Here is a 45,840-nt window from a genome sequence, read left to right as displayed (position 1 = left end):
CGATCTGGCCGCCAGCTTCCAGCAGGCCATCGTCGACACCCTCGTCGAAAAGTCCCGGCGGGCACTGCAGCAAACGGGTTTTGGACAGCTCATCGTGGCCGGTGGCGTCAGTGCCAATCGTCTGCTTCGGAGCAAGCTGCAGGCGACGCTCGCGCCGCGGGCGCAGGTGCATTTCCCGAGCATTCGCCACAGTACCGACAATGCGGCGATGATCGCCCTGGCTGGATCGATCCATCTGGAGAAGGCCCATACCGCTTTGCACCCGCTACGGGCGCGTGCGCGTTGGCCCTTGGAGGAGCTATGAAAACCCCGCAGGCAGCACCTTTTTCCCTCGATGACCTGATTCAGGACGAAGCCGAGCGCAATGACGATTTTGCCGAGGGCCTTGACTGGCAGCAGACCGGTCATTTTCCGGAAGCGGTCAAATCCTTTCGTAAGGCTCTGGACGCCGAGCCGGATTCCCCCCTGTTCTGGACCTTCTATGCCTGGGCGCTGGCGGAATCCGGCGATGTTCATGGCGCCATTGCCGCCTGCCGCAAGGCCATTGGCCTCGATCCGGAATGGGGGATCGCCTGGAATGATCTGGGGGAATACCTCATGGAAAGTGGCCGGATCGAAGAGGCCCTCTTCCCTATCCGCAAGGCGCTGCGCAGCAAGCATTTCGATCGCCAGCATCTGGCGTATATGAATCTGGCACGTTACTACCTGCATCATGGTCAGTTACGACGTGCGCGCCAGGCGGCCGAGGAGGCGCACCGCTTGCTACCGATCTTTCATCCCGCCAAGGAATTGGCCGAGTGGATTCGGGAACGCCAGGAGGCGTGGGGCATTGACGATTGATGGTAATAGCGCTGGAGCGTGAGCCACGCCTTTCGCTATACTTCGGGTGCCCATCCCCAGCCAAGGAAGATTCATGAGCACCGAACTTTGGTACACCGAACGGTATGAAGAGCATGGCGCGGCCCTGAGCCTGAAGGTGCGCGAGGTGTTGCACCGCGAGCAAAGTCCCTACCAGACCATCGAAATTTTCGAGACCGAGCATTTCGGTACCCTGATGACTTTGGACGGCCTGGTGATGCTCACCGACCGGGACAACTTTCTCTACCATGAAATGATGACCCACCCGGCGCTGTTTGCGCATCCGGCGCCAAAACGGGTGCTGATCATTGGTGGCGGGGATTGCGGCACGCTGCGCGAGGTCCTGCGTCACCCCGAAGTGGAACTGGCCGAGCAGGTAGAGCTGGATGAGCGCGTTACCCGGGTGGCGGAGCGCTTCTTTCCGCTGCTCTGCGAACGTAATGACGATCCGCGCTCACGTTTCCATTTTCAGGATGGCATCGCCTGGGCAGAGAATGCCAAACCGGGCAGCTATGATCTGATCATCGTCGACTCCACCGATCCGGTGGGGCCAGCGGCTGGACTCTTTGGCGAGGAGTTCTATGCGGCGTGCTTCCGTGCCCTGGGCGAGCAGGGTGTGCTGGTTGCCCAATCCGAGTCGCCGCTACTCCATGCCGATCTCATCCGCCAGTGCCAGCGGCGGATGCAGGGCGCCGGTTTTGACTCGGTGGATACCCTGTTCTTCCCGCAGTTTGCGTATCCCTCCGGCTGGTGGAGTGCCACCTTGGCACGCAAAGGGGTCGAGCGCAATGCCTTCCGCCGCAAGGATGCCGAGCAGATGCAGGGCCTGCAGTATTATCACGCAGATATGCAGGCAGCGGCGATGGTGGCCCCAGCATTTCTGCTGCCTGAACATTAAGAGACGCTTCTGTCTCGTTATCTTGTTGTTTTGTAGAGAAAAAATTATTTATCTTGGTTTCATAATGCTGTAACAATTCTTTGCTACACTGCTCCCACTAAAAGAGCTGACCGGATTGCGGTCGGCTGGAGGAAGGGAGCGTGTAGCATGTCGAATCTGATTCGGCTGATTCAACCTGTGTCTGCTTTGCGGCTGGGGGAAATCTCGATCCCCAACACCGAGCGCGATCTCGTTGCCCCGCGCGGCTGGCAATATTTTCCCCAGCCAGTTGCCATCCCCAAAGAATGGGGGCTCCAGCGTGTTCTCGTCTACCGCTATCTACGCGGACGCGACCGATCCTGGGAGCTCTATCCCTGGTGGCGCTATCCCAAGGCGCGCTGGCCCAGATTGCCAGAGGCCCGGAGTGTCCTTCGCAGCTGTTTAGTTGCAGACGACGTCAAAGAGGAGCCCATAGCCATCGGTTCCGGACGCCATCTCTGTTTGCGGCAATCCGCGAATGGTCTTTATTTCCTTTTTTTCGATCTTACTCTCGCGGATGCGGCCAGTTCAGACGTTTTGGACGTCATACTGAACGACTTGACGGAGACGTTGCCCGTGCAGGTACCCTTTTTCCCACCCATTTTGGCTCCAGAAAAACAGCTACTCCGCTTGTTTATGCAGGGAATGAGTAGTGTAGAGATTGCTCAGGTGCTATCTACGGAACCGCAAAAGATTAACAAATCCATTAGGCGAATCACCAGGCTTTTTGGAGCTGTCGATCGCGACGAGTTACTGGTTTGCCTATGGCAGGCCTATCGGAAAAACAAAGCCTGGTTTTATGAGGAAAATTATGAATAAGTCACTTAACTATATGGTTATTATTTCTGGTCTCGTCCTGCTCCTGCCGGGCACGTGTTTCGCGGAGGAGAAGGGACAGGATCTGCCTTTCCTGCATCGTTATCCGGGCAGTTCCATTTACCACTACGACCACATACGTTTTGATGAGGCCAACATGCCTCTGGGACCCTTCATCGACAAGGCTGCGACCCAGTCTCAGCCTGTCCAGGGCGAGTTGGTTTACATCTACTACAAGAACCCCATGGACCGTTCTCCTTTGGAGATCATGAGCAACTACCAGCAGACCCTGCAGCAGGAGGGCTTCAAGATCCTTTGGCAGTGCGCAAACGATGCCTGTATCGCCAAGGGCTATAGCCACCAGGTCAGTTTTTATACTGACCCTATCTGGCGCGGCGCGGGAGATAATTTCGGTACCTATTTCGGGCCAGGCGGGGGCCGCATGAGTACGGCCCGCCTGGACTCCCCCAACGGCTCGCAAACTTGGGTCTATTTATGGGTAGGTAGCCATAACGGTCCTTATGCTGGGAAAACCTACATCTACGCCGTACAGACCAAGCCCATGCAGACCGGTCTGGTCACCGCTGACCGGGAACTGTTGACGGCAACGGAGATGGGTAGCGCCCTGGCACAGCAGGGCCGCTTTTCCATGCACATCCATTTCGACTACAACAAGGCAACCCTGCGACCTGACGCCCTGCCGCAGATCCAGCAGTTGGCGCAGACCCTTCGCCAGCATCCCAACTGGACCATTGGGCTGGACGGTCACACCGACGCGGTGGGATCGGCGGAATTCAACCAGCGCCTTTCGGAAGACCGCGCCCGTGCCGTGAAAGCGGCCTTGGTTGCCGATGGCGTGCCCGCACAACAGATCGCTACGCGTGGCCTGGGGGCGACACAGCCGGTGGCCGATAACAGCACAGACGCCGGGCGGGCCAAGAATCGTCGCGTAGAGGTGGTCAATCTTACCCCTGGATTTGTGCCGACGGCGGGCACGACGGGTGCGGGTGGAGCTCCCGCGATGGCAACTGCAGGCGCCGGGGGCGTGGGTTCGGCGCCTTCCATGGGGGGGGCAGCGGGTCAGGGGCCCTCTCAGAATTCTGCTAATCAGCCTGTACCTGCACCGGTGCGACAGATCACGGATACGGCTACCGATGCCGCGCAGTCGGAACTTCGGTATCAAGTGTCTCGCGGTGTCAGCAATCTGGTCGGCGGTTTGTTCAATCACTAGAGAAATCTCATCTTCCGGGGTAATGCTCAGTCAGGGGGGGCGTAACAGTGCAAAGGAAACGAATCGGCGCGAAGCGCCAATTTGGGCAAGGCATGACAGAGTATTTGATTGTCGTCGCCTTAATTGCGGTTTCATCCATTGTGGTTTTTTCGCGCTTTGGTCAGACCATGCGCAATCAGGTGGCCGGCCTGACTCACGAATTGGTCGGCACGGACTCTACCAAATATGGCGTGAAATATGCGAAACAAAAGGCTCAGTATGCGGCCGATAATGCTCAAAAAACAAAAAGTATGTCTGACTACAGTTCGTATAAGGATTTGCAGAAGAGGTAAAAGAAATTTTTCTTGCGTAAGCAAGGATCCCTTGTTGTAAATCACTCAACTGATGGAGGTGTTTTATGAAGCAGAAGTTCATTGCAGTAAAGAAGTCTGTGCGTGAGGCTGGTCAGGGCATGACCGAGTATCTCATCGTCGTCGCTCTGATCGCGATTTCCGCCATCGCGGTGTTTTCCTTCTTTGGCCAGACCATGCGGCATCAGGTTGCCGGTATCGCCGCAGAGTTGTCTGGAACCGATTCAGGCACGAACGTGAGCAATGCGAAGGGTACGGCTAGTGATGCGAACAGCAAAGGCACAGTGCAGAAGAGCATGGGAGACTATAGCTCTGCTAACGTGCTAAACGGTACAAAGTAAAAGAACCCCTGCTTGTAAGCGACCGCTTTGGCGGTCGCATTTTTCCGCAAGGGCGTGGAAGCTGCGCGTCCTTGCTGAAGGACACTTTCATACTTTTGACTCTGTTGCGAGCAATTGTTAGTAGGATTTTTGTGGGGGGGCTGGATGCGAGGCGTGAATTGGAACGCAAAGACTGGCAAGCTTCGCCAGAAAACACACTCTGGCAAAAATCGGGAGTCCGGGCAGGCCGCGCTCTTTGCGTTGCTGCTGATACCAGCAGCTATTGCTGGCGTTTTGCTGGTCTTCAATACGGGCCAGATCACCGCCAGCAAGCTCAAGGTACAGAACGCCGCCGATGCCGCCGCCTTCAGCGCCATGGAGCTCCAGGCTCGGCAGATGAATCTCGACGCCTATCTCAACCGCGCCATGCTCACCAACCAGATCGCCATCGGCCAGGCTGTCAGTATTCTCTCCTGGTCGCGTTATGTGGGGCGAGTAGGGGAAAATATTCACACCTTGATCCAGCCCTACAAAGATTTAGCGAAATTCATACCCTATATTGGAACAATGCTATCTCAATTTATTGGCTCTTATCAGAAAGCAATTGAAACCACGGCAAAAGGTGTAAAAGCTTCTGGCACTACGTATGCCGGAGCCTTTATATATGCAGCTAATCTTATGGACGCCACCTATGCAGGAGCCTCATCCATCTTCAATGCTGCGCTCAGCAAATCAGCGCAATACGGGCCGATCCAAAAGACTGTCGAACAGGTCGTCAAGCTCAACGCTGGACCGGACGCCCGGGTGCTGAATTATACCGCTGCCGGCTACGCAGCAACTGTCGCGCCCTATTGGATTGCCCGGCGAGGCTTCGTCACCACCTGGGGCGGCAGCGCGGACCCCAAGGGATCGGATCCGGGCGGCCGTGCGCGCATGGCCGGCATGATCAACGAGGGAAGCCAAGCATTTGCCAAAAACCGTGATCATGGATTTGGAGAGGGTCTCTTCAACTTTGAACTATTAGGGATTGCCGGGGTTGGTAGCCGCAAAAGTGGTGGCAGCCAACTTAGCCTTAACAGTAAAGGATACTATGTTTGGTCAGGTGCGGACTCCGTGCAGAGTTATCTCTGGTATCGAAAATACGGTCTGTTTGGCGGGAAAAGAACGATTTTCAACAACGCCTGGGCTTGGGGTGGGGCGTGGTCACTGCCTAGTGAAAGCAGTTTCCGATACTACCAAACGGACTATACCAATCGTATCTGGCGCGACCCCTATGTAGACCCGCAGAGTGCTGGTGATCAGAAATCTGCAGTGGACCGTGCAGGCGCCGTCTATCAAGATGCTTGGCAGAGGGATTGGCGCGGCATGAATAAAATAGTACAGGATGATTCCGGTCGTTTTGGACCAGATTCCCTTTCTGACGTGGGAATTGGGCGTGCAGACACCCGTGAAGGGAAAGGTATTGCTCGCTACCGCGATCTGGTTTGGAATGGCAATCGTCCGCGCGAGGACATGACCGACAGCGCCCCACGCTATCTTGTGGTTGTTGACCTCCCTGTCGCTAAGGTCCGGGACTCGGCAACGGCTCTCGGTATCAGCCACGATCCTGATGCTGGCAATCCGCGCCTTGGTTGGTTGAACATGCATCTGCTGAGCAAAGGTGCCGGACGCAACGAAGGCGTGCGCGCTGCCGCTGCGGCCCAGATCTATTTTCGTCGACCTCAATCCCTCTGGCCGCGAAGCGATGGCCTTGACGAGCGGGCGAATCTTTTCAGTCCCTTTTGGAGTGCGCGTTTAGTGGATCTCAACACCACTGAGAAGGCGCAGGTACTTGCTTTGAATACTATGGAGTAACAAATGACTTTACTTCGGAAACGATCGCCAGGAGTGTTGATTGTACTCACCGCCTTGTCTGGCGGTCCTTCGGCTTTGGCAGCGGATCCATCAGGCAAGCATGAACAGGATGGGTTTAAGGAGTTCTTGGCGAGGCCGACGGCACCCAAGGAGATACTCCAGTCGAAATCGCTGCAAGGGCCAAAGGATCCCTACCCGGCTGCAGATGCCCTCATGCGGCACAACGTGGGACGGTGGGCAGATCTGGACTGGAAGGGCATGCAAGCTCATGACAATTCCAGCGCTGGCTATGGTGGAGACGAAATCGTCGATCGCCCGATACAGGCCAAGATTCAGCAAATTAACGCCAAATCCTTGATGAGTTGTCGTGCACTCAGCCAGTTCGATATGCCCCAGGGCTTCACGCTGTCGGATGATCTGCACGATTTTGTAATCAATCCCGAGGCGTTGCAGGCGAGTCTCGCCCTGCAAGGGATGCTGTTTGCGCCAGAGTCCACCAAACACTGGATGATTTTGCAGCTCTCCTGGCAGCTTGCTGGTCATGATATGCCGCATTGGGACGGGACGCAAAGCGCGGAATACACAAAGCTGCAAACCTTTTGGCGCATGGTGCCGTTTGTCGCTACCGGATCCGTATCGCAGTTGCACAAGGCTTTTATTCAGGCCGCAGCAGCGCAGGGCTACGTTTTTGATCCCCCACCCAAGGTTCCGGGCTGGAAGGCAGGGGATGAGTTCATGACTTTCACTCAGCAGGTTACCCCAGTGGTCATGAATAACGCAGTGATCGTTATCAGCGATCCCGGCACGGACGATGGCGATTCGGAGTCGGCGGAGGATAGAAAACTGATGCAGAAACTGCACAATACCGGCTGGCGCTGCCTTGTGTTCAATGACTTGGCGAAGGATTGGTTAACAAGGGTTAATCCAAAAACCAACCTTCCCTATCAGCTTAGAGATCTCAAGTTGGGGTATATTCTTCAAAGCTCGGTGATCCCTTTAGGAAAGAAGACCGAAGAGTTCACCAGGGCGCATCTGAAAGAACGCCTGGATAAGGAGAGGAAAATGGCCCCGGCGCAGTTGGCGGCCTATCGTAAGGCGGAAGACAAACGTCTGGCATTAGACGTTACGAAGAATGCGTCAACATTCCAAAAGAAAATGCTAGAAAGCGCTGAATACCTGGATAAAGGTGCAGAAGCAACAAAATATTATGAAAAAATATATCCAGAATTGCGTAAGATGGGTATGCCAGAAGAGCAGATTCAACAGATGAAGTCGCAAATGGCTGAGGCAGCCACAATCGAAAAACAAGGCGCGAAAGATTTGCGCGAATACATTCACCAAGCCAACACACAATGAGGGAGGCGTCCTTGGCCCAGTCAGGTATAGCAAGGGTTCCAGAAATTCTGGCTCGTAGAGCATCCCGGGAAAGGGGACAGGCCCTCACCGAGGTCGTCGTGGTGGCGGGTTTCGTGCTCGTGCCGCTACTCATCCTCGGCGTATACGTGGGCAAATGGGGATATTTGCAGGATCGCAGCATCGAAGCTGCCCGCTATGCCGCCTGGGAGCGGGTGGTATCGCCGGCAGCGCCCCCCGCCGGACGCGACTGGGCTTCTCTCAAGTCGGACGCTGACCTGCAGAAAGAGGTTTCCATCCGCTTCTTTGGGGGGCGGAATGAACGGCTTACCGCTGTCACCGGCAGTGCCGGGGCTGCGGGGCTGGCTGCCGGTTCCAGCCGCGAGCCTCTGCTGCGCAAGCACGACTGGCAGCCCCTACTGGTGCAGCGCGAGCAGAACATCACCGTGGCGACCCGACAGGAGGCCTTTGATGGCGGCTGGACAGAGGGCGTTATGAACGCCTTCGGAAAACTTGTTACCGCGGGCGCCAGGATCCCCCTGCAGATGACCGGCCCTACGGTAGCCGCGGTGACGGTATCGGCGGCTGGTCTGCCGCAGCGGATTTTTGCCGAGGTGGGGCTCGCTGATCCACTGCAGTTCAAAGCACAGGCGGCGGTCTTGACGGACCCTTGGACGGCCAATGGACCAGGAGAGGAAGAGCGGCTGCTCCGTGAAGGAATCATGAAGCGCCAGGAGACACTGTCGAAGACGAAGGTGGGCTTCAGCATCGCTGGCCAACTCTTTTATCTGGCAACTTGGCCACTAGGCAAACTGGCCGAAGAATTTGAAAAACATTGGAATGACCCCGATCGCGACCGTCTGAAAATCGATACGGAGCAGCAATTTGGGGATCGTTTGCAGCCCTATCCGCAGATCCCACCGTACCCGGGACCGTGATCCGATGGCCAAAATGCGCCTGCTTGCCTTGTTGGCGTTGGGTCTTGCGGCACTATCGTCCTGCGCTCAGGCAGAGGAATTGCCCCTCTGGCCCCTGCCAGAGAGTCTGGGCGAGAGGCCTTTGGCCAAAGAAATGCGCCTCAATGGTGTACCCGTGAATATGGCTATTTTCGGCGGCAGGATGAGCGTTGATGAATTCCGTCGGGCTATGGAGCGCAGTTGCAAGGCAGAACGTGGAAGCTTCCAGGCGATGGCATTTGGCATGAGGCAATTGTGGTCGTGTATTCACGAGCCTTATTCGCAGACGGCGCAGTGGCAACAGGTAGGCAATCACATCCAGGGGGAGCTTTCTACCTTGCGGATGGACGCTCACGCCGAGCCCCATCCCCTGCCGATCGCTCTGCCCGATGGGACCGCCCTGCAGTCTGATCTCGAAACGCTGGACCCCGGTGGCAAAGAGGGCCGAGTTCTCGTGCTGCAAAGTGGGCTGAGCGTTGCGCAACTGCGTGCCTGGTTTCTCCGCCAGGCGCAGGCGCACGGGTGGAAAGTGGCGGACGCGTTGAGCACAGCCTCCACGCGCCTGAGTCTGGCGAGGGCGGACGGGCGTCTGGATATTGCCTTCCCCGCCCATGCCGGGCTGGGGACACAGGTTGTAATCGTTTGGCAAAAAAGGAAATGAGGAAGATCAGCTATGAAACCAGAAGCAAGAAGCAGCACTGCAATCTGCAAGACGCAAAGAGGACAATCGATGATCGAATACCTGGTGGTGCTGCTTGCGGCGGTTGTTATTTTACTCGCCCCCATCCCCTCAATCGTTCCGGGAAAATTGCCAGACAACGCCTCCGTGCTGACGCAGCTTTCCGCGGCGCTGCGCGGCTTCTACAGCGATTACTCCTGGGCGGCATCCCAGCCTGTGGTTAATTGACACTGAAAAAGGAAGGAAAGTGGCTACGCAACTCCCCAATGACTTCGAATCCGGAAACGTGCAAAAAAAGCCGGCCCGTGCCCTGGGTGGCTGGCTGATTCTGGCCGTCGCCATCGTGGCTGGTCTGGCAGCGGCCTTCCTCGCCGTGCACACCTTGCGGTCTCGCGAGGAAGCGGCGCTGGATCAACTGAGGGCAAGCAGAGCAGGGAATATGATCCGCGCGGTAGTGCCCGTCCGCGACATTCCTGCAGGGACGATTCTGGATCTAGGTATGGTAGCCGCGCGGAACATTCCGGGTGATACCGCTCCTGCCGATGTCATTACGCCGGAAACGTTCGACAGTTATGCCGGCCATCGAGTCAATGTTCCTTTGCTACAGGGAAAGCCGATACTGAGTTCCTATCTCAGCGGTCGGCGTACCCTGGCAGACATCATTGATCCGGATAAGTTGGCGATGACCTTTACCGTCGATAACATCAGCACCCTCGATGGCATGCTGCAGCCTGGCGACCATGCGGATGTGCTCTGGTTCTATGCCGGGCCGGTAGGTGATGAGCAGCAGGGTAGCGGGCAGCTTCGGGCTCGGGATCGCTTTTTGAAAGCGGGGCAGGATGTGTTGCCATCCGCTGGCTCCGACGCACTTGAGGGCCCCGCGGCGCTTCCCGGTTTGGCTGGCAATACCGGCGGACCGCTCATTTTTCGTGCTGGAGGCACGGAGCAAGAGAGCAAGCTCCCCAAAGATGGGGTGCGATTCCTCGAGCGGGATCTCAAAATTGTTGCGACGGGGACACGCACCGTAGCCTCCGATTCTGCTGCCAATATGAACAATGATCCCGCCATGACGGGACAACCGGCACAATTTAACACCGTGACCGTGGAGCTGAAGCCGGAGCAGATTCAGAAGCTGGTTCTTGCGAAGCGACTGGGGGAATTGCAGCTCGTGCTGCGTAGCCATGATTCTCAGGTGGCCGCTTCCAACAAGGTCTACACTGTGCGCGATATCTTGGGAATTCGCGATCGCAAAGGCGGACCGCTCTATGCCGCCGATTCCATCGAGTACATTGTTGGCGGTACGGGTCAGAACGGCCAGGTCAACAAGCGCCTCGACATCAGTGGGCTGCGCCGCCTGGCCGATGGATCACGCCAGAAACAGCAAGGTCTTGCTCGTCAGGAAGTCTCTGCTTCTGGCGATGCAATACCGCGTCCAGTTCAGATAGACAAGTTGCTGCCGCCCGTGGACGCTTCGCGGCCTTTTCTCCCCCGTTAACTTCTGCACAAAGGAAACCTCATGTTATTGGGTAAGAAACTGTTGCCTGTTCTTATCAGTACTCTGCTGGCTGCTCCCGCCTTGGCCGCAGAGGATCCCACCCTGGACCTGTACGCCGGCCAAGTGCGGGTGATACCCACCAAGCCGGTGAAGCGCGTAGCGGTTGGGGATGGCAAGGTGCTCAGCACTACCGTGGTCGACGGCAGGGAATTGCTGTTGCTCGGCGATGGCGAAGGCGAAACCAGTCTTCGGGTGTGGTTCAAGGATGGCGGAGAGGATGCCTATCGTGTGTTGGTAGCGCCAAAAAACGTGGGTCGTGCTGCCGCCGAAATGCGGGAGCTGCTCACCAACAGCAGTACGCCTGTCACAGTCCGCATTGTTGGCGACCACGTCGTGATGGACGGAAAAAATCTGCCGGCTACGCTATTGGCCCGGATCACGCAGCTGCAGACTCTCTATCCCAAAACCATCGTTCTGGCCAGCCCGGCACCTTTCAAGATGGAAAAAATGGTTTGGCTGGATGTCAATGTTCTAGAAATCAAAAAAACGGCACTGGAGAATCTGGGTGTCGACTGGACGAAGCAGATTGCTGGTCCTTTCGTTGGCTATGGTAAAGATTTTGTTGGCCCGCGCAATGTGCCCCTGGTTCCCCTGGGCCAGGATCTCACTCAACCGCCCGTCGCTGGGACCGGGATTCGCTTGACGCCTACGCCTCCGGGCCTGGATGGGGTAATCGATTTAACCAATCTGGCTCGCCCCATAGCTGGCGTTTCGAATGTTGGAATCATCACCGGGATGTTGTCCAAAATTAATCTGGCCATGAGTAAAGGCGACGCGTATCAAATCGCCAACCCGCAACTCAGTACCCGCAGCGGCGGCGAAACCAAGTTTCTGGCGGGCGGGCAGGTTCCCATTCTGCAGGCGCTGGCGTCGGGTACGGCGGCGTTTCAAAACGTCACCTATAAAAATTACGGTATCCAGCTTGATTTCAAGCCCCAAGTGGATGACGACAACAATATTACCATGCACGTTTTGGCCGATGTATCGGACATCGATCCGAGCACCAGTGTGGTCCTGAACGGCCTGAACGTGCCTGGTTTTCTCACCCGGCGCAGTGAGGCCGACATCAATGTCGGGGACGGTCAGACCATGGTTATTTCGGGATTGGTGAACCCCAAGACTGCCAAGAGTGCCTCTCAGCTGCCCTGGCTCGGAGATATCCCTATTCTGGGCAACCTCTTCAAATCGACAGATTTCCAGGCCGGCAGCACCGATTTGGTCATCCTGGTGACTCCTCGCGTGGTATCGCCTGCCTCGCTTGAGAACATTCGTCAGGTTTCGCGAGCGGTCGGCATGAAAGACGAGTTCAAGAACACCTTGCCCAAAAATTCCCCAATCCTGGGCGCGGTGGATAACACTCTTGGCTCGCGCGTGCCGTATCCCGAAACGCAAGCGCTGCCGGCACCGCACCCTCAGCCGCCGCTGGTGGTAACGCAGCCGCGCCCCAACCCGACTGTCACCGATCCGTCGACCAAGGAGTAGGACATGTTTCGTGTCGTCGCACAGCATCACAAGCACGGACTACTGCCCGTTCAGCCCCATGACGGGGTCTGCGTCATGGGGCGTTCCCCCGATGCGCATCTACGCTTGGAGGGTTGGAACGTCGGCAAAGAACACGCGCGGCTCGTGCAGCGAGAGGATGGCGTACATGCAGAGGCCGTAGGCGCACTCGGCTCCATCGTCGTCAATGGGGAGAGGGTTAAATGGTACGGTCCTCTGAGCGACCGGGATATTATCGAAGTGGCTGGGGTGACGGTTCGGGTTGAACGGGAAGCCTCGCAAAGTACCTTGCCATCCTCTCCGACGAGCCCCACGGAGGAGGCAGGTGCCGAGCGAGTTCTCGTCCCGGCCCAGGCCCAGTCTGCGCCAGAGCCGGATTTGCCTCGGGCGCTGCCCGTCGATCCGCGCTGGATGCAGTGGCGTCAGGGGATCGAGGAACGCTTGCGCACGCAGATGGACCTGCGTCGGCTGGATCTCAGCAGTATGAGCCGGGAGGAGCTGCAGCGCATGGTCACCCAGCTCGCCAGTGAAGTGGTACAGGGCATGCGCCTGCCGCCAGAGCTGGACCGAGAGCGTCTGATCAAAGAGGTGGTCGATGAGGCCGTAGGTCTGGGGCCTCTGGAAGACCTGCTCGCCGACGAAACCGTTACGGAAATCATGGTCAATCGCTTCGACGAGGTCTTTATCGAGCGCTCCGGGCGTCTGGCGCCTGCGCCAACGGTTTTCAGTAGTGAACAGGCCGTGCGGCACATCATCGATCGCATCGTCGCTCCCATCGGTCGGCGCATTGACGAGAGTTCACCCCTGGTGGATGCGCGACTTCACGATGGATCCCGCGTCAACGCCGTCATACCGCCCGTGGCGCTGAAAGGCGCCAATATCACCATCCGGAAATTCAGCAAAAAGCGTCTGCAGATGGAGGATCTCATCGGCTTTGGTTCGGTAGAGCCGCGCATGGCCGAATTCCTGCGGGTGGCTGTCGAACAGCGCAAGAATATCGTCATTTCCGGAGGCACCGGCTCGGGCAAGACAACGCTGCTCAATGTCCTTTCCAACTACATTCCGCCGCGGGAGCGGGTCGTGACTATTGAAGACGCGGCGGAACTGCGACTGTATCAACCGAATCTGGTATCAATGGAAGCGCGCCCGGCCAATGTCGAAGGGAAAGGCGCCATTCCCATCCGCGAGCTGGTGCGCAATGCCTTGCGTATGCGCCCCGACCGTATCGTGGTTGGTGAGTGTCGTGGTGGTGAGGCCCTGGACATGCTGCAGGCCATGAACACCGGCCACGATGGCTCCCTGACCACCGCCCATGCCAATAGCCCCCGCGACATGCTTTCCCGTATGGAGGTCATGGTGATGATGGCAGGCATGGAGCTGCCCCTGGCGGCCATTCGCGAGCAGATTGCCTCAGCTATCGACATTATCGTACAGATCACCCGTTTTTCCTGCGGTTCCCGAAAGCTCACGGCCATAGTGGAGGTCACTGGTACGGAAAGCGGCGTCATTCAGCTCCAGGAACTTTTCAGCTACCGGCAGCAGGGCTTCGGGGCCGACGGCAAGGTGCGGGGCAGCTTCCGCGCCAGTGGGAGCATGCCGGAATTCTACGAGGAGATGCGGGCTCGTGGCTTGCCGGTAGATACGAGTATTTTCCTGGAGGAAGAACATGAACGGTCCTGAGCTGGGCTTTGCTGCTCTGGTCTTCCTGTCCGTAGGGGTACTGTTCTTTGTTCTTGTCCAGGGCGCACGTATGGTCCTGGCCCGCCAGCGGGCGACCTTTACCCAGACGACCAAGAGCAGTCTGGCGGACATGTTTCTATTTGCTGATCCCAGTCTGCTCTGGCGCCTGAATCTGGGTGCCTTGCTGCTGATTCCGCTGCTAATATACCTGCTGATACCCTCATTGCCCCTGGTGATTGCCGTAGCGTTGCTGGTGGCGGTGTCTCCCCGGCTGCTGCTCGGTTACCTCAAGGCGCGGCGTTTCGACCGCTTGCACCAGCAACTTCCCGACACCTTGCTCATGATGGCATCGGCTCTGCGCGGTGGGGCCAATCTGGGGCAGACTCTCGAGGGCCTGGCCCGGGATCTCAGTGCCCCCATGAGTCAGGAACTTTCCTTGGTCGTTCGGGAACAACGCCTGGGCGTTTCTTTCGAGGACGCTGTGGGGAATCTGGCCATGCGTGTCCGTTCGCAGGATTTCGATCTGGTGGTTTCCGCCCTGCGCATCAATCGGGAGGTGGGGGGCAACCTTGCGGATACCCTGCAGCGCCTGGGAGAAACCGTTCGTCGGCGTTTGATGATGGAGCAAAAAATCAAGGCACTGACCTCCCAGGGAAAATTGCAGGGCCTGGTCATGACCGCCCTGCCGGTGCTCATTGTGCTCGCACTGCTGCACATCGAGCCGGCTGCCACCGGCGCTCTTTTCAACACCTACAAGGGATGGGGAGTGCTGGGCATTACCCTGGTACTTGAACTGCTCGGGTACTGGGGTATCCGCAAGATTGTCAGTATCGAGGTGTAAAACGATGTCCATACGTTCCTGGCAGGCGTGGTTGGTTGCGTTGCTTGGCGCTGGGTTCGCGCTGCTATTGCTGGTCTATTTTGGTGAACGAACCCTGCTTGCTCTGGCAGGCAGTTCCGGACAGCTTCCCTTTCTCCTCGTCGGGCTTTTGGTTGCCCTGGTGGTGGGGGCGGGCATCTACGGCTTTTCCCTGCTCTATCAGGCAGTGGATAAAGTGCCGCGCGAGTATCTGGATCCCTTACCCAAGGGCTTGGCCAAGATTTGGCCTCTGGTGCGTTTTGTGGATTCCACCATCGTTCGCTTTTTGCCCGACAAGCTCGTCTACCGCAGTGCCCCCCGTATTCAAAAGGCTGGTCTCCATTATCTCATCACCCCCCGCGATTTCTTTGCGCTCAAGATTTTGTCGGCGCTTTTGCCCCTGGCCTTCGCACTTTTTGTCTATGCCACTCTCGGGTTCTTCCGTTGGGAATTCACCCTGCTCGGGGTGCTGCTTTTCAGCTTTTACCCTGATCTCTGGCTGGTGGAACAATCCAAAAAACGGCAGAAGAGAATTTTGAAGGATTTGCCCGTCTATCTGGACTTTATCACCCTGATGGTGGAAGGGGGGCTGAATCTGACGGGCGCCATCCAGATTGCCGTAGATAAAGGACCGGAAGGGCCATTACGCAACGAATTTCGCATCATTTTGCGGGATCTGCGCTCGGGTATGCCGCGCATAGAAGTCTTTCGCCGTTTTGGCGAGCGCGTAGCGATGCAGGAGTTGCGCAGTCTGGTCACCGCCATCATTCAGTCGGAAGAGCGCGGGGGAAGCCTGGCTCCGGTACTCAAGGCACAGGCGGAGCAGCGTCGGGAAGAGCGCTTTTTGCGCGCAGAGAAAGCCGCATTGGAAGCGCCGGTAAAGCTCCTGGCACCCTTGGTCATGTTCATTTTCCCCATCGTCTTCATTGTGCTCGCCTTTGTCATCTACATGAAATATGTGCAGGAGGTGGCGACATGAGCGAGCGCGGAGGGATCTGGCGGGAGGATCACTGTCTTTGGCCGCGCGCCCGCTTGGCCCGCGATCCACTTTCCCGGGCAGTCGGATTGCTGGGAAGACGTGGTCTGGCCGACGACGAGGCACTCTGGCTGCGCCCCTGTAGCGCCGTACATATGTGGGGCATGCGCATCGCCATCGATATCGTCTGGCTCGATGGTACAGGCAGGATTCTCGGTCTGCGCGCCGGACTTCGTCCCTGGCAGTATGCCTGGCCACGGGTACGCGGGGTACGAGACACGATCGAACTGGCGGCTGGCGCCATCGAACGCTGGCAGCTTTTAAGCGGCCAGCGCCTGGAGTGGCGCAGCGCTGGGTCAGGGGTGCTGTAACCGTCAGGAAATTGGAAGTTTCAGGAACAAGGGAGGGAGCCAATGAAATCTATGCGACAGGTATCGCGGTCCCCGTCACAGGCCGGCGCTGGGGCAGTGGAGTTTTTGATCAGTATTCCCATCGTCCTGCTGCTGATTCTCGGCAGTTTGCAGGCCAGCCTTCTCTACCAGGCGCGCCTGCAACTGGAAGTCGCTACCCAAGAGGCGGCCCGCGCCGGTGCCCTGCATGGTGGCGACCTGAACGAGATTCGTGAAGGTCTGGCGAGGGGACTGACCCCTCTCTATACCCACGGGCAGGGTGTTGCGGATCTGGCCAAGGCGCGTCTGCGTGCCGAGGTGGCGGCCCGAACGGCGACTATTGAGATTTTGAGCCCCACCAAAGAGGCGCTGGCCGATCACAAGGAATTTGGCCGTCTCCCCTTGGACGACAAGACCGGTCAGGCCCTGACCCCCGGTGGAAACTGGGGGTGGGGGATTCCCGAAAGCCAGCTGGGGTATCGCAAGACCGCATTGGGCGGGCAAAGCGGCCTCAGCATCCAGGACGCCAATCTGCTCAAGATTCGTGTCACCTATCATCACCCCATGATCATGCCCTTTATCGACAGGCTTTTCGCGCGTTTTGATGCCGCCAATGCCGGGCACGGCAGTGCCGTGGGCAGCGATGCAGGGAGCAAGGGTGCTTTTGCTGGGGCGCAAGGATTGCAGGATCGGTTACGCAATACCTTTCCGCTCACGGCCGAGGCCACTTTCCGGATGCAGACGCCCTTCACGCATCTCGGAAATTTGCAGGCCGTAGGCAATTTGGCCAACCCGCAGGCAGGCGGTAGCGAACAATACAATCCGCCGGACGCAGCGCCACCTGCCGATTTAGAGCCCTTGCCCGCGCCAGAAGCCGAGATTCCCGACTACGAGGGCGATCTGCCCCCGCCACCTGATTTTTCTGCGTGTGTCCATTAAATCCTTGAGCAAACCAGGAGGGAGAGATACTATGATACCTGAGCGTATGCCGCGGGTTGCAGCATGGAAATGGACGATACTCTTTATGACCAGCAGCTCTGCATTTACTGTGGCATCGGGCGTCAGCGCGATGGATTGCAGTAAGGCGCGAACCCCCACAGAAAAGGCCATCTGTGATGATCCAGAGTTGATGAAATTGGATAGACAGCTGAGCCGTGATTACAAAGAGCTTCGCTCGACCTATGAAAAGAGTGGCCATTATACGTCATTTCTGCAGTCTCAGGCTGATGAGCAAAAGCAGTGGCTAACTGAGCGAGATGCCTGTGGGACTAATGCGGATTGTATTGCGAAAGAATACAATTCTCGCTTAAAAGATATCGCAGGTTATTCGCGAGTATGCATTATCCCCGACGCTGTTTCGACCGCGCCCACGGCTTCCAAAGGCTCGGATACCGAGCCACCCAAACTGGCGGCTCCGAAATGCTCCCCCGCAGATCGTGTGGACTACGGCTTTATAAAGAAGAGTGAAGGCGCTATGCTTGACTTTTATGTGCCAGGAGCTTTTAAGGCGAATATCAAAACGGGAAGAAATTTGGGGCCAAGATATGTGAATGGTAAACAAACGGCCATGGCGGCCAGCGGGGTCACGGTGGGAGAAGGTGTGGATCTTGGGCAGCAAACCATAGCCAATCTAAGGCGCTATATGGAAATAGAGGAGAAGAAATACGGGAAGCCGGGTAGCGTCTCAATAGAAAATATACTATCGCTGGTATGGCCATACATTGGATTGAAAAAATCGGACGCTGTAAATGCACTCAACGGTTATTACGACAAAAATAAGAGCTATCCGACATTGAATAGCGAAGAAGCTGGTTTCATTTCCTCGGCGGTAAAACACGGTTATGCCGAAGACGCCGCGGCATTATTCAACAAGAATGCCCATCCAAAAATGAATTTCTGGTCTTTACCTGGTGCCGTGCAGACCACCCTCACCGATATGAAATACCATTCCTATATCTCGAGCGTCGCCCAGCATTACTATCGTGCGGATTGGGAGGGAGCCGCGGCGGAATTTGAGACCCTTGCCATTGGAAAATATGCCCAGTATAAAGCCCGTTTTCAGGCACGTGCCCAGATGTTGCGCAATGCCATCCAGGATCAATCCCTGCCAAAACAGGGCGATCCCTGTGCCCCTAAAAAAATGCCTGTCGCCTTCAATCGTTCCAAAGAGTGGGAAACCCAGCGGCTGCCCCGTTGGGCGTGAGTATTTACCCCTACTGCAGATCAGGAGATTCAGCATGATACGAAAACTTATTTTGGGCACGGCAGCTTGTGTGGCTATCACCTTCAGTGGGAGCGCGAGCGCGGCAGATACCCTTCTCAACTGCCCAGCCATAGCGGCCAAAACCCCGGAGAACTATGCCCGCGGCTGTAATCCGCCACTGACTCCCCTACAAGACGCTATTTGCCACTACAAACCAAAGTCTTGGACCGACAGCCTCCTGATGTTAGATGATGCTGTCGGCGTCCACTACGTCCGCGATTTACGCGCGGCTGGTATAGGCACACCGCAATGCAAGGATCTGCTCGAAAGCCACAATGCTTATGAGAAGAAACTCCAAGGCTGCGGCAGCAACGGAGAATGTGTTCTCAAGGTCATGAGGAATTGGGCGGGGACTTTATCGCATTTGGAAGATCGTTTGCGTCCGCCTTTAAACGAGACTGTCCTGAAAAGATTTGCCGGCGGAATCGAATTCCAGGAAGGGCAGCATGCTATCTCCCTGCTGAAACGCCTGGAACAAGGCATGGATCTCTACCCTCTGCCACAGATGGCGTTACCCAACGGTAACGTTCTGGTCTGGGGTTTCCAATCCCACAATGCACAGGTGCAGTCGCTTGCCGTGGTCAATCGCCAGGGCGCGGTGCAGCTCCTTGGCGTCGTGGACGGGATTTACCTAGCCTGGCCTTCGGGAAAAACCCAATGGCAGCCAGAGAAAGACGCACGGATTGCCCTATTCATTCGCGATTCGTCCGTCCTGAACCAGAATTTGCCCGCTATCCGCGCCTGGGCGGCGGCGGCCGTTCTGGGCTTCAATCAGGATTGTCCGGGCAAGGACCAAGCCCGCTGTCAGACGGCTATAAAGCTTTCCCTGCCCATCCAAGCTTACAGCCTGAATTGTAAGGCTACCAACGGTAAAGTCATCAACCAGCGCTGCGCCGTTCCCTTGCCGGAGGTGCCGGATAACGTCTCGCCAGGGCTATTCTGGCAGTGATTTTGCGTTGGCCCAGGTTTCCTCTGCGGGATGTTTGGTTGCGCCCCTGTAGCGCCGTACATATGTGGGGCATGCGCATCGCCATCGATATCGTCTGGCTCGATGGTACAGGCAGGATTCTCGGTCTGCGCGCCGGACTTCGTCCCTGGCAGTATGCCTGGCCACGGGTACGCGGGGTACGAGACACGATCGAACTGGCGGCTGGCGCCATCGAACGCTGGCAGCTTTTAAGCGGCCAGCGCCTGGAGTGGCGCAGCGCTGGGTCAGGGGTGCTGTAACCGTCAGGAAATTGGAAGTTTCAGGAACAAGGGAGGGAGCCAATGAAATCTATGCGACAGGTATCGCGGTCCCCGTCACAGGCCGGCGCTGGGGCAGTGGAGTTTTTGATCAGTATTCCCATCGTCCTGCTGCTGATTCTCGGCAGTTTGCAGGCCAGCCTTCTCTACCAGGCGCGCCTGCAACTGGAAGTCGCTACCCAAGAGGCGGCCCGCGCCGGTGCCCTGCATGGTGGCGACCTGAACGAGATTCGTGAAGGTCTGGCGAGGGGACTGACCCCTCTCTATACCCACGGGCAGGGTGTTGCGGATCTGGCCAAGGCGCGTCTGCGTGCCGAGGTGGCGGCCCGAACGGCGACTATTGAGATTTTGAGCCCCACCAAAGAGGCGCTGGCCGATCACAAGGAATTTGGCCGTCTCCCCTTGGACGACAAGACCGGTCAGGCCCTGACCCCCGGTGGAAACTGGGGGTGGGGGATTCCCGAAAGCCAGCTGGGGTATCGCAAGACCGCATTGGGCGGGCAAAGCGGCCTCAGCATCCAGGACGCCAATCTGCTCAAGATTCGTGTCACCTATCATCACCCCATGATCATGCCCTTTATCGACAGGCTTTTCGCGCGTTTTGATGCCGCCAATGCCGGGCACGGCAGTGCCGTGGGCAGCGATGCAGGGAGCAAGGGTGCTTTTGCTGGGGCGCAAGGATTGCAGGATCGGTTACGCAATACCTTTCCGCTCACGGCCGAGGCCACTTTCCGGATGCAGACGCCCTTCACGCATCTCGGAAATTTGCAGGCCGTAGGCAATTTGGCCAACCCGCAGGCAGGCGGTAGCGAACAATACAATCCGCCGGACGCAGCGCCACCTGCCGATTTAGAGCCCTTGCCCGCGCCAGAAGCCGAGATTCCCGACTACGAGGGCGATCTGCCCCCGCCACCTGATTTTTCTGCGTGTGTCCATTAAATCCTTGAGCAAACCAGGAGGGAGAGATACTATGATACCTGAGCGTATGCCGCGGGTTGCAGCATGGAAATGGACGATACTCTTTATGACCAGCAGCTCTGCATTTACTGTGGCATCGGGCGTCAGCGCGATGGATTGCAGTAAGGCGCGAACCCCCACAGAAAAGACCATCTGCGGCGATGCGGAGTTGGAAAAAATGGACAGGTAGTTAAACCGCGACTACCGGTCTTTTCTGGACGAATACCAGAAAAAAAGGAAACCACGATTGCTTGCTGGAAGATGAGGCGGCCAGGCAGAAATCTTGGTTGCGGGAACGGGATGCCTGTGGAACCGATGTGAATTGCATCAAATTTGCATACGCGGATCGCACCAATCAGATTAGATCGTATGCATCGGTATGCGTGGTCATCAACGACGCGTCTGAGAAGTATTTGGGGCGAGCTTGCTACAAGCCCGCACTTCCGACCGCGCCAACAGCAGTGGCAACATCTCTACCGGTAAATCAAAAGTCAAAGAACGATTGTTCTCCGAGGTATAAAATAGACTTTAGTGTGACCAAAAATGGTGAGGGAGATCGAGTTATAAATGGATATATCCCAGGTTATTATAAAGCGGACATCAAAATACAGTCTGGCCCCGATGCTGGTGCCCTGAAGGCTCGCCCTGTGCCGCTGGCTACAGCAGAGGCTCTCGCACGGGTGAGAAAAGCCGCCATAAAAAGTGGCGTCACCATCGATACTGGGCTGGATCTCGCTCAACAGAGTGAATCTCACCTACACAGCATAATGACGAGTTATGTGAAAGGGCATGGGGTTCCTGTGGGTGCGTCCATCGACAGAATATTTAAGCGCGTGAGACCGTTTTTAGCCAAAGGGCCAGGGCATCCTGGCCCACAAGGAGAAGCGGCTTACCACATGATTCTCGGTAACGAACCCAAGTTAACGCGTGCGGATGTCGAACTTATGCGCGACTCCATGCGTGAGTACAACGTGCAACTTGCCGAGAGAAATTATAATTTATATAACAAGGACGGAAAAAAATTCCAGGAACTTCCGGCGGAAGCGCAGACACTTATGTTGGACGTTGTTTGGAATTTTGGTGGATTTGATGACGTTCACGGAAAAAATGCTTATTCCCCCACGAAAGAGGGCGAAATAATACAGAAAAAAGGTGAGAGAGCCATGCTCGCTAAGAAGACACGATATCAATTCTGGACGTTGGTCTATGCCAATGACTGGAAACGACTGGCTGAAAAACTTAAGAGTGCCGACTTTCCACTGCGCACCAAGAGTTACGACGAGAGATATCGTGCGCGTGGACGCTTGCTCGATCGGGCACTGCAGCGTGGCTGGCCAGACAGTTCGGCTTGTTGATTGAGATCCAGAAGGAGAAAGGAAATGAAGAGATTGGCACTTGCAGTCGTGATTTCATGGCTGGCATCAAATACCGCTTGGGCAAAATCCGTCGAGGATTTGCCCTATACACAGGTCTATGATGGTTGTTCGGAAGGACCTAGCGCTTGGCACGTCATATGTAAGGCGATGGAAGAGCATCATGTAAAGCCAGCGTTAGAGAAAATTATAGAAGAATCAGTTCAATACGACGGATATGTAGCATCGGCCTATACCCATGTCCTGGAGGATTTGCCTATGGACAGCCCGCAGCAGAAGGCCATGATTGCCGAGCAAAAGGCCTATCTCGATCGCAGGGACGACTGCGGCAACGATCTGAAATGTATTTTGCGGGCAGAAAAGAGGCGCCTGGATGAGTTGAACGCCTTGCGTAGAAAGCTCGAAAAGCCTCTGCCGGATGCCGAGATGCAACGTCTGACGAAGGGCTGGAAGATCGGGCGCGAGAGCCTGTATGACCGTCTGGTAGAGGGTTTCAGCATCTATCCGCTGCGTCAGGTCACCCTCGCCGATGGCCGCACGGTACAGTGGGGATTTGCGCCACACGCCGCCATGGTGCAATCGGTGGCTGTGCTGGGACCCGATGGCCATCTGCAGGCCCTTGCCGCAGCCAATGATCTCTATCGCTCCCAACTCCCCTCTACAGTGAAATCTGTGCCGGAATTCCGAGTGTTTCTGCCAGATGCCCAGCGGAGTTCTGCGGTATTGGGCATCCTGCGCAGCTGGGCGGTGGCAAGCAGTTTGGGTTTTTCTGTCGATTGTGCGGCCAAGGACCGGGGTGCCTGCAATAAAGCCCTTGTCAGCCTGCCGCCGCCAACGGTCTACGACTTGCGCTGCCTTCAGAAGCGGCTGGTGGCGGCCTGCGCTGTGCCGGGAGACGGAGCAAAAGGCAGCCTCCAGGAGGTGAGTCTATTTTGGCAATAGGATCGGCAAGCACGTTTGATGCAGGGGATAGGGCCTATCCGACAGCGGCGCTGTTTTGCCTTGTTCAGCGAGTTTTCCTCACGGAGGAATGAATGAAACGCATGGGTCTCGTATTCTGGCTACTCGCCCTCTTCCCCCCGGTCCTGCAGGCTGCCCCTGCCCCTGTGACTGCGGAGACTCTTGCGGGGAAATCGAGTTCGCCCGGTGTAGGGCCAGACACTTATACCCTTGTTCTCAAGCAAGGCGGCAAAACTGTCGTTTCCCGAAAGGACGATACGGAAGGCGGTCATGTCCCAGAGGTACAGACCTTTCCCGCGAAGTACTGCGGAGTTCCGGTCCAGGTGGTTGTTTTATGGGCCGAGCATAATAACGCCGAGTGGGGCGGAGATCTCTATGACTTTTTGATCTTTAATCCGCAAAACTGGGGTCTTGTAGATGAATTCCAACAGTCCGATACAATAAATAAAGAAAGCGGTAAGTGGAATTTTCACGCCGATGCTGATCATACCATTGCCATATTACGCGCAGGCCACTATTACGGGCCCCGGTGCAGAATCTTTGACCTCTACACCAAGCCCCTGCCTGCCAAGGGCCCTTCCTTCGACTGCAAAACGGCGAGCAACCGGGCCGAAGAAATGGTGTGTAAGCACCCCGAACTCGCTGCTCTCGATCGAGCGTATGGGGCAAGGCTGCGGGACCGACTCTTGAAGGTGCCTGCCGCGGAGCGACAGGATGCGGCCAATGGCTATTACTGGGATATGGGGATTCGGGATAACAGTGCGATGAGCGTGAAAGACTTGGCAGCCGCCTATCGGGATGCGCTGGGTACCGACTCAGCCCAGTACTTTGCGGAGAAACAGCCAGCGCAATCTGCCCACGCTGCCTGCGAAAAGGCCCATACCCCCAGCGAAAAGACGGTCTGCGCCAATCCCCAACTCAAAACCCTGGATGAACAGTTGGCCCAGGCCTACCATCAGGCCTTTATCCGGACCCAGCCCAATTCCCCCGAACGTCGCGAGTTGATCCAGGCTCAGCGTAACTGGCTCAAGACCCGCGATACCTGCAAGGCCGATGTGCCCTGCCTGGAGCAGGCTTACCGTAATCGTATCCAGAGGCTAAGCGATCATGCGCGCTAGGGGGTTGCTGACAATTTCCGTTGCGTTGTTTTTGGGTGTCGGTGCTGCTGTGTCCCTCGCAGCGCCGCTCGCTGCCCCGGTCGACCAATACGACTGCCCTGCGTTGGCGCTGTCGAAATACAATTACGACGCTTTTTCCGAGCTCTGCCAAAAGGATCCCCAAACGCCTTTCCAAAACGTCTGTTGGGTAGACTATAACTATAAACCGAAAGATTGGCTGGATATTCCGTCGCTTTTGGATAGCACGGTGCAAATGAGTTTTCGTAGGGATCTACTGCAGGCAGGCAAGAACACTCCCTACTGCAAAGCCCTTATCGATACCCAGGGGCCCTACGAGCGCAAGCTCATTGCCTGCGGTAAGAATGGGCCTTGTGTGGTCCAGGTGATGAGAGACCGATCATGGCAGCTTGCTGGAATTGAAAAGCGGTATACCGCCCCAGCAACAACACGCGAGACCTTTGAAGCCTTTTTGGGCAAGGAAGGCTCGTTGCGACTGGATGATGAGCAGACGCTGGAGCAGCGCGCCATCCGGGGATTGAGTATCAGCCCCCTGCCTCGCGCGCCGTTGGCAGAGGATTTGACCATCAGCTGGGGATTTGAGCCCCACAACGCCCAATTGCAGTCGGTACTGTTCAGCGGTGCACAGGGCAAGGTCTTTGCCCTGGCGTTGGTGGACAGTCTCTACCTTGACGGAGAAGGGAAGACTACCCTGCCCAAGGACGCACGGATTCGGCTCTTTGTGCGCGATCCCGGCCAGCTTGCGCGAATCCTTCCGGGGCTACAGGCCTGGGCGGCAGCGGATGCCCTGGGCATGGATGTAGCGTGTAACAAACCGGGTGTATGCGAGCATTGGCATCAGTATCCCATGCCCATCACCGCCTATCGCCTGCCGTGTAGGGGCGGTCATTGGGATGCCTGTCGCCTGCCCGTGCCGAAAATCACCGCCCCCATACCAGCGCTGGAGCGCTTCCGGCAATAGGTATCGGACGTCATGAAACCATCTGCGCTCGTTGTTCTGCTTTTGGGTCTGACATCAAATACCGCCTGGGCAAAATCCGTCGAGGATTTGCCCAATACACAGGTCTACGACTCCTGTTCGGAGGGGCCTCGCGTCTGGCACGTTATATGTAAGGCGTCCGAGGGACATCATAAAAGGTCAGCTTTAGAGGAAAAGCTCTTAGATGAATTATTTCAATACTTCGGATATGTAGCATCGGCCTACACCCATGTCCTGGAAGATTTGCCCATGGACAGCCCGCAGCAGAAGGCCATGATTGCCGAGCAAAAGGCCTATCTCGACGGCATGGACGACTGCGGCAACGATCTGAAATGTATTTTGCGGGCAGAAAAGAGGCGCCTGGACGAGTTGAACGCCTTGCGTAGAAAGCTCGAAAAGCCTCTGCCGGATGCCGAGATGCAACGTCTGACGAAGGGCTGGAAGATCGGGCGCGAGAGCCTGTATGACCGTCTGGTAGAGGGTTTCAGCATCTATCCGCTGCGTCAGGTCACCCTCGCCGATGGCCGCACGGTACAGTGGGGATTTGCGCCACACGCCGCCATGGTGCAATCGGTGGCTGTGCTGGGACCCGATGGCCATCTGCAGGCCCTTGCCGCAGCCAATGATCTCTATCGCTCCCAACTCCCCTCTACAGTGAAATCTGTGCCGGAATTCCGAGTGTTTCTGCCAGATGCCCGGCGGAGTTCTGCGGTATTGGGCATCCTGCGCAGCTGGGCGGCGGCCAGCAGTCTTGGGTTTTCCCGTGACTGCGAGGGCAAGGACAAGTCTGTATGTGCGCGTGCCCTGGCGGACGTGCCGCCACCGACGGTCTACGATCTGCGCTGCCGTCAGAAGCGGCTGGTGGCGGCCTGCGCTGTGCCGGGAGACGGAGCAAAAGGCAGCCTTCAGGAGATGAGCCTGTTTTGGCAATAGGATCGGCAAGCACGTTTGATGCAGGGGGAAGGGCCTACCCGGCAGCGGCGCTGTTTTGCCCTGTTCAGTGAGTTTTCCTCAGGGAGGAATGAATGAAACGCCTAGGTCTCGCATTCTGGCTTCTCGCCCTCTTTCCATGGTCCTGTTGCAGGCAGTAGAGAAGACAGGCCTAAGCAGATCGTATTATTAAATTCTCGGAGGTTCTGGTTATGAGTTCTATAGAGTGGCAGAGCCGGTTGGGCATCGAGGTCATTTTGTTCATCTTGGGTTTGGGTGGGCCTGTCAGCGCTTATGCTGAGGTGCAATCCATAGATCAATTACCATATATAACTCCTAATTCTTGTGGGCCTAAAGACAAGCGTCCTGCGGAGGAAATTACATGTGACTTAGTTGACGAAAATATAAAAAAAACGGGAAAAGTAGATGGAGACAGTTTCAGCGCAAGATTATTGCAGGAAGATATGTACGTCACCGGCCTGTATTATCGTGCTTTGCAGAATACGGCGCTGAATAGCCCGGAGCAGCAGCGTATCGTCAAAGAGCAGGGCGAGTACCTGGACCGGCGCGATGCCTGCGGTCAGGATGTGCACTGTATCATGCGCGTCGAAAAGGCTCGCCACAAGGAATTGATCGCCCTGACCCGGTCGCTGGAAAAGAATCTGCCGGACGAAGAGATTGTTCACTGGACCCATGGTCGGGTGTTTCCAGGCCGGAACGGCAAGGCTCAGTCCCTGGGCCAGCGGGTGATGGCAGGCTTCGACCTGTACCCTCTGCCGCACGTAACCTTTGCGGATGGCAGCACGCTGTTTTGGGGTTTTTTACAGGGTGATGGCTCCGTACAATCCCTGGCCATTACCGACGCCAAAGGGCACCTGCAACTGCTGGGTACGGCCGATGGCCTGCTATTGGCGGGAACGGGAGAAGGAAAGCTCCAGCAGGCGCATCTGAATCTGTTTGTGCGCGACGCGAAGATGCTGGAGCGTTATCTGCCAGCTGTCAGGGCTTGGGCAGCCGCGGACGTCTTGGGTTTCAACCAGCAATGTCCCGGTAAGGACAGCGATCGTTGTGCATCGGCGCTGCGGGCCCCTCTCCCCATAAAGGCCTACGCTTTGGATTGCAATGGTCATGGACAGGGCCAGGTGCAGGTCCAGCGCTGCCCTCTCAACCTGCCGGCGCTGCAGAACATGCTGTCCCCCGGACTGTTCTGGCAGTGAACGCATTCCGTCGGCCGGTGCGCCGGTCTGGGCTGTAACAAAGCGCTTCTGCGTGATGAGTATCCGTGTGACGCTGCAATAGGGAATGGAAGGATGATGAAGAAGGGAGTGTTATGAAAAAAACAGCGGTGGAAAAATGAAGCAGGCGAATGGACGCCTAAAAAATACGCTGCTGGCTACGGGGGCGTTGCTTTGGGCCGCTGGCGCCTGTGTTTCCTGGGCGGCAGTACCCGAAAAATACGACTGCCCTGCGTTGGCGCTGTCGAAATACAATTACGACGGTTTAGTCGAGCTCTGCAACAAGGACCCCCAAACGCCTTTCCAAAACGCCTGTTGGGTAGACTATAACTACAAACCGAAAGCTTGGGTGGACAACCCGTCGCTTTTGGATAGCACGGTGCAAGTGCATTTTCGTAGGGATCTACTGCGGGCGGGCAAGAACACCCCCTACTGCAAAGCCCTTATCGATACCCAGGGGCCCTATGAGCGCAAGCTCATTGCCTGTGGCAAGAATGGGCCTTGTGTGGTCCAGGTGATGGGGGAGCGCTCACGTCAACTTGCCGGAATTGAAAAGCGGTATACCGCACCTGGAGTGACGCGGGAGGCCTTTGAAGCCTTTTTGGGCAAGGAAGGCTCGTTGCGACTGGATGATGGGCAGACGCTGGAGCAGCGCGCCATCCGGGGGTTGAGCATCAGCCCCCTGCCTTACGCGCCGTTGGCAGAAGATTTGACCATCAGCTGGGGATTTGAGCCCCACAACGCCCAATTGCAGTCGGTACTGTTCAGCGGTGCACAGGGCAAAGTCTTTGCCCTCGCATTGGTGGACAAACTGTATTATGAAGGAGAAGGGAAGACTGCCCTGCCCAAGGACGCACGGATTCGGCTCTTTGTGCGCGATCCGGGCCAGCTTGCGCGAATCCTTCCGGGGCTACAGGCCTGGGCGGCAGCGGATGCCCTGGGCATGGATGTAGCCTGTAACAAACCCGGTGTATGCGAGCATTGGCGTCAGTATCCCATGCCCATCACCGCCTATCGCCTGCCCTTGCCGAAAATCAACACCCCCGTACCAGCACTGGGGCGCTTCCACCAATGAAGCGGGGGACGGTATGTAGGAAAAAGACGTTTTTCTTCTGTCTCTGGGAGAGAAGTTTATGTCAACCCTGCGGTAAGGTTATTGTCAGGAAAATGTGAGCGCCGACCAATATCCAGATAATAGGAAGGTCTATGTGATGATTAGTATTATCAGGTTATTTTTTGCTACCGTTATTGTGTTCTTTTTCATCTCTCCTGTGGCGTATGGTGGGAACAATTCTGAAATGGAGAAAGAGCTTGTCGTATATCTCAAAAAAATTCAAAAGTTGTCTACCGATTATCGCCAGGATGGGCTGCTAGAAAAAGAAAACCAAGCTTTTCGAAAAAAGCTTCTTGATTTTGTCAAAATGCCTTCATCACTTTCTTCTAAATATACCGAATTAAAAAAATTCATGTACATTTCAACCTCGAAAGATGGAGAGGTCCGCGCCTATACTTGGGATACGGAACTGGGCGGTACAATGCACTTTTTTGATACAGTTTATCAGTTTATGGGAAAAAACGGAAAAATTTACACGGAAAGTGAGGAGAGGGGAAAAAATGATCCTGGCGGAATTTTGACGGGAATTTTTGATGTCAATACTGAGAAGGGGAAAGTCTATCTGCTTCGGTCGACAGCAATCCTGGGCTCCAGTCTCGATTATGAGTCCATAAGGGTGGTTGAAATCGCAGAAAATTCGCTTCAAGACAAAAAACTGATTAAGACAGAGTCAGGTCTGACAAGCTCCATCGGATTTGAATATGACTTTTTCTCTATAGATGATAGCGGTGAGAGGCCGATAAGGCTTATCAAGTATGACACTGCAACAAAAACAATCAAAATTCCAGTGGTGGTCAGCAGTCAGAAGTTCCCATATGGGAGGGTTACCGATAGGTTTATCAGTTATAAGTTTAATGGCACCTTTTTCGTGAGGCAAGGTTAAAGGCAGGCTATCCGCAAGCTGTTTCTGACCGAGCGGTAAAAGCGCAGGTATGCAGGTATTCGGACGGTAGAAAGACGGAACCGATCACCGCTCACTACAGGGCGCTGTCAAATGCGTGCGATCGTCCCAGTACTGGCGGCACTGCCGTGTTACCCGCAGTGGACATTCTGGCCAACGATTCCGCTTTTGCTAACAGCACCGTGGGGCGTACCGACGTCCCTAGGGTTTTTCCTGATGCTCGTTGATATGCCGCAGCAGCTCCTCGGCGCTGGCATGGGTGTAGTCTTTGGCGACGCTGAGTGTCAGGGATGCCTGACTGGGATGATCCAGCGCCTCGCGCAGCAGGCCGAGAAACTCGGGTGAGGCAACCAGAATCAGCGCCTCGAATGCACCCTGCTTGCGTTCCTCGTTGAGGAAGCTGCCCAGCTCGGCGGCAAAATCCTGCTTTTCATTCTCCTTGGCGCTGCTCTGGGGTTCGATGGCCGGGCGAGCGCCGTGGGCGAAGCTTTGCTGACTGCGACCAGCGGCGCTGTCGGCGATCAGATCCGCAGCGTGTTTGCGGCTGTCCTCGTGGCTCCAGGCGCGCAAATATTCCGGCATCTGCAACGAAGTATGTCGCTGGTAGAGTTTGGCGCTGCTGCCATTGGCCACCAGGATCCAGGTTTTGGCTCCCATATTTTTTCCCTTTGTGTATCCGCTACTCTCTCATCCTTACCGCAAGTCCTCTGGTTCGTCATACTCATAACGAGGTGTTCCGCCTGCGCTGGGCACGGGATCGGGCAACAATTTCCGTAGTTCCGCACCCGCGGCGCCAACGATTTTCGCATTCTTGTCCAGTTGCGCCGCAATTTCCTGCGCTTCTTCCATGCTCATTTCCAGAGTGGTACTCTCTGCATCTTCACGAATGATCTTCATACGGGCCTCCTCAATCAAACACGCCTTTCGGTTGCTGGAAATGGTCGTCGATACGGTAGTCCTGCTCACCAAGCAAATAGACCATATCCAGCGGGACGGCGGAAAACTGCTCGGCATTTTTGATGATCGGCTCGACGATCTTGTTGAGGTCTTTCTTGGCAAATTCGATACGCAAGGTATCGGAGGGAGATTCTACCAATTTCATGGGCAATGCCTCCTTTCTGTCTGACACAAGATAAGTGTAGTACAGCGTGTCCGGAACTGTGTTCGTGGATTGACGCTATCTCAGGCTAGTCGTTGGTTCCACAAGACGATGGCCGGGCTGGTATGCTCCCAGCCCAGTCGGGAGATGCTGGCGGCATCCAGATGTAAATGGTCGCCAAATTCCAGACCCAGCCCCAGCCAGCAACAGGCAAGGGCGCGCAGAATGTGGCCGTGGGCAAAGCATAGGACATGTTCGTGTCCTGCATCCTCCCAATCCTGGAGCAGCTGCCGGCAGCGCTCCTGCACCTGCTCGCCGTTCTCGCCCTCGGGTGCACCGCAGCGAAAGATGGTCCAGTCGGGATTTTCCTGATGGATTTCCGGGGTAGTTTTGCCCTCGTAGCGGCCGTAGCGCCACTCGTACAGGGCCTCGTGGGCCTCTGGCGCGAAGCCGGCGAGCACGGCGGTGTGCCGCGCCCGTCGCAGCGGACTGGTGTAGATTCCATCGAAATGGTGTTCCCCCTCGGCAAAGTGGGTCCACAGAGCCTTTGCCTGTTCCCGCCCTTCCTCGGTGAGATCGATATCCGTGCTGGAGGTGTGTTGCCCGCTTTTCGACCATTCCGTCTCCCCATGCCGGACCATGGTGATGGAGCGGATCTTTTCGTGCTTCATAGATCCCCCCACTCCGGCTCGGCCAGACGGAAGGGGTCGTTGTCGACATATTGGTAGCGTCGCTCCCAGGGGCGCGGGGTCAGTTCCTCGCCACTCTGTTTGACCGCCAGCACCTGGTGCAGGGCCGACCAGTTGCGCCAGAAGCCGTAGGCGCAGCCGGCCATGTAGATGGCCCAGATGCGGTAACGGGTCTCGCCGACCATGGCAATGGCTTCTTCCTTATGTGCCTCCAGGCGCCGTACCCAGTGGATGAGGGTCTGGGCGTAATGAGGGCGCAGGTTTTCGACATCCAGTACTTCGAGATTGGCTCCGGCCATGTCCCGTACCACCCGCCATAAATGGGGAATTTCGCCATCGGGAAAGACGTATTTGTCGATGAAGTCACTGCCGGAGTGGTGACCACCCTCGTCATCCTGACTGGCGGCGGTGATGCCGTGATTCATGACCCAGCCGCCTTCCTTCAGTACCCGCTGGATGACATCGAAATATTCAGGGAGCTTGGCGCGCCCCACATGTTCAAACATGCCGATGGAACTGACCTTGTCGAAGTATTCCCGTTCGGGAATGTCCCGATAATCCTGCAGGCGGATCTCGACTTTGTCGGCCAGGCCCTCGCGCTCCATCCGCTCCTTGGCCAAGGCATACTGCTCTTCGCTCAGGGTCACGCCCACGCCCTGTATGCCATAATGGCGGGCCGCCCAGCTCAGCAGCCCGCCCCAGCCGCAGCCGATGTCGAGAAGTCTCTCGCCCGGCTGCAAATGTAGCTTGCGACAGATGTGGTCGAGTTTTTGCTCCTGGGCGGTGTCGATGTCTTCTTCGCCGGTTTTGAAGTAGCCGCAGGAGTAGACCATGTTGCGGTCGAGCCAGAGTTGATAGAAGTCGTTGGAGACATCGTAGTGATAGTGGATGGCCTCTTGGTCCTTGCTCTTGCTGTGCAGGGCCTTGCGAATGAGGCCGGTTTTTGAAGACTTTTTCTTGGGGAAGGCATTGCTCAGGCCCTCGGCCACGGCAAGGATATCCTGATAGCGTCCCTCCAGATCCAACTCGCCTTGCACATAGGCCTCCCCCAACACATCCAGGGTGCTCCCCACGAGCAGGCTGGTGATGATTTTGGCGGATTTGAGCCGCATGGTGACGATGGGCTCGTCGGCAAAATCGTAGCTGTGATCGTCCCAGAAAATGATCCGTAGCGGTAGCGGATGGCCGTTGAGGCCATTTTTGACATGGTCAAGAAAGTTTTTACGTAGATCCACTCGCTTCTCCTTGTATCAAAATTTCCGAAAATCTAGCGGGTGACGCATCGTATGCGCCTTATCAGTATAGGGAAGGCTGCGCGTTTTTGCCGTGTTGGAACGACTATCCTGCTGAGCCTCCTTTGTTTTGCGTGCTCTGGGCCGCTTCCCGCACACTGTGCGCGGGATGTTTTTCGAGCAGTGAAAGTGCCTGCAACTTTTCCGCGCCGTTGGGCAAGCGGGTGATGGCCTCTACCACCGCCAGACCCTGTACCACATCCACGTCGGACTGCAGGGCACACTCGGCGAGGGGGACGGCGGCCTCTGCCCGACCCTGATTCTGCAGGCTGAGGATGGCGCCCATGCGCACCTCGGAGTGCGGATTGCGCAGCGCCCAGACCAGGCGATCAAAATAGGGGGTGTTGCGCTCCCACGCCTCGATGTCCCGCCCGCAAGCCGGGCAGATCTGGCTGCCGATGGGAATTTCCGCGTAGCAGAGCGGACAGTAGTGGTGGTTCACTAGCAGCCACACTCCGCTTCCCAGCGCAGGATGTGGTTGCCGGGCACCAGCTCTTGCAGGCGCGGCATGACCGCATCCACGGTCTCCGGCTCGTCGAAAAATTCCAGAACCAAGGGGAGATGCACATTCAGTCGCAGCACGTCATCGGCATGGACTGTCCCCTTGCTGCCAAAGCCGGCAATGCCCCGGAAGGCCGTTACGCCATGGACCTTGTATTGGTCATGCAGCATGCGAAAAATCTCTTCCATGAGATTGTGCCCGTCGTGTTTGTCACCCTCTTTGATATACACGCGTACTACCGATACCGTCGTCATGCTTCACCTCTCAGATGCTGCGCGAAATCCAGGCACCGGCAAAGGCCGCTGCCACACACAAAAACAGGGAAGAGAACATATACAGTAAGCCCTTCACCGGCTCGCCATTTTCAAAGAGCACCAACGTCTCCAGGGAAAAGGTGGAAAACGTGGTGTAGGCGCCCAGGCCGCCGGTGAGCATACCGGTGCGCAATTCGGGGCTCAGAGAGATTCGTTCCAAAGTTTCGAAAAACAGAAATCCCATGATGAAACATCCCATCACATTGATGCTGAGGGTGGCCCAGGGAAAATTCCGGCCAAACACTGTCTGCACCAGTAGCGACTGTCCATAGCGGGCCCAGGCGCCAAGAATGGCAAAAAGCGCTATGAACCCAAACGTGGCGAACATCTATTTTTCTCCTTATCCTCAAACATAAAAAACACTGGCAAAAATCACCAAAAGCAAGAGACCGATATATGCTAAGTAGGCATTCAATGAGCCATTTTGCAGGGCGAGTCCGATGCGGTCTGCCAAAATCTGTGTCAGCCTCACCACGGGACGAAAGAGCCACGGCCCAAAAAATGGTGCCTCGCTGTAATTAAAATGCAGCTCGCGCACAAAATATTCCCGCCCGCGATGTTGCCGCTGCAGATCGTTCGTAGGCCGATACACGAAGCTGTAGAACACCCGCAGGGCATTGGCGAAGGCAAGCGCCGTGACGGCATTTTGCGCCGGTACTTGACGCAGGCCGTGGGCCCAGACCGGTACCCGTCGCCGGCCTTGTCGCAAATGGCCCCAAACGATGAGACCCACGGGTAGCAAGGCAAAGAGCAGCCCCACCAGTAAGAGCAAGGGCGGCGAAATGAAGGCAAAGTGGAAGCGCAGCGGAATGAGAATGGGCCCTTGGGTCATGGCCTGGACGGCCTGGGGGTCAGCTGGCCAATGGGCAAAGCGCAGCCAGTGCAGGCTCCAGGGCAGGACCACGGCATAGAGCAGAACGAGAAGACCCAACAGGAGGACGGGCCAGGTGCCGCCAGGACGCCGACGCGCCTCCCCACCGCCCAAGAGTCCGACACCAAAGACCTTGATCATGGTCGCCAGGGCGATGGCGGCGGTCAGCGCCAGTCCGGCTCCGCCCAGGGCAAGGGCAATCCGTGCGGCGGTATTGTGTAAATGGAAGTCCTGAAAGACGGTCTGAAAGAGATACCACTCGCCGGCAAAACCAGCGGTGGGGGGCATGGCGGCTAGACTCATAGCCCCCAGTACCGCCCCGAGACCCAGTGTCCAGGGGGCCAGGGCCAGTATCCGGCTTTGTGCGATCTGATAGTCACCCTTGACGTCGGCAGCACGATCCGCCGACAGCATCATGCTGCCCTTGGCGAGGCTATGGCCTCCCAGGTGAATCAGGCCCACGGTCCAGGCCAGGGTGCTCAGTGCGACAAAGCCCTCGGCACGAAAGAGCGAGGCAGCACCCAGCGCCACCACGGCCAGGCCGGCATTCTCTGCCGTCGAAAAGGAGAGCAGACGACGCCAATCATCCTGTTGAAAGGCATAGAGAATAGCGAGGATGGACGATACGGTGCCGACGGCGACGAGCAGGATACCCGTGCTGGTGGCCGAGGCAACGGGTAGCCAGTCGAGGATGGCCCGTCCCAGGGCAAAAAAAGCGACATTCAGCACGATACCGGAAAGCAGGGCTCCGGAAGCGCCGGTGCCGCTGCCGTAGGCTCCGGGATACCATTCGTAGAAGGGCAGCAGGCCCAGTTTCGCGCCAAAACCAATGATAAAGAGCACGGCAATGCCAAAGGCAGTATTGGGGTACTGCGCCCAGCTTGCGGCCCAGGTGGAAAACTGCGTATCGCTGGCGCCAAGCAGTAGCACGCAGAGCAGCAGCGCCACCGCCCCGATTTCCAGCAAGGCCAGCATGTAGAGATTGGCCAGCCCCGAACGTTCCACGGCCTCGCCGCGATCCGCCAGCAACAGAATGGCCCCGCCAAAGCTGAGGAATTCCCAGGCGATCAAAAAGGCGATGCCTTCCTGCAGGCCGGCCACGCCAAGGCTGCCCAGCAAGGCAACCGCGGCGCCGGCATACCACAGGTGCGGGCGGCGCGCCCGGCAAGGCGAAAGAAAGGCCGCAACGGCCGCCAGCGCCCCAAAAAAGAGCAGCCAGGCCGCCGCCGGTTGCAACATCCAGCGCACCTGCTTTGCGCTCAAGGACCAGAGCACTGCCGCTTGCTGAGACTGGGGTAAGGCTAGGGCACTGCCCACCACAATGGCAATGCTGCCGGCCAGCACCGTCAGCCGTGCCAGAACCGACAGACGCAGCAGCCCCAAGGGAATCGTCAGCAGAAGGAACAGAACGGCGATGGCGAAACTAGTCAACATAATGACCTCCTTCCACCCACTGTGGCTGCCGCTCCAGGAGCAGGAGCAGGGCATGGATGAGGGCCGCCGGATTGGGCGGGCAGCCAGGCAACCAGACGTCCACTGACAGCACGCCGTCCAGACCATGCCCGCCGGCATAGCCAGCATCCATGGGTGCCCCGGAGACCGCACAGGTGCCGACGGCAAGTACCATGCGAGGCTCCGGCATGGCCTCCCAGGTGGCCAGCAGGGGGTCACGCATGGGGGCGGTCACCGGTCCGGTTACCAGCAGCAGATCGGCAAAGCGGGGTGAGGGGGTGAAGAAGATCCCCAGGCGATGCAGGTTATAAAAAGGATTGTCGAGGGCGCTGATTTCCGACTCACAGCCATTGCAGGAGCCGGCATCCACGTGCTTGATGTGCAGGCTGCGCCGCAGGCTGCGCGCGACTTTTTTTTGCAAGTCCTTGGCGGCAGGGCTGTTTAGCGCCGCCTGCCAGTGCAGGTCCTGGCGCTCACGCACGGCAAAGGCCCAGTCCCCCGAGGGCAGCATCGCCTCCTCTGGGCAAGCCTCGACACAGGCCTGGCAGACGATGCAGCGCCCGTAATCCACGCCCATGCCGTCGCCTTCGCGGTGAATGGCCGCCGTTGGGCAGGCATCGGCGCAGGACTGACAGTCCGACGCGCAGCGCTCGGGTTGCCAGCGGGGCATCCCCAGCACTCCCTCCTGACCGTCTGGCCCACGGGCTGGCCATTGGGTGCTGGCAACACCGTTCTTGATTCCTGTCCAGGTCCAGAATGGCATCTCGTCCCCCTAGCGATCGCAACCAGCAATGGTCAAACCAAAACTGGCCTCATTGATGGCATAGTCCATCAGGTTGGTGTCGTGTACGGTGAGGGGAAAGACCCGCCAGTTGGAAAACGATGGCGACTTGATCTTCACCCGCTGTAGTTTCCCCGCACGGATACGCACGGCATACAACAGGGAACCGCGCGGGCTTTCTGCCCAACCAAGCCCCGCCTGCTCGCCGTCGGGGATGGCGAAGTCGGCGCGCACCGGCCCCGGTTTGAGGCGGCCTGATGCCTGCACGATCAGTGCCAACGCCTCACGCAACGATTCGGCGCGTACCTCGGCACGGGCCATGGCATCGCCTTTTTCGCGCACCGGCACGTTGAAGCGCAGTTTGGGGTAGGCCGCATAGGGATGATCACGGCGCAGATCTCGATCGAGACCGGAGGCGCGCGCTACCGGGCCGGTCGCTCCCTGATCGAAGGCGGCTTGCTTGGGCAGCACCCCCGTACCCATGAGGCGATCGAGGTGAGTGGCAGTATCGTGAAGGTCTTGCAGATAGGCATCGGCTTCGTAAATGAAGCTCTCCAGATTGCCGGCCAGATGCTCGGCAGCGAGATCGCGGCGCAATCCGCCTACGCAGAGCAGCCCACGCAGGAAACGGGAGCCGGTGAGCTTGCCGTTCAGCTGTTTGACCCGCTCTTCGAGAAGCAGACCGGTGGCCGAGCCGACTTTGAGCGTCGTGGTTTTGGCGAGCAGCCCGAAGAAATGGAGATGGTTGTAAAGACGCTCGAGCTCCACGATGATCACCCGCAGCAACTGTGCCCGCCACGGCACTTCGATGCCCCAGGCTGCCTCGACAGCCTGGCAGTAGGCCAAGGCATGGCAGGCGCTGCCCACGCCAGATACGCGCTCGGCGAGGAACACGGCCGACTCCGCGGACATGCCCTGAAAGCGCTTTTCCAGGCCCCGATGCTTGTAAAAGAGGCGCGGGTGATAATGGAGGATCGCTTCGCCGATGTACGAGAAATGAAATTCTCCCGTCTCCACGAAATCCGCCCGCACCGGCCCCCAATAGAGGTCCTGCACCTGATCGTTGGCAACCTCGGGCATGGTTGGGGGGGCATAGGCGCCGGCGATGCTTTCACCGCTGTATTGCGGGCCAAGGGGGGCTGCGGCGAGCTGGTAGCCCTCGTGAATCACCAAGGGATAGGGTTCGGGGTGGTCCAGGAACTCCACTCCACCCAGTTCCTGCATCTCCCGCTCGTACCAGCCGAGCAGCGGGACCAGCTTCGCCAGGGAAGGGATCTGTCGTGAGGCACGCAGCTCCAAGAGTAGAAACTGTGGGTTCTCCGGACGGCTGAGCAGATAGCGCAAGACACAGACATCGTCCTCTTCCCAGTCATGCCAGGCCATGAGGAAGCGCATGCCTTGCTGCAGACAGTCCTGCGCACGGCTTTCGAGGGCGTCAGCCGTGATCTCGTGGACTTCGAGTTGAGGGTTGAAGGGAGACGTACTCATGGCGCCACCGCAAAGGCATGTTGAAAGAAGTTCCAGAGGCCATCGGGCCACCACAGGCCAAGCACCAGTATGGGCACGAAGGCCAGCAGCATGGGCAGGATGTTCCACAACGATAACTTGAGGGTCGGTTCCTTGCCGGATTCTGGCTCTGGTCCCCAGATCATGCGCCGAAAGTGATTCAGGAAGGCGGTAAAGATCAGGATCAGCAACACTGCCATCACCCATACGGCCCAAGGGTTAGCGCTCAGGATGCCGCCACGCAGAATGGTGATCTCCGACAAAAAGAGACCAAAGGGCGGCGCCCCGGTAATCGCCACTGCCCCCAGCAGCCAGACGCCGCCGGAAAAGGGATAGTAACGCAGAACCCGGCGCATCTGGCTCATCGACTTGGTTTCGTAAGCGCGCATCATGTTGCCGGCACCGAAGAACATGAGGGATTTGGTCAGTGAGTGGTTGATCATGTGGTACATGGCCCCGGCGAAGGCGATCGGCCCGCCAAAGCCAAAGCCCATGGCCAACACGCCCATGTGCTCCAGGGAGGAATAGGCGAACATGCGCTTGGCGCCATCCTGGCGCACGATGAAGAGCCCTGCTACTGCCAGAGAGATGACCCCCAGTACCAGCAGCGCCGTGTGGCCCATAAGGCTGTATCCCCCGGCGTCGACGATGGAAAGGAAACGATAAATGCCGAGCAGGGCAATATTGAGCAGCGCGCCAGAAAGCATCGCCGAGCCGGGGGCCGGACCTTCGCTGTGGGCATCGGGCAGCCAGGTATGCATCGGCGCGAGACCCACTTTCGTTCCAAAACCGACGAGGGTGAGCAGAAACGAGAAAAACAGCAGCGCTTCTGGCACCTTTGGAGCCGTCAGGCGCAGGTTCTCCCAGGTGAGGGCATAGGTAGGTCCGAGGGTAAAGGTCCCGCCCCAATAAAAGAGGATGATACCGAGCAGGGCCAGGGCCAGACCCGCGGAGACCACGATCAGATATTTCCAGGCCGCCTCGATGCACTCCGCTTCGCGTTCGAAACCCACCAGAAAGGCGCTGACGATGGTCGTGAAATCGATGGCGATCCAGAAAATGCCCGGGTTGTTCATCAATGGCGCGATCAGCATGGTCAGGGCGAAACCTGCCTGCAGCGCGTAAAATTTGTGCAGACGCGGCCTTTCCTCCGGTAGCAGGCGCATGTAGCCGATGGCGTAGATCGAGGCCAGGAGATAGACGACGCCAACGCAGAAGAGCACCCAGGCCCCCAGTGGCGTGATGAGGATATACTGCTTGGCGGTGACTACCTCGTGATTCGGGGCGGCGACCAGAATTGTCAGGGTCAGGCCGAATACCACCAGGGCGCTGGCCAGATTGAGGAACTCTCCCCAGGCAGGACGGCGAATGGCGAGCATGGCAACAATCGCCAGCGATGGCACGATCCACAAGGCGGCGATCAGGGCGTTGAAGTTAACCATGCTCAGCCCACCAGTTTCTGCAGGCCGCGGCTGCTGGTGGTCCCGGCGTGACTTTGCAGGAAGCGGACCAGCATGCCAAAGGCCATGACGATAGTGACCAGATCGAAAATGATGACCAGCTCCAGCAGTGCCGGCATGCCAGGAACAATGATCTGCGAGCCGAGGAAAATACCATTTTCGATGACCAGTAGACCGAGAATGTGACTGATGGCCTCGGAGCGCAGAATCATCATCAAAAAGCCGATCAATTTCAGGCTGAACATGCAGGTGAGCGCCAGTACCGCGATGTTGTCGGTGAGATGCAGGGAAACGCCCAGCTTCCGCGCCACCTCATAAGAAAAAATCACCAAAGCTGCCCCCAAGAGCATGCTCGACGAGGGCTTGAGCAAGGGCGTGAATTCGCGATTGATGTTCAGGCGCTTCACCAGGCGCAAGACCAGATAGGGCAGGAGACTGCCGCGAAAGAGCGCCGACAGGACAGCGATGATGTAGAGCTCCGGGTAGTGCCCGTAATAGCCGATGGAGGCCGAGATAGCGGCGATCACCCAGGACTCGGCGGCAAAGGCATAGACATGATTTTTCAGCCAGTGCGAACCGAGCATCACGAAAGACAGCACCAGGGCGAGGATGGCGAGCAGGCTGAACAGCGACGTTGCCAGGGGGCCCAGATGGAAGATCAGCATGGCAGGCTCCTAGAGTTGGTCCGCCACAATGGCGAGTACGGCAAAGAGAAAGGACAGGGCCAGCGGCTCCTGATAGCGATAGAAACGCAGGCGCGACTGCACCGTATCCACCATCACCATGAACAGCCCCACGGCGCCATATTTCGCCAGGATGACCAGCAGGGCCAGCAATACCGAGCCAAAGTCCCCGCTGACCGACAGGCCCCACGGGAAGAGAAAGACATTCAGAAAGATGGTGTAGAGGATGAACTGCTTCATCCAGCTCGCCCACTTCAGTAGCGCCAGTAGCGGCCCGGAGTATTCCAGTATCCGCGCCTCGTCGATCATGTAGATTTCATAGGGGATGGTGGAATGGATGGGTAGACGGTCGGTTTCAACCGTCAGCAGGATGATGAAGGCGAGGACCAGAAAGATGTGGGCCGGACTCCAGTACGCTACTGGGTTCTGTGCCAGCAGGTGATTGGCGACAAAGGGCAGCATCGAATGATCGAGAAAGGTGATGCCGACAAAGACCAGGATCAACGTCGGCTCCGCCAGAATGCCCAGCATCACGGCCCGGCTCGATCCCAGGCCGCCAAAGGGCTGGCCAGTGTCGAGCCCGGCGAGCAAGATGAAAAAGCTCCCCAAGGTCAGGATCAGACCACCGCCGAGGATGTCTCCCATATCGGAAAGGGGCAGGGGGAAATTGGTCAGCACCGGGATGAGCATGGGCACGATCATCATCGCCACGAAAGCCACCACCGGCGCCCAGAAGAACACCCAGGTCGCCGTTTCCGGCACCAACTGCGTTTTATGGAAAAGCTTCCAGAGATCCCGATAGGGCTGGAAGATGGAGGGACCTTGGCCGCGCTGGACCTTCTCTTCCATCTTGGCGATGAATCCGTGCAGGAGAGGCGAGAGCAACAGGACCGTCAAGACCTGCGCCACCTGCAAGACAATATCCTTCAATGAGCACCTCCCCCTGCCTACAAAAGACAATCTACCACCCCGTTTTGCGGGGATGTGGTAGAAGTCATTAGCCACGGGGGCGGTTCGAGGCGGACTTCATCGCCTTTTTTTATAAGCTAGGCGAGAGCGGAAGATTTGTCAATTTCGCGGAAGGTGTGGCTTGCATGCCACTGTAAGGCTGCTGCGTGCTCGTCAGCCTGTCTATTATCCTATAGAAATAATGTATGGCTTGCGCATGAAGGGAGTCATACTGGAATTCGAATCTTGCCAAGGAAGCCATAGACGGGCTATGAGCATGATGAACATCTCTCCCGGAAACACTTTAGCCCTTTGTGGATGAACAGCTCAGCCAGCGCGGCTATGGCAGGAGCAGGCCAACCGGAATGTGGACGCGGCTGTCTCCTAGATCAGTCTGAAGCATATTCGGAGCCCTCATCCCCTCTCAAAACGCCCAATGACCGGAAGCGAAAAAAGCAGACTGCAAAAAGAGCGCAGCGGCACTGAGGGTCAGGGCGACATAGCCCCAGCGGGGACGCCATTGCCAGAGCTGGCCACCGAGTAAAAAGAGCGGCAAATTCAGATACAAGAGCCGGTATGTGGAAACCGGTCCCTGGGATGCCCCCTGGAACCACAGGTAGGCACCGACCAGCACCAGAGCAATCCAGGCCCAGGCCCAGACGCGGCGCCAGACGAAGTAGAGCAGTGCAAGCAGATTGCCGGCGAGGACGACCACATTCATCAAAAAATATACCGAACGCGCCGGATTGAGGGCGGTGACTTCCCCTGCCAGTGCCTGCCAGAGAGGTGTGTAGTCGGCGCCAGAGAAGGGGTACAGGTGAACAATGTTGGTGAGCTTTTGCAGCGGCGATAGTTCACCCAGGTACGAAGCGTGGCCATGGATGAAGGCGAGTGGCGCAGAAAAAGTCACATACTGATATACGATGAAGGCTATGAGCCCGCTGCTGGCAAAGAACCCCAGGAGCACTGACCCCCCCAAGCTCCGCCAGGACCGTTCTTGCCAACGCTGCCAGGCCAATATCGACCAAAGGGCAAAGGCAAAGAACACCATCAGCGGGCCGCTGGCGCTGCCTAGGCCCAGCCAGAAGGCAGTCAGAGCTGGTCTTTCCCTGTGCCAGGTAAGCAGTGCCAGGAGTGCCAAGACATTCATCAGGCCCGTGGGATAATCGCTGGCAAAGAAAAAGGCCGCTGGAGAGAGGGCGTAGAACCAGGTGGCAGCATTGGCTGCAGGCTCTGCCAGATTCTCGCGGGCGAAGCGATGGAAGAGGAAGATCGACAGGACTCCGCTTCCCGCCGCCAGCCAAATGCCGATATTGGCCAGCGCGAAAAAGGGCAGGATCTTGCCGAGCAGCGCCAGGATCAGGGAGTACAGGGGGAAAAACACGATGTTCTGCCCGACCGGCGAGCCCGGCACGTATTGGTATCCATGCTGCGCAATATCCAGATACCACTTGGCATCCCAGTTGACGAGGCTCGCCGCCAGCGGCCCGGGCACCGGATCGAGACCGCGGCTGAAAAAATAATAGCCGCAGAACACCCCGAACCAGATCAGCAAAGCGGTGACGAAGTTGACGCGTAAACGGGGAAGGAGGTCGCGATAGGTCGAGAGCTTCGGGATCTTCATCCGGGTGTACAGGCTTTCTCGGCTTCCAGCATGGGAAAGTATGCGACTATGCAGTATCTGCCCGGCGCTGCCAACCGGGTTATTGTCCCAGGAACAGCGGAAACAGGAGCCAGCCGAGACCGAGCAGCAGCATTCCCGCAGCGGCATACAAGCGCAGGATGGCAGGTTGCCAGAGCGCCAGACTGCGTTGCTCGTGCGGGTGACGCCAGAGACTGGGCAGGTAGTAGGCGAAGGACAGGGCGCTGCCCAGGATGAGCACGATGGCAAGACCCCAGACCTGGGCGTGGATATCGGCTACCAGGACGCCAAGTTTCACAAAAAAGCCCAGGGTCGGTGGCATCCCGGCAAGGGACAACAGGCTCACGGCGAGCAGTCCTGCGGCCAGCGGTGCCTGCTGGCGCAGGTGACGCCAGGGAATTTCGTCAGTTCCCTCAGGCAGGCTGAGCAAAGGGCCAAAAATTCCCATATGCATCAGACCGTAGACCACGGCGTAGAAGGTGGCGATGATCAGGCCCAAGGGGCCAGCGGCGAGGGCAGCGAAAAAATAACCGGCGTGCGCAACCGCCGAGTAGCCGAGCAGGCGACGGAAAGACGAGGTGCGCCAGGCAAGCAGGTTGCCGATGACCATGCTGAGCACCGCCAGGGCCAGATAGGGCAGGAGCCAGGTGCCAGAGACCCCGGCCAGATTGATCAGCACTCCCATGATGGCGACCTTGCCCACCGCCCCCAGGTACAGCACCGCCGGGGTTGGCGCTCCGGCATAGATATCCGCCACCCAGGCATGAAAGGGGGCGACCGCCAGCTCAAAGCCGAGGGCGGCGAGCAGCAGGATAAAGCCCAGGCGCGCGGCGAAGGTGCCGTTGATCGGCCCCAGCGGTGGATTCAGGGCGAGGTCACCATTCCCCAGGTAGATCAGGGCGATACCCAGGGCAAAGAGGGCCGAGGCGAGGGCTGCCAGCAAGGCATATTTCATCGCGGCCTCAAGGGCGCGGGACGAAGAGCCGGGCCAGACAAAGAGCGCAAAGAACGGCAGGACCTGCAACTCCAGGCCGATGAACAGACCGATCAGCTCATCACTGCCCACCAACAGGAGCGCTCCCAGCAGCACACTCAGGCAAAGTCCGGTAAAGGCCCCGGGCATGCGTTGCAGCAAAGGATGACGGGCCAGGAGCAGAAAGAGCACGGCACTGGCCAGGCCCAGATAGGTGCCGAGGATCGTGGCGCTACTGTCCCAATAAAAGCCCTGGCCCAAGTCGAGGCGGCCATGCAATACCAAGGCAGTGGCGCCGAGGCTACCCAGCACGCCCCAGTACGGGGCAAGACGGCCGAGGCGCGGATGCAGATCGAAGAAAAAGGCCAGGAGGGCGGCAATGGCAACGGCGATCGGCGCCCACAGCGTCGAACTAATGACCATGCGCACCCCCGATCAGCAATGGGCTGTGTACCGGCAGGAGCTGGGCAAAATCGCTGAGCAGGGTTTGGCTCCCCAGACCCAAATAGAGGCTTGCCGCGCCCAGAAGCAAAAAAATCCACCATTCCCGCTGGGCGAGGTCGGCGATCTGCGCCGGCAGTCGCGGATTGATCTGCCCGAGCATGCTGCGTTCATAGGCGCGTAGGAAGACCACCAGGTTGACGATCATGCCCAGGGTGGCGATGCCCGCCCAAAGCGGCAGGACGCGGAAACTGCCGAGCAGGGTCAGGAACTCACCAGGAAAGTTCCCCAACCCGGGCAGGCCCAGGGCCATCAGGAAAAACAGCAGGGTCCAGGCACCGAAGCGTGGCATGCGCCGGAACAGTCCACCCAGACCCTCCCAGTTGCTGCCAAGGCCCCGCGCCTCGAGTACGGCCAGCACGGTAAAGAGTCCGGCGGCGAGGACGGCATGGGCGATGCTGAGAAAGAGCGCGCCGCTCCACGCTTGCTCCTGTAGGGCGAAGATCCCGAGGGCAACGAGGTTCATGTGGCTGACACTGCTATAGGCAACGGTCTCGCGCAGCTCGCTGGTGCTGAGGGCGAGGAAGGCGCCGTAGAGGGTGCCGATGGCTGCCAGGATGATGCCGGCGGGACTGAAGAGTAGCGCCCCCTGGGGCAGCAGGGGCACGGCCCAGTGCACCAGCCCATAGACGCCCGCCAGCACCGTCGCCCCGGAAAGAAAGAGGGCGGCAGCGGGAGCGCTTTGCACATAAGCTCCGCGTGCCCAGCCGTGCAGAGGAAAAAGAGGGAGCTTGACCCCGAGCCCCGCCAGCATCCCCAGAAAGAGCAGCAGTTGGATCTGTCCGGAGAGGTCACTCCCACTCAACTGGATCCAGGAAAAATCATAGATACCGGTGCTGTTGCCACGATTGAGGTAAATGGGCAGGACTGCCAGCAGCAGAAACAGCGAGGCGGTTACCGTATACAGGAGAAAGCTCAGGGCGGCGCGTCGGTCTTTTTTGCCGCTGCGCAGGATCAACCAAGCCGCCGCTAGGGCGACGATCTCGTAAAAGATGTAGAAGCCGAGGAAGTTGTTGGCAAAAAAGGTGCCCATCAGGGCGCCCTGCAGTACCGCCAGAATCCGTGCCAGATGCAAATACTCGTCATGGCGCCACTGCACGGCTAGGGCGACGGGCAGGAGCAGGGCAGTCGTCAGGGCAAAAAGATCCGCCAGGGGATTGGCCTGCAGCTGCCACAGGGCACCGAGGAGGGGAAGATGAATGGCCACCACGGCGGAAGGATCGCCCGCCAGCAGGGGAATGCAGAGCAGGATCTCCGCCAGCGCGCCCGCAATCGTCAGGGCAACGGCCGAGCGCTGCGCCAGGCTCAGCCACAGGGCGATGCCCCAAGGTAGCAAGACCAGCAGCGAGACGATCATAGGGGCCAGCTCCAGATCAGCAGCAGGAGGAGCAGAAGCCCGGCAATCATGCTCACGGCATACCGGCTTGCCAGCCCATTTTCGCCGCGAGCCAGGGCATAGGCCGACAGGCGCAGGCCGTCGCGCAGCCCTCCCTGGGCCAGTCCCTGCACGCCCAGGTTCTCGACGCCACCTCGCAGGAGTCTGCCCAGGGCGTAGAAAGGGGCAGGGAAAAGGCGCAGGATCGTGCCGTCGATCCACCAGCCGCTGGCCAGAAACCGCCAGCGACTGAGACCGCGGCCGGCACGCTCGCGCCGTGCTGCCCAGTAACCGAGTGCGATACCCAAAAAGGTGGCCAATGCCCCCACCAGGGTCAACAAGCCTCCCTCCAGCCCGATTGGGCGCG

49 protein-coding genes and 1 riboswitch (2 of these 50 only partly in view) are annotated in these 45,840 nt (G+C 57.8%); of the genes, 31 read left to right on the top strand and 18 right to left on the bottom strand.

Annotated elements, in window-relative coordinates:
- From tsaD to MQE22_RS11725, 31 genes are all read left to right on the top strand, one after another.
- Nucleotides 1–304, top strand: the final stretch of a protein-coding gene (gene tsaD, locus MQE22_RS11875) for a tRNA (adenosine(37)-N6)-threonylcarbamoyltransferase complex transferase subunit TsaD (protein WP_215870803.1). Its footprint begins 698 nt before the window's first position; the window shows 304 of its 1,002 coding nt (coding positions 699–1,002); the start codon falls outside the window, past its left edge; it ends in the stop codon at nt 302–304.
- Complete coding sequence (locus MQE22_RS11870; protein ID WP_215870802.1) at nt 301–840, top strand: tetratricopeptide repeat protein; 540 nt, start codon at nt 301–303, stop codon at nt 838–840. Before tsaD ends, MQE22_RS11870 begins: the two co-directional genes overlap by 4 nt.
- A gap of 73 nt (nt 841–913) precedes the next feature.
- Nucleotides 914–1,756, top strand: coding sequence for a polyamine aminopropyltransferase (gene speE, locus MQE22_RS11865; protein WP_215870801.1), 843 nt, complete (start codon nt 914–916; stop codon nt 1,754–1,756).
- 147 nt (nt 1,757–1,903) lie between these two features.
- On the top strand, nt 1,904–2,593 hold the full coding sequence (locus MQE22_RS11860) for a helix-turn-helix transcriptional regulator (RefSeq protein WP_215870800.1): 690 nt from the start codon (nt 1,904–1,906) through the stop codon (nt 2,591–2,593).
- Nucleotides 2,586–3,821: an OmpA family protein gene (locus MQE22_RS11855; protein WP_215870799.1), complete on the top strand. Its 1,236-nt coding sequence runs from the start codon at nt 2,586–2,588 to the stop codon at nt 3,819–3,821. The genes MQE22_RS11860 and MQE22_RS11855 overlap by 8 nt, the downstream gene beginning before the upstream one ends.
- A gap of 47 nt (nt 3,822–3,868) precedes the next feature.
- Nucleotides 3,869–4,153: a pilus assembly protein gene (locus tag MQE22_RS11850; RefSeq protein ID WP_319643730.1), complete on the top strand. Its 285-nt coding sequence runs from the start codon at nt 3,869–3,871 to the stop codon at nt 4,151–4,153.
- A gap of 65 nt (nt 4,154–4,218) precedes the next feature.
- Nucleotides 4,219–4,512 carry a pilus assembly FimT family protein gene (locus MQE22_RS11845; protein ID WP_215870798.1) on the top strand — a complete coding sequence of 98 codons (294 nt, stop codon included), beginning with the start codon at nt 4,219–4,221 and terminating at the stop codon, nt 4,510–4,512.
- A gap of 153 nt (nt 4,513–4,665) precedes the next feature.
- Nucleotides 4,666–6,345, top strand: coding sequence for a pilus assembly protein TadG-related protein (locus MQE22_RS11840; protein ID WP_255789754.1), 1,680 nt, complete (start codon nt 4,666–4,668; stop codon nt 6,343–6,345).
- A gap of 3 nt (nt 6,346–6,348) precedes the next feature.
- Nucleotides 6,349–7,701 (top strand): hypothetical protein, encoded by a 1,353-nt coding sequence (locus MQE22_RS11835; RefSeq protein WP_215870796.1) that lies wholly within the window; start codon nt 6,349–6,351, stop codon nt 7,699–7,701.
- A gap of 11 nt (nt 7,702–7,712) precedes the next feature.
- Nucleotides 7,713–8,636 carry a hypothetical protein gene (locus MQE22_RS11830; protein WP_226827760.1) on the top strand — a complete coding sequence of 308 codons (924 nt, stop codon included), beginning with the start codon at nt 7,713–7,715 and terminating at the stop codon, nt 8,634–8,636.
- 4 nt (nt 8,637–8,640) lie between these two features.
- The gene (locus MQE22_RS11825) at nt 8,641–9,315 is read left to right on the top strand and encodes a hypothetical protein (RefSeq protein WP_226827758.1); all 675 of its coding nucleotides are present in this window, start codon (nt 8,641–8,643) and stop codon (nt 9,313–9,315) included.
- 12 nt (nt 9,316–9,327) lie between these two features.
- Nucleotides 9,328–9,561: a hypothetical protein gene (locus MQE22_RS11820; RefSeq protein ID WP_215870795.1), complete on the top strand. Its 234-nt coding sequence runs from the start codon at nt 9,328–9,330 to the stop codon at nt 9,559–9,561.
- Nucleotides 9,562–9,580: 19 nt separating this feature from the next.
- The gene (gene cpaB, locus MQE22_RS11815; RefSeq protein WP_215870794.1) at nt 9,581–10,828 is read left to right on the top strand and encodes a Flp pilus assembly protein CpaB; all 1,248 of its coding nucleotides are present in this window, start codon (nt 9,581–9,583) and stop codon (nt 10,826–10,828) included.
- 21 nt (nt 10,829–10,849) lie between these two features.
- Nucleotides 10,850–12,370: a type II and III secretion system protein family protein gene (locus MQE22_RS11810; RefSeq protein ID WP_215870793.1), complete on the top strand. Its 1,521-nt coding sequence runs from the start codon at nt 10,850–10,852 to the stop codon at nt 12,368–12,370.
- Between the two features lie 3 nt (nt 12,371–12,373).
- Nucleotides 12,374–14,068: a TadA family conjugal transfer-associated ATPase gene (locus MQE22_RS11805; protein ID WP_215870792.1), complete on the top strand. Its 1,695-nt coding sequence runs from the start codon at nt 12,374–12,376 to the stop codon at nt 14,066–14,068.
- Nucleotides 14,055–14,909 (top strand): type II secretion system F family protein, encoded by an 855-nt coding sequence (locus MQE22_RS11800; protein WP_215885791.1) that lies wholly within the window; start codon nt 14,055–14,057, stop codon nt 14,907–14,909. Before MQE22_RS11805 ends, MQE22_RS11800 begins: the two co-directional genes overlap by 14 nt.
- 4 nt (nt 14,910–14,913) lie before the next feature.
- Complete coding sequence (locus tag MQE22_RS11795; RefSeq protein ID WP_215870790.1) at nt 14,914–15,906, top strand: type II secretion system F family protein; 993 nt, start codon at nt 14,914–14,916, stop codon at nt 15,904–15,906.
- The gene (locus MQE22_RS11790) at nt 15,903–16,274 is read left to right on the top strand and encodes a DUF192 domain-containing protein (protein WP_255789753.1); all 372 of its coding nucleotides are present in this window, start codon (nt 15,903–15,905) and stop codon (nt 16,272–16,274) included. Before MQE22_RS11795 ends, MQE22_RS11790 begins: the two co-directional genes overlap by 4 nt.
- A 42-nt stretch (nt 16,275–16,316) precedes the next feature.
- Nucleotides 16,317–17,231 carry a TadE/TadG family type IV pilus assembly protein gene (locus MQE22_RS11785; RefSeq protein WP_215873315.1) on the top strand — a complete coding sequence of 305 codons (915 nt, stop codon included), beginning with the start codon at nt 16,317–16,319 and terminating at the stop codon, nt 17,229–17,231.
- A 31-nt stretch (nt 17,232–17,262) separates the two neighbouring features.
- Nucleotides 17,263–18,495, top strand: coding sequence for a pesticin C-terminus-like muramidase (locus MQE22_RS11780; protein ID WP_255789752.1), 1,233 nt, complete (start codon nt 17,263–17,265; stop codon nt 18,493–18,495).
- A gap of 34 nt (nt 18,496–18,529) precedes the next feature.
- The gene (locus MQE22_RS11775; protein WP_215872352.1) at nt 18,530–19,504 is read left to right on the top strand and encodes a hypothetical protein; all 975 of its coding nucleotides are present in this window, start codon (nt 18,530–18,532) and stop codon (nt 19,502–19,504) included.
- 38 nt (nt 19,505–19,542) lie between these two features.
- Nucleotides 19,543–19,782, top strand: coding sequence for a DUF192 domain-containing protein (locus tag MQE22_RS11770; protein ID WP_255789751.1), 240 nt, complete (start codon nt 19,543–19,545; stop codon nt 19,780–19,782).
- 42 nt (nt 19,783–19,824) lie between these two features.
- Nucleotides 19,825–20,739 (top strand): TadE/TadG family type IV pilus assembly protein, encoded by a 915-nt coding sequence (locus MQE22_RS11765; protein ID WP_215873315.1) that lies wholly within the window; start codon nt 19,825–19,827, stop codon nt 20,737–20,739.
- A 269-nt stretch (nt 20,740–21,008) separates the two neighbouring features.
- Entirely contained in the window at nt 21,009–22,112 is a 1,104-nt protein-coding gene (locus tag MQE22_RS11760; RefSeq protein ID WP_215872951.1) for a pesticin C-terminus-like muramidase, read from the top strand.
- Between the two features lie 276 nt (nt 22,113–22,388).
- A complete protein-coding gene (locus MQE22_RS11755; protein ID WP_215872952.1) occupies nt 22,389–23,072 on the top strand; it encodes a lysozyme inhibitor LprI family protein in 684 nt (227 codons plus the stop codon).
- Nucleotides 23,073–23,164: 92 nt separating this feature from the next.
- A complete protein-coding gene (locus MQE22_RS11750; RefSeq protein ID WP_215872953.1) occupies nt 23,165–24,208 on the top strand; it encodes a lysozyme inhibitor LprI family protein in 1,044 nt (347 codons plus the stop codon).
- A gap of 253 nt (nt 24,209–24,461) precedes the next feature.
- On the top strand, nt 24,462–25,187 hold the full coding sequence (locus MQE22_RS11745) for a hypothetical protein (RefSeq protein WP_215872954.1): 726 nt from the start codon (nt 24,462–24,464) through the stop codon (nt 25,185–25,187).
- 267 nt (nt 25,188–25,454) lie between these two features.
- The gene (locus tag MQE22_RS11740) at nt 25,455–26,138 is read left to right on the top strand and encodes a lysozyme inhibitor LprI family protein (protein ID WP_215872955.1); all 684 of its coding nucleotides are present in this window, start codon (nt 25,455–25,457) and stop codon (nt 26,136–26,138) included.
- A 461-nt stretch (nt 26,139–26,599) separates the two neighbouring features.
- Entirely contained in the window at nt 26,600–27,352 is a 753-nt protein-coding gene (locus tag MQE22_RS11735; RefSeq protein WP_215873283.1) for a lysozyme inhibitor LprI family protein, read from the top strand.
- Nucleotides 27,353–27,488: 136 nt separating this feature from the next.
- A complete protein-coding gene (locus tag MQE22_RS11730; RefSeq protein WP_215873284.1) occupies nt 27,489–28,445 on the top strand; it encodes a hypothetical protein in 957 nt (318 codons plus the stop codon).
- Nucleotides 28,446–28,539: 94 nt separating this feature from the next.
- A complete protein-coding gene (locus MQE22_RS11725; RefSeq protein WP_215873285.1) occupies nt 28,540–29,367 on the top strand; it encodes a hypothetical protein in 828 nt (275 codons plus the stop codon).
- Between the two features lie 219 nt (nt 29,368–29,586).
- Here the strand turns inward: MQE22_RS11725 and MQE22_RS11720 are convergent, their stop codons facing one another.
- From MQE22_RS11720 to nuoL, 18 genes are all read right to left on the bottom strand, one after another.
- Entirely contained in the window at nt 29,587–30,042 is a 456-nt protein-coding gene (locus MQE22_RS11720; RefSeq protein WP_215873089.1) for a host attachment protein, read from the bottom strand.
- Nucleotides 30,043–30,078: 36 nt separating this feature from the next.
- Nucleotides 30,079–30,282: a hypothetical protein gene (locus MQE22_RS11715; protein WP_215873088.1), complete on the bottom strand. Its 204-nt coding sequence runs from the start codon at nt 30,280–30,282 to the stop codon at nt 30,079–30,081.
- Between the two features lie 10 nt (nt 30,283–30,292).
- On the bottom strand, nt 30,293–30,487 hold the full coding sequence (locus MQE22_RS11710) for a hypothetical protein (RefSeq protein ID WP_215873087.1): 195 nt from the start codon (nt 30,485–30,487) through the stop codon (nt 30,293–30,295).
- An 80-nt stretch (nt 30,488–30,567) separates the two neighbouring features.
- The gene (locus MQE22_RS11705) at nt 30,568–31,155 is read right to left on the bottom strand and encodes a histidine phosphatase family protein (RefSeq protein WP_215873086.1); all 588 of its coding nucleotides are present in this window, start codon (nt 31,153–31,155) and stop codon (nt 30,568–30,570) included.
- Nucleotides 31,152–32,408 (bottom strand): SAM-dependent methyltransferase, encoded by a 1,257-nt coding sequence (locus MQE22_RS11700; protein ID WP_215873085.1) that lies wholly within the window; start codon nt 32,406–32,408, stop codon nt 31,152–31,154. Before MQE22_RS11700 ends, MQE22_RS11705 begins: the two co-directional genes overlap by 4 nt.
- Before the next feature lie 103 nt (nt 32,409–32,511).
- Entirely contained in the window at nt 32,512–32,907 is a 396-nt protein-coding gene (locus tag MQE22_RS11695; RefSeq protein ID WP_215873084.1) for a HEAT repeat domain-containing protein, read from the bottom strand.
- On the bottom strand, nt 32,907–33,221 hold the full coding sequence (locus MQE22_RS11690; RefSeq protein ID WP_215873083.1) for a DUF190 domain-containing protein: 315 nt from the start codon (nt 33,219–33,221) through the stop codon (nt 32,907–32,909). Before MQE22_RS11690 ends, MQE22_RS11695 begins: the two co-directional genes overlap by 1 nt.
- A gap of 10 nt (nt 33,222–33,231) precedes the next feature.
- Complete coding sequence (crcB, locus tag MQE22_RS11685; RefSeq protein WP_215873082.1) at nt 33,232–33,609, bottom strand: fluoride efflux transporter CrcB; 378 nt, start codon at nt 33,607–33,609, stop codon at nt 33,232–33,234.
- An 18-nt stretch (nt 33,610–33,627) separates the two neighbouring features.
- Nucleotides 33,628–35,586 carry a proton-conducting transporter transmembrane domain-containing protein gene (locus MQE22_RS11680; protein ID WP_215873081.1) on the bottom strand — a complete coding sequence of 653 codons (1,959 nt, stop codon included), beginning with the start codon at nt 35,584–35,586 and terminating at the stop codon, nt 33,628–33,630.
- Entirely contained in the window at nt 35,576–36,367 is a 792-nt protein-coding gene (locus tag MQE22_RS11675) for an NADH-quinone oxidoreductase subunit B family protein (RefSeq protein WP_215873080.1), read from the bottom strand. Before MQE22_RS11675 ends, MQE22_RS11680 begins: the two co-directional genes overlap by 11 nt.
- 9 nt (nt 36,368–36,376) lie before the next feature.
- A complete protein-coding gene (locus MQE22_RS11670; protein WP_226827836.1) occupies nt 36,377–37,873 on the bottom strand; it encodes a hydrogenase large subunit in 1,497 nt (498 codons plus the stop codon).
- Complete coding sequence (locus MQE22_RS11665; RefSeq protein ID WP_215873079.1) at nt 37,870–39,333, bottom strand: proton-conducting transporter transmembrane domain-containing protein; 1,464 nt, start codon at nt 39,331–39,333, stop codon at nt 37,870–37,872. Before MQE22_RS11665 ends, MQE22_RS11670 begins: the two co-directional genes overlap by 4 nt.
- A gap of 2 nt (nt 39,334–39,335) precedes the next feature.
- A complete protein-coding gene (locus tag MQE22_RS11660; protein WP_255789750.1) occupies nt 39,336–40,016 on the bottom strand; it encodes a hydrogenase in 681 nt (226 codons plus the stop codon).
- A gap of 9 nt (nt 40,017–40,025) precedes the next feature.
- Nucleotides 40,026–40,964 carry a respiratory chain complex I subunit 1 family protein gene (locus MQE22_RS11655; protein WP_215873077.1) on the bottom strand — a complete coding sequence of 313 codons (939 nt, stop codon included), beginning with the start codon at nt 40,962–40,964 and terminating at the stop codon, nt 40,026–40,028.
- Nucleotides 40,965–41,015: 51 nt separating this feature from the next.
- Nucleotides 41,016–41,077, bottom strand: a riboswitch (Fluoride riboswitch).
- Between the two features lie 329 nt (nt 41,078–41,406).
- Complete coding sequence (locus MQE22_RS11650; RefSeq protein WP_215873076.1) at nt 41,407–42,606, bottom strand: mannosyltransferase family protein; 1,200 nt, start codon at nt 42,604–42,606, stop codon at nt 41,407–41,409.
- A gap of 79 nt (nt 42,607–42,685) precedes the next feature.
- The gene (locus tag MQE22_RS11645; RefSeq protein WP_215873075.1) at nt 42,686–44,020 is read right to left on the bottom strand and encodes an NADH-quinone oxidoreductase subunit N; all 1,335 of its coding nucleotides are present in this window, start codon (nt 44,018–44,020) and stop codon (nt 42,686–42,688) included.
- Nucleotides 44,010–45,455, bottom strand: coding sequence for a complex I subunit 4 family protein (locus MQE22_RS11640; RefSeq protein ID WP_215873074.1), 1,446 nt, complete (start codon nt 45,453–45,455; stop codon nt 44,010–44,012). The genes MQE22_RS11645 and MQE22_RS11640 overlap by 11 nt, the downstream gene beginning before the upstream one ends.
- Nucleotides 45,452–45,840 carry the final stretch of an NADH-quinone oxidoreductase subunit L gene (gene nuoL / locus MQE22_RS11635; RefSeq protein ID WP_215873073.1) on the bottom strand. 1,477 nt of this gene lie beyond the right edge of the window, so 389 of the gene's 1,866 nt are visible here — the last part of the coding sequence; its start codon lies off the right edge, out of view; its stop codon occupies nt 45,452–45,454. Before nuoL ends, MQE22_RS11640 begins: the two co-directional genes overlap by 4 nt.

The sequence above is a fragment of the Acidithiobacillus sp. YTS05 genome, assembly GCF_024396695.1.
Lineage (GTDB): Bacteria > Pseudomonadota > Gammaproteobacteria > Acidithiobacillales > Acidithiobacillaceae > Igneacidithiobacillus > Igneacidithiobacillus copahuensis.
This window is presented reverse-complemented; position numbering and strand designations above follow the sequence as displayed.

What these genes read in the sequence shown, in the direction of transcription:
- MQE22_RS11845 (WP_215870798.1), top strand. Translation starts at nt 4,219, where the DNA reads ATGAAGCAGAAGTTCATTGCAGTAAAGAAGTCTGTGCGTGAGGCTGGT.
- MQE22_RS11755 (WP_215872952.1), top strand. Translation starts at nt 22,389, where the DNA reads ATGGACAGCCCGCAGCAGAAGGCCATGATTGCCGAGCAAAAGGCCTAT.
- MQE22_RS11810 (WP_215870793.1), top strand. Translation starts at nt 10,850, where the DNA reads ATGTTATTGGGTAAGAAACTGTTGCCTGTTCTTATCAGTACTCTGCTG.
- MQE22_RS11645 (WP_215873075.1), bottom strand. Translation starts at nt 44,020, where the DNA reads ATGGTCATTAGTTCGACGCTGTGGGCGCCGATCGCCGTTGCCATTGCC.
- MQE22_RS11775 (WP_215872352.1), top strand. Translation starts at nt 18,530, where the DNA reads ATGATACGAAAACTTATTTTGGGCACGGCAGCTTGTGTGGCTATCACC.
- MQE22_RS11860 (WP_215870800.1), top strand. Translation starts at nt 1,904, where the DNA reads ATGTCGAATCTGATTCGGCTGATTCAACCTGTGTCTGCTTTGCGGCTG.
- MQE22_RS11680 (WP_215873081.1), bottom strand. Translation starts at nt 35,586, where the DNA reads ATGTTGACTAGTTTCGCCATCGCCGTTCTGTTCCTTCTGCTGACGATT.
- MQE22_RS11800 (WP_215885791.1), top strand. Translation starts at nt 14,055, where the DNA reads ATGAACGGTCCTGAGCTGGGCTTTGCTGCTCTGGTCTTCCTGTCCGTA.
- MQE22_RS11745 (WP_215872954.1), top strand. Translation starts at nt 24,462, where the DNA reads ATGAGTTTTCGTAGGGATCTACTGCAGGCAGGCAAGAACACTCCCTAC.
- crcB (WP_215873082.1), bottom strand. Translation starts at nt 33,609, where the DNA reads ATGTTCGCCACGTTTGGGTTCATAGCGCTTTTTGCCATTCTTGGCGCC.
- MQE22_RS11795 (WP_215870790.1), top strand. Translation starts at nt 14,914, where the DNA reads ATGTCCATACGTTCCTGGCAGGCGTGGTTGGTTGCGTTGCTTGGCGCT.
- MQE22_RS11735 (WP_215873283.1), top strand. Translation starts at nt 26,600, where the DNA reads ATGTACGTCACCGGCCTGTATTATCGTGCTTTGCAGAATACGGCGCTG.
- MQE22_RS11730 (WP_215873284.1), top strand. Translation starts at nt 27,489, where the DNA reads ATGAAGCAGGCGAATGGACGCCTAAAAAATACGCTGCTGGCTACGGGG.
- MQE22_RS11640 (WP_215873074.1), bottom strand. Translation starts at nt 45,455, where the DNA reads ATGATCGTCTCGCTGCTGGTCTTGCTACCTTGGGGCATCGCCCTGTGG.
- MQE22_RS11825 (WP_226827758.1), top strand. Translation starts at nt 8,641, where the DNA reads ATGGCCAAAATGCGCCTGCTTGCCTTGTTGGCGTTGGGTCTTGCGGCA.
- MQE22_RS11740 (WP_215872955.1), top strand. Translation starts at nt 25,455, where the DNA reads ATGGACAGCCCGCAGCAGAAGGCCATGATTGCCGAGCAAAAGGCCTAT.
- MQE22_RS11750 (WP_215872953.1), top strand. Translation starts at nt 23,165, where the DNA reads ATGAAACGCATGGGTCTCGTATTCTGGCTACTCGCCCTCTTCCCCCCG.
- MQE22_RS11720 (WP_215873089.1), bottom strand. Translation starts at nt 30,042, where the DNA reads ATGGGAGCCAAAACCTGGATCCTGGTGGCCAATGGCAGCAGCGCCAAA.
- MQE22_RS11855 (WP_215870799.1), top strand. Translation starts at nt 2,586, where the DNA reads ATGAATAAGTCACTTAACTATATGGTTATTATTTCTGGTCTCGTCCTG.
- speE (WP_215870801.1), top strand. Translation starts at nt 914, where the DNA reads ATGAGCACCGAACTTTGGTACACCGAACGGTATGAAGAGCATGGCGCG.
- MQE22_RS11660 (WP_255789750.1), bottom strand. Translation starts at nt 40,016, where the DNA reads ATGCTGATCTTCCATCTGGGCCCCCTGGCAACGTCGCTGTTCAGCCTG.
- MQE22_RS11690 (WP_215873083.1), bottom strand. Translation starts at nt 33,221, where the DNA reads ATGACGACGGTATCGGTAGTACGCGTGTATATCAAAGAGGGTGACAAA.
- MQE22_RS11675 (WP_215873080.1), bottom strand. Translation starts at nt 36,367, where the DNA reads ATGCCATTCTGGACCTGGACAGGAATCAAGAACGGTGTTGCCAGCACC.
- MQE22_RS11715 (WP_215873088.1), bottom strand. Translation starts at nt 30,282, where the DNA reads ATGAAGATCATTCGTGAAGATGCAGAGAGTACCACTCTGGAAATGAGC.
- MQE22_RS11870 (WP_215870802.1), top strand. Translation starts at nt 301, where the DNA reads ATGAAAACCCCGCAGGCAGCACCTTTTTCCCTCGATGACCTGATTCAG.
- MQE22_RS11650 (WP_215873076.1), bottom strand. Translation starts at nt 42,606, where the DNA reads ATGAAGATCCCGAAGCTCTCGACCTATCGCGACCTCCTTCCCCGTTTA.
- MQE22_RS11705 (WP_215873086.1), bottom strand. Translation starts at nt 31,155, where the DNA reads ATGAAGCACGAAAAGATCCGCTCCATCACCATGGTCCGGCATGGGGAG.
- MQE22_RS11780 (WP_255789752.1), top strand. Translation starts at nt 17,263, where the DNA reads ATGATACCTGAGCGTATGCCGCGGGTTGCAGCATGGAAATGGACGATA.
- MQE22_RS11790 (WP_255789753.1), top strand. Translation starts at nt 15,903, where the DNA reads ATGAGCGAGCGCGGAGGGATCTGGCGGGAGGATCACTGTCTTTGGCCG.
- MQE22_RS11665 (WP_215873079.1), bottom strand. Translation starts at nt 39,333, where the DNA reads ATGGTTAACTTCAACGCCCTGATCGCCGCCTTGTGGATCGTGCCATCG.
- MQE22_RS11820 (WP_215870795.1), top strand. Translation starts at nt 9,328, where the DNA reads ATGAAACCAGAAGCAAGAAGCAGCACTGCAATCTGCAAGACGCAAAGA.
- MQE22_RS11785 (WP_215873315.1), top strand. Translation starts at nt 16,317, where the DNA reads ATGAAATCTATGCGACAGGTATCGCGGTCCCCGTCACAGGCCGGCGCT.
- MQE22_RS11670 (WP_226827836.1), bottom strand. Translation starts at nt 37,873, where the DNA reads ATGAGTACGTCTCCCTTCAACCCTCAACTCGAAGTCCACGAGATCACG.
- MQE22_RS11710 (WP_215873087.1), bottom strand. Translation starts at nt 30,487, where the DNA reads ATGAAATTGGTAGAATCTCCCTCCGATACCTTGCGTATCGAATTTGCC.
- MQE22_RS11805 (WP_215870792.1), top strand. Translation starts at nt 12,374, where the DNA reads ATGTTTCGTGTCGTCGCACAGCATCACAAGCACGGACTACTGCCCGTT.
- MQE22_RS11765 (WP_215873315.1), top strand. Translation starts at nt 19,825, where the DNA reads ATGAAATCTATGCGACAGGTATCGCGGTCCCCGTCACAGGCCGGCGCT.
- MQE22_RS11835 (WP_215870796.1), top strand. Translation starts at nt 6,349, where the DNA reads ATGACTTTACTTCGGAAACGATCGCCAGGAGTGTTGATTGTACTCACC.